The organism is Dokdonia sp. Hel_I_63, assembly GCF_007827285.1.
Taxonomy (GTDB): domain Bacteria; phylum Bacteroidota; class Bacteroidia; order Flavobacteriales; family Flavobacteriaceae; genus Dokdonia.
Window position 1 is genome coordinate 2837501 of record NZ_VISD01000001.1, and the last position, 55000, is coordinate 2892500.

At 37.5% G+C, this 55000-nt stretch carries 46 protein-coding genes, 4 tRNA genes and 2 rRNA genes (2 of these 52 cut by a window edge); 28 read left to right on the forward strand and 24 right to left on the reverse strand.

Translation table 11 applies throughout. From position 1 onward, the window contains the following. The 5 genes from JM84_RS12405 to JM84_RS12425 form a co-directional block, all read right to left on the reverse strand. Positions 1 to 1220: ribosomal RNA gene (locus JM84_RS12405) — 23S ribosomal RNA — on the reverse strand; it reaches 1607 nt to the left of the window's first position. A gap of 279 nt (positions 1221 to 1499) precedes the next feature. Beyond that, a tRNA-Ala gene (locus JM84_RS12410) sits at positions 1500 to 1576 on the reverse strand. Between the two features lie 174 nt (positions 1577 to 1750). Further along, positions 1751 to 1824, reverse strand: a tRNA-Ile gene (locus JM84_RS12415). 212 nt (positions 1825 to 2036) lie between these two features. Beyond that, positions 2037 to 3560 (reverse strand): 16S ribosomal RNA (locus JM84_RS12420). The 16S and 23S rRNA genes sit together here with 2 tRNA genes alongside, the layout of an rRNA operon. A 783-nt stretch (positions 3561 to 4343) precedes the next feature. Then, on the reverse strand, positions 4344 to 5024 hold the full coding sequence (locus JM84_RS12425) for a DUF4294 domain-containing protein (protein WP_013751650.1): 681 nt from the start codon (positions 5022 to 5024) through the stop codon (positions 4344 to 4346). A gap of 107 nt (positions 5025 to 5131) precedes the next feature. Here JM84_RS12425 and JM84_RS12430 point away from each other — a divergent pair, with 107 nt between their 5' ends. Further along, entirely contained in the window at positions 5132 to 6220 is a 1089-nt protein-coding gene (locus JM84_RS12430) for a M42 family metallopeptidase (protein WP_013751649.1), read from the forward strand. 83 nt (positions 6221 to 6303) lie between these two features. Here JM84_RS12430 and JM84_RS12435 read toward each other — a convergent pair whose 3' ends face one another. Beyond that, positions 6304 to 7143 carry a 1,4-dihydroxy-2-naphthoyl-CoA synthase gene (locus JM84_RS12435; protein ID WP_108876591.1) on the reverse strand — a complete coding sequence of 280 codons (840 nt, stop codon included), beginning with the start codon at positions 7141 to 7143 and terminating at the stop codon, positions 6304 to 6306. Positions 7144 to 7187: 44 nt separating this feature from the next. Between JM84_RS12435 and JM84_RS12440 the strand changes: the two genes are divergently transcribed. Together JM84_RS12440 and JM84_RS12445 are read left to right on the forward strand one after the other, a co-directional pair. Next, positions 7188 to 8324 (forward strand): C1 family peptidase, encoded by a 1137-nt coding sequence (locus JM84_RS12440; RefSeq protein WP_144784594.1) that lies wholly within the window; start codon positions 7188 to 7190, stop codon positions 8322 to 8324. Positions 8325 to 8455: 131 nt separating this feature from the next. Continuing rightward, positions 8456 to 8872 (forward strand): hypothetical protein, encoded by a 417-nt coding sequence (locus JM84_RS12445; protein WP_144784596.1) that lies wholly within the window; start codon positions 8456 to 8458, stop codon positions 8870 to 8872. A gap of 85 nt (positions 8873 to 8957) precedes the next feature. Here JM84_RS12445 and JM84_RS12450 read toward each other — a convergent pair whose 3' ends face one another. The 5 genes from JM84_RS12450 to JM84_RS12470 all read right to left on the reverse strand — a co-directional run bounded on the left by JM84_RS12450 (position 8958) and on the right by JM84_RS12470 (position 13777). Continuing rightward, positions 8958 to 9791 (reverse strand): S1 RNA-binding domain-containing protein, encoded by an 834-nt coding sequence (locus JM84_RS12450; protein ID WP_144784598.1) that lies wholly within the window; start codon positions 9789 to 9791, stop codon positions 8958 to 8960. 192 nt (positions 9792 to 9983) lie between these two features. Beyond that, positions 9984 to 10325: a DUF2853 family protein gene (locus tag JM84_RS12455; RefSeq protein ID WP_013751644.1), complete on the reverse strand. Its 342-nt coding sequence runs from the start codon at positions 10323 to 10325 to the stop codon at positions 9984 to 9986. A 79-nt stretch (positions 10326 to 10404) separates the two neighbouring features. Further along, positions 10405 to 12123, reverse strand: a complete 1719-nt coding sequence (gene menD, locus JM84_RS12460; protein ID WP_186439129.1) for a 2-succinyl-5-enolpyruvyl-6-hydroxy-3-cyclohexene-1-carboxylic-acid synthase — start codon at positions 12121 to 12123, stop codon at positions 10405 to 10407. Positions 12124 to 12224: 101 nt separating this feature from the next. Next, positions 12225 to 13358 (reverse strand): chorismate-binding protein, encoded by a 1134-nt coding sequence (locus tag JM84_RS12465; RefSeq protein WP_144784602.1) that lies wholly within the window; start codon positions 13356 to 13358, stop codon positions 12225 to 12227. Beyond that, the gene (locus JM84_RS12470) at positions 13358 to 13777 is read right to left on the reverse strand and encodes a PaaI family thioesterase (protein ID WP_144784604.1); all 420 of its coding nucleotides are present in this window, start codon (positions 13775 to 13777) and stop codon (positions 13358 to 13360) included. Before JM84_RS12470 ends, JM84_RS12465 begins: the two co-directional genes overlap by 1 nt. A 78-nt stretch (positions 13778 to 13855) precedes the next feature. Here JM84_RS12470 and JM84_RS12475 point away from each other — a divergent pair, with 78 nt between their 5' ends. Both JM84_RS12475 and JM84_RS12480 read left to right on the forward strand, forming a co-directional pair. Beyond that, on the forward strand, positions 13856 to 14389 hold the full coding sequence (locus JM84_RS12475) for a hypothetical protein (RefSeq protein WP_144784606.1): 534 nt from the start codon (positions 13856 to 13858) through the stop codon (positions 14387 to 14389). 66 nt (positions 14390 to 14455) lie between these two features. After that, entirely contained in the window at positions 14456 to 15046 is a 591-nt protein-coding gene (locus JM84_RS12480; RefSeq protein WP_144784608.1) for a GNAT family N-acetyltransferase, read from the forward strand. Between the two features lie 35 nt (positions 15047 to 15081). Here JM84_RS12480 and mtaB read toward each other — a convergent pair whose 3' ends face one another. The 5 genes from mtaB to JM84_RS12505 all read right to left on the reverse strand — a co-directional run bounded on the left by mtaB (position 15082) and on the right by JM84_RS12505 (position 20303). Beyond that, positions 15082 to 16425: a tRNA (N(6)-L-threonylcarbamoyladenosine(37)-C(2))-methylthiotransferase MtaB gene (gene mtaB / locus JM84_RS12485; protein WP_144784610.1), complete on the reverse strand. Its 1344-nt coding sequence runs from the start codon at positions 16423 to 16425 to the stop codon at positions 15082 to 15084. Between the two features lie 86 nt (positions 16426 to 16511). Then, positions 16512 to 17576 (reverse strand): glycerophosphodiester phosphodiesterase, encoded by a 1065-nt coding sequence (locus JM84_RS12490; RefSeq protein ID WP_261375747.1) that lies wholly within the window; start codon positions 17574 to 17576, stop codon positions 16512 to 16514. 143 nt (positions 17577 to 17719) lie between these two features. Beyond that, a complete protein-coding gene (gene murA / locus JM84_RS12495; protein ID WP_144784613.1) occupies positions 17720 to 19033 on the reverse strand; it encodes a UDP-N-acetylglucosamine 1-carboxyvinyltransferase in 1314 nt (437 codons plus the stop codon). 18 nt (positions 19034 to 19051) lie between these two features. Next, a complete protein-coding gene (locus tag JM84_RS12500) occupies positions 19052 to 19714 on the reverse strand; it encodes a DUF4290 domain-containing protein (RefSeq protein ID WP_013751635.1) in 663 nt (220 codons plus the stop codon). Positions 19715 to 20012: 298 nt separating this feature from the next. Continuing rightward, the gene (locus JM84_RS12505; protein ID WP_144784615.1) at positions 20013 to 20303 is read right to left on the reverse strand and encodes a DUF493 family protein; all 291 of its coding nucleotides are present in this window, start codon (positions 20301 to 20303) and stop codon (positions 20013 to 20015) included. 80 nt (positions 20304 to 20383) lie between these two features. Between JM84_RS12505 and JM84_RS12510 the strand changes: the two genes are divergently transcribed. The 4 genes from JM84_RS12510 (at position 20384) to JM84_RS12525 (ending at position 24213) form a co-directional block, all read left to right on the forward strand. Continuing rightward, positions 20384 to 20923, forward strand: coding sequence for an AAA family ATPase (locus tag JM84_RS12510; protein WP_144784617.1), 540 nt, complete (start codon positions 20384 to 20386; stop codon positions 20921 to 20923). Further along, complete coding sequence (locus JM84_RS12515) at positions 20916 to 22805, forward strand: ATP-dependent DNA helicase RecQ (protein ID WP_144784619.1); 1890 nt, start codon at positions 20916 to 20918, stop codon at positions 22803 to 22805. Before JM84_RS12510 ends, JM84_RS12515 begins: the two co-directional genes overlap by 8 nt. Further along, positions 22802 to 23752 carry a methionyl-tRNA formyltransferase gene (gene fmt, locus JM84_RS12520; protein WP_144784621.1) on the forward strand — a complete coding sequence of 317 codons (951 nt, stop codon included), beginning with the start codon at positions 22802 to 22804 and terminating at the stop codon, positions 23750 to 23752. Before JM84_RS12515 ends, fmt begins: the two co-directional genes overlap by 4 nt. 188 nt (positions 23753 to 23940) lie before the next feature. Then, positions 23941 to 24213 carry an HU family DNA-binding protein gene (locus JM84_RS12525; RefSeq protein WP_013751630.1) on the forward strand — a complete coding sequence of 91 codons (273 nt, stop codon included), beginning with the start codon at positions 23941 to 23943 and terminating at the stop codon, positions 24211 to 24213. A gap of 185 nt (positions 24214 to 24398) precedes the next feature. Here the strand turns inward: JM84_RS12525 and menA are convergent, their stop codons facing one another. After that, the gene (gene menA / locus JM84_RS12530; RefSeq protein WP_144784623.1) at positions 24399 to 25301 is read right to left on the reverse strand and encodes a 1,4-dihydroxy-2-naphthoate octaprenyltransferase; all 903 of its coding nucleotides are present in this window, start codon (positions 25299 to 25301) and stop codon (positions 24399 to 24401) included. A 103-nt stretch (positions 25302 to 25404) separates the two neighbouring features. Between menA and JM84_RS12535 the strand changes: the two genes are divergently transcribed. Next, positions 25405 to 27075 carry an alpha-amylase family glycosyl hydrolase gene (locus JM84_RS12535; protein ID WP_144785209.1) on the forward strand — a complete coding sequence of 557 codons (1671 nt, stop codon included), beginning with the start codon at positions 25405 to 25407 and terminating at the stop codon, positions 27073 to 27075. Here JM84_RS12535 and JM84_RS12540 read toward each other — a convergent pair. From JM84_RS12540 to JM84_RS15410, 3 genes are read right to left on the reverse strand one after another with little or no spacing between them, the layout of a single operon-like run. Then, the gene (locus JM84_RS12540) at positions 27072 to 27614 is read right to left on the reverse strand and encodes an NADPH-dependent FMN reductase (protein WP_144784625.1); all 543 of its coding nucleotides are present in this window, start codon (positions 27612 to 27614) and stop codon (positions 27072 to 27074) included. The two genes, JM84_RS12535 and JM84_RS12540, sit on opposite strands and share 4 nt — an antisense overlap. 58 nt (positions 27615 to 27672) lie before the next feature. Further along, on the reverse strand, positions 27673 to 29196 hold the full coding sequence (locus JM84_RS12545) for an outer membrane protein transport protein (protein ID WP_013751626.1): 1524 nt from the start codon (positions 29194 to 29196) through the stop codon (positions 27673 to 27675). 31 nt (positions 29197 to 29227) lie between these two features. Then, positions 29228 to 30385: a hypothetical protein gene (locus JM84_RS15410; RefSeq protein ID WP_013751625.1), complete on the reverse strand. Its 1158-nt coding sequence runs from the start codon at positions 30383 to 30385 to the stop codon at positions 29228 to 29230. Between the two features lie 99 nt (positions 30386 to 30484). Here JM84_RS15410 and proS point away from each other — a divergent pair, with 99 nt between their 5' ends. The 10 genes from proS to JM84_RS12600 all read left to right on the forward strand — a co-directional run bounded on the left by proS (position 30485) and on the right by JM84_RS12600 (position 43502). Beyond that, the gene (gene proS / locus JM84_RS12555; protein WP_144784627.1) at positions 30485 to 31963 is read left to right on the forward strand and encodes a proline--tRNA ligase; all 1479 of its coding nucleotides are present in this window, start codon (positions 30485 to 30487) and stop codon (positions 31961 to 31963) included. 84 nt (positions 31964 to 32047) lie between these two features. Then, positions 32048 to 32119: transfer RNA gene (locus tag JM84_RS12560), tRNA-Glu, on the forward strand. A 48-nt stretch (positions 32120 to 32167) separates the two neighbouring features. Continuing rightward, positions 32168 to 32239, forward strand: a tRNA-Glu gene (locus JM84_RS12565). A 30-nt stretch (positions 32240 to 32269) separates the two neighbouring features. After that, positions 32270 to 32521, forward strand: a complete 252-nt coding sequence (rpsT, locus tag JM84_RS12570; protein ID WP_013751623.1) for a 30S ribosomal protein S20 — start codon at positions 32270 to 32272, stop codon at positions 32519 to 32521. A 227-nt stretch (positions 32522 to 32748) separates the two neighbouring features. Continuing rightward, complete coding sequence (gene rplS / locus JM84_RS12575) at positions 32749 to 33102, forward strand: 50S ribosomal protein L19 (RefSeq protein WP_013751622.1); 354 nt, start codon at positions 32749 to 32751, stop codon at positions 33100 to 33102. Between the two features lie 524 nt (positions 33103 to 33626). Beyond that, on the forward strand, positions 33627 to 35849 hold the full coding sequence (locus JM84_RS12580) for an NADP-dependent isocitrate dehydrogenase (RefSeq protein WP_013751621.1): 2223 nt from the start codon (positions 33627 to 33629) through the stop codon (positions 35847 to 35849). 123 nt (positions 35850 to 35972) lie between these two features. Continuing rightward, positions 35973 to 38351, forward strand: coding sequence for a TonB-dependent receptor (locus tag JM84_RS12585; protein WP_013751620.1), 2379 nt, complete (start codon positions 35973 to 35975; stop codon positions 38349 to 38351). Between the two features lie 4 nt (positions 38352 to 38355). Further along, positions 38356 to 39249, forward strand: a complete 894-nt coding sequence (locus tag JM84_RS12590) for a DUF4249 family protein (protein WP_013751619.1) — start codon at positions 38356 to 38358, stop codon at positions 39247 to 39249. Between the two features lie 84 nt (positions 39250 to 39333). Then, a complete protein-coding gene (locus JM84_RS12595; RefSeq protein ID WP_013751618.1) occupies positions 39334 to 41034 on the forward strand; it encodes a M23 family metallopeptidase in 1701 nt (566 codons plus the stop codon). Continuing rightward, positions 41031 to 43502: a carboxypeptidase-like regulatory domain-containing protein gene (locus tag JM84_RS12600; protein WP_144784630.1), complete on the forward strand. Its 2472-nt coding sequence runs from the start codon at positions 41031 to 41033 to the stop codon at positions 43500 to 43502. Before JM84_RS12595 ends, JM84_RS12600 begins: the two co-directional genes overlap by 4 nt. 1 nt (position 43503) lies before the next feature. Here JM84_RS12600 and JM84_RS12605 read toward each other — a convergent pair whose 3' ends face one another. Then, positions 43504 to 44661, reverse strand: a complete 1158-nt coding sequence (locus JM84_RS12605) for a cysteine desulfurase family protein (RefSeq protein WP_144784633.1) — start codon at positions 44659 to 44661, stop codon at positions 43504 to 43506. Positions 44662 to 44867: 206 nt separating this feature from the next. On the opposite strand from JM84_RS12605, the gene JM84_RS12610 reads away from it, so the two are divergent. Then, complete coding sequence (locus tag JM84_RS12610) at positions 44868 to 45788, forward strand: hypothetical protein (protein ID WP_013751615.1); 921 nt, start codon at positions 44868 to 44870, stop codon at positions 45786 to 45788. Here JM84_RS12610 and JM84_RS12615 read toward each other — a convergent pair. Beyond that, on the reverse strand, positions 45781 to 46329 hold the full coding sequence (locus JM84_RS12615; protein WP_013751614.1) for a Smr/MutS family protein: 549 nt from the start codon (positions 46327 to 46329) through the stop codon (positions 45781 to 45783). The genes JM84_RS12610 and JM84_RS12615 overlap by 8 nt on opposite strands. A gap of 142 nt (positions 46330 to 46471) precedes the next feature. Here JM84_RS12615 and JM84_RS12620 point away from each other — a divergent pair, with 142 nt between their 5' ends. The 3 genes from JM84_RS12620 to JM84_RS12630 are packed head-to-tail and all read left to right on the forward strand — an operon-like array spanning position 46472 to position 49242. Next, the gene (locus tag JM84_RS12620) at positions 46472 to 48595 is read left to right on the forward strand and encodes a T9SS type A sorting domain-containing protein (RefSeq protein WP_144784635.1); all 2124 of its coding nucleotides are present in this window, start codon (positions 46472 to 46474) and stop codon (positions 48593 to 48595) included. 8 nt (positions 48596 to 48603) lie between these two features. Next, positions 48604 to 48879, forward strand: coding sequence for a DUF2752 domain-containing protein (locus JM84_RS12625; RefSeq protein ID WP_013751612.1), 276 nt, complete (start codon positions 48604 to 48606; stop codon positions 48877 to 48879). 27 nt (positions 48880 to 48906) lie between these two features. Next, positions 48907 to 49242 (forward strand): CCC motif membrane protein, encoded by a 336-nt coding sequence (locus JM84_RS12630; RefSeq protein WP_013751611.1) that lies wholly within the window; start codon positions 48907 to 48909, stop codon positions 49240 to 49242. Between the two features lie 120 nt (positions 49243 to 49362). Here the strand turns inward: JM84_RS12630 and rocD are convergent, their stop codons facing one another. Further along, positions 49363 to 50646, reverse strand: coding sequence for an ornithine--oxo-acid transaminase (gene rocD, locus JM84_RS12635; protein ID WP_013751610.1), 1284 nt, complete (start codon positions 50644 to 50646; stop codon positions 49363 to 49365). Between the two features lie 155 nt (positions 50647 to 50801). Between rocD and rlmD the strand changes: the two genes are divergently transcribed. Genes rlmD through JM84_RS12650 form a run of 3 tightly spaced genes read left to right on the forward strand, consistent with a single transcriptional unit; the run spans position 50802 to position 53404 of the window. Beyond that, positions 50802 to 52214, forward strand: coding sequence for a 23S rRNA (uracil(1939)-C(5))-methyltransferase RlmD (rlmD, locus tag JM84_RS12640; RefSeq protein WP_144784637.1), 1413 nt, complete (start codon positions 50802 to 50804; stop codon positions 52212 to 52214). A 1-nt stretch (position 52215) separates the two neighbouring features. Next, complete coding sequence (locus tag JM84_RS12645; RefSeq protein WP_144784639.1) at positions 52216 to 52719, forward strand: DUF6452 family protein; 504 nt, start codon at positions 52216 to 52218, stop codon at positions 52717 to 52719. Next, positions 52682 to 53404, forward strand: coding sequence for a DUF6048 family protein (locus JM84_RS12650; protein ID WP_144784643.1), 723 nt, complete (start codon positions 52682 to 52684; stop codon positions 53402 to 53404). The genes JM84_RS12645 and JM84_RS12650 overlap by 38 nt, the downstream gene beginning before the upstream one ends. A gap of 25 nt (positions 53405 to 53429) precedes the next feature. Here the strand turns inward: JM84_RS12650 and JM84_RS12655 are convergent, their stop codons facing one another. Beyond that, positions 53430 to 54581, reverse strand: coding sequence for a class I SAM-dependent RNA methyltransferase (locus JM84_RS12655; RefSeq protein ID WP_144785213.1), 1152 nt, complete (start codon positions 54579 to 54581; stop codon positions 53430 to 53432). Positions 54582 to 54663: 82 nt separating this feature from the next. Here JM84_RS12655 and JM84_RS12660 point away from each other — a divergent pair, with 82 nt between their 5' ends. Then, positions 54664 to 55000, forward strand: partial view of a ZIP family metal transporter gene (locus tag JM84_RS12660; RefSeq protein WP_144784645.1) — the 5' portion only. It continues 332 nt past the right edge of the window; the window shows 337 of its 669 coding nt (coding positions 1–337); its start codon is at positions 54664 to 54666; its stop codon lies off the right edge, out of view.

Below are 55000 nucleotides of genomic sequence, written 5' to 3' on the forward strand. Positions count from 1 at the left end.
GCTCCCCTACCGATCACTGCTCCTGCAGGATCCCATAGCTTCGGTAGTATGTTTATGCCCGATTATTATCCATGCCGGACCGCTCGACTAGTGAGCTGTTACGCACTCTTTAAATGAATGGCTGCTTCCAAGCCAACATCCTAGCTGTCAAAGCAGTCCAACCGCGTTTTTTCAACTTAACATACATTTGGGGACCTTAGCTGATGGTCTGGGTTCTTTCCCTCTCGGACATGGACCTTAGCACCCATGCCCTCACTGCTGATTAACATTTTATAGCATTCGGAGTTTGTCAGGAATTGGTAGGCGGTGAAGCCCCCGCATCCAATCAGTAGCTCTACCTCTATAAAACTATAAATCAACGCTGCACCTAAATGCATTTCGGGGAGTACGAGCTATTTCCGAGTTTGATTGGCCTTTCACCCCTACCCTCAGGTCATCCCAAGACTTTTCAACGTCAACGGGTTCGGTCCTCCACTTTGGGTTAACAAAGCTTCAACCTGCCCAAGGGTAGATCACACGGTTTCGCGTCTACTCAAACTAACTAAAACGCCCTATTCAGACTCGCTTTCGCTACGGCTCCGACTCTAAAAGTCTTAACCTTGCTAGTTAAAGTAACTCGTAGGCTCATTATGCAAAAGGCACGCCGTCAGTCCGAAGACCTCCGACCGCTTGTAAGCGTATGGTTTCAGGTTCTATTTCACTCCCTTATTCAGGGTTCTTTTCACCTTTCCCTCACGGTACTGGTTCACTATCGGTCTCTCAGGAGTATTTAGCCTTATGGGATGGTCCCCACAGTTTCATACAGGGTTTCACGTGCCCCGCACTACTCAGGATACCACTATCTGTAACTGTCTTTACTTATACCGGGCTATCACCGTCTATGGCTACTCTTTCCAAAGTATTCTAATTCATAAAGCACAAAATGTCGTGGTCCTACAACCCCAGCAATGCCGTAACATTACTGGTTTGGGCTAATCCGCGTTCGCTCGCCACTACTAGCGGAATCACTATTGTTTTCTTCTCCTCCGGGTACTTAGATGTTTCAGTTCTCCGGGTTTGCCCCATTTCTGGTGATATATCTTCAATATACCGGGTTGCCCCATTCGGATATCTACGGATCAATTCTTGTGTGCAGATCCCCGTAGCTTTTCGCAGCTTATCACGTCCTTCATCGCCTCTGAGAGCCTAGGCATTCCCCATACGCCCTTAATTAGCTTATTGTACTTATTGCTCTTTTAAGGGCTTATGTATAAAATACATAAACCTTTATATTATAATGAGTTAATCATATTATATTCATATTCTTGCGTATATAACCGGCTAGGTTACATACGACTTCTCGTATTCTTTAATTATTTCCCAATATGTCAATGAACGTTTTCCCATAATCAGTATAAGATCTATGTAACTAAAAACGTATTGCACTCTCGTGAATCCTGTGTTTTTAAAAACTATATCCTTTATACCTAAGGATGATAACTACTATAAAGTAACTATCTTGGTGGAGAATATCGGAGTCGAACCGATGACCTCCTGCGTGCAAGGCAGGCGCTCTAGCCAGCTGAGCTAATCCCCCATTTTTATGAAATTCCGATGATGACATCAGTTTTCGAATGACGAAGTAATGATTCTCAACTTCTAAAATTTCCTTCAAAATGTAATACAATGAACATCACGATTTATTAAGCTTTCGCGAAAGCACAACTAACAATCAAACATATCTTTTAAAATATGCCTAGTTATTAACCAGTAGTCTCAGGCAGACTCGAACTGCCGACCTCTACATTATCAGTGTAGCGCTCTAACCAGCTGAGCTATGAGACTGTAATTAAACAATCTATAGTTGTTAAGTAATAGTCTTAAGTAAAAAACTCAATACTAAAGTCTAACTACTATTTACTTGTTTATTAAAATTAAATCGACAGCTATTGAAAACTAAAACCTATTTTGACCTTTCGGTCGTAAGTCGTTTGCTGTGTATTACTGGTATTGTTACATATAAATACATAACGCACAATAACAGGGACAAGCTCTAGAAAGGAGGTGTTCCAGCCGCACCTTCCGGTACGGCTACCTTGTTACGACTTAGCCCTAGTTACCAGTTTTACCCTAGGCCGCTCCTTACGGTGACGGACTTCAGGTACCCCCAGCTTCCATGGCTTGACGGGCGGTGTGTACAAGGCCCGGGAACGTATTCACCGGATCATGGCTGATATCCGATTACTAGCGATTCCAGCTTCATGGAGTCGAGTTGCAGACTCCAATCCGAACTGAGATAGGGTTTATAGATTCGCTCCTGGTCGCCCAGTGGCTGCTCTCTGTCCCTACCATTGTAGCACGTGTGTGGCCCAGGACGTAAGGGCCGTGATGATTTGACGTCATCCCCACCTTCCTCACGGTTTGCACCGGCAGTCTGGCTAGAGTTCCCGACATTACTCGCTGGCAACTAACCACAGGGGTTGCGCTCGTTATAGGACTTAACCTGACACCTCACGGCACGAGCTGACGACAACCATGCAGCACCTTGTAAATTGTCCGAAGAAAAAACTATCTCTAGTCCTGTCAATCTACATTTAAGCCCTGGTAAGGTTCCTCGCGTATCATCGAATTAAACCACATGCTCCACCGCTTGTGCGGGCCCCCGTCAATTCCTTTGAGTTTCATTCTTGCGAACGTACTCCCCAGGTGGGATACTTATCACTTTCGCTTAGTCACTCAGCCCGAAAGCCAAACAACTAGTATCCATCGTTTACGGCGTAGACTACCAGGGTATCTAATCCTGTTCGCTACCTACGCTTTCGTCCATCAGCGTCAATATATTGTTAGTGATCTGCCTTCGCAATCGGTATTCTATGTAATCTCTAAGCATTTCACCGCTACACTACATATTCTAACCACTTCACAATAATTCAAGACATACAGTATCAATGGCAATTCTATGGTTGAGCCACAGACTTTCACCACTGACTTATATGCCCGCCTACGGACCCTTTAAACCCAATGATTCCGGATAACGCTTGCACCCTCCGTATTACCGCGGCTGCTGGCACGGAGTTAGCCGGTGCTTATTCTTATGGTACCGTCATCAGTCTACACGTAGACCTTATTCTTCCCATATAAAAGTAGTTTACAACCCATAGGGCAGTCTTCCTACACGCGGCATGGCTGGATCAGAGTTGCCTCCATTGTCCAATATTCCTCACTGCTGCCTCCCGTAGGAGTCTGGTCCGTGTCTCAGTACCAGTGTGGGGGATCTCCCTCTCAGGACCCCTATCTATCGTAGTCTTGGTAAGCCGTTACCTTACCAACAAACTAATAGAACGCATAGTCATCTTATACCGCCGAAACTTTAATGTCCAAATGATGCCATTCAAACATACTATGGGGTATTAATCTTCGTTTCCAAAGGCTATCCCCCAGTATAAGGTAGATTCTATACGCGTTACGCACCCGTGCGCCGGTCGTCAGCAAGTAGCAAGCTACCTCTGTTACCCCTCGACTTGCATGTGTTAAGCCTGCCGCTAGCGTTCATCCTGAGCCAGGATCAAACTCTTCATCGTGTATTGTAAATAAATTTAACTCCTCACGACTCGAAATATCTGGTCAATAATAAACTTCTAGTTTTCAAATTCTTTGTAATAATACCCGAAGGTATTAATACGCGCTGTCAATTCAATAAATCAATGAACTTTCTCTACCACTATTAATAGCAGAAAACTCTTGCAAATGCTAAGGATTCGAACCTCAAATTAGAATAACTAATCTTCCAAAACATCTCAATAAAAACTTTTGAACTTCGCTAGATATATTACTGTTTCTCTAAGCGGGTGCAAATATACAACTGTTTTTTAAACTCACAACTTAATCTTAAAAATAATCGAAAATTTAATTTTCAACCTCTAACACTAAGTAACAATCGCAATGAACATAACTCCCAAATAACCTCCAGTTGTTAGCGGCTGCAAAACTACAACCTTTTTCCTAATCACAAACTATCTTTTGAAAAATAATTTGAAGAAATAAAAACAAACTTTTTGAAGACATTTAAAAGAACAACCGCTTGCTGTTAAGCGGGTGGCAAAGATACACCGAAGTTCTAATCTGACAAGAATATTCTTAAGAAAATTTTAAGGAAATATGCAACTCGCTGTAAATACAAGAAGTAGCTTTTAAAATAACTTAAATGACACCTCAACAACCATAAAAGAACTCTATTTTACAGTCCATAAACTTAAAGAAACTAGCAATTCCTACCTCAGCAAACATCAAATAGCTGCAAAAACCACCCTAGATATTTTCGCGAAAGCGATACAGGGTAATTATACCATATAATAGGTATGCTATTACTCTACTCCTTTCTCCTTCCACTTATCTGATAATTCTAAAAACTCAAAGTCTAAAGCGCTAGGCTGTGTTTCTAGAATTCTTGATTGAAAAGAGCGTTGCAGTATATCTTCTATAAGGAAATCTTCTTCCTCGTTTACTGGATCAAACTCTCTCTTAAGTGATATGTCAAAAGCACTGGCGGTAGTATTGTACCAGAATGCTCTCCAACCGCTACGCAACCTCTTTATCAATTCGAATGCTGTCTCGCCTGTTTGACGGTGTATGAGCTTAATAAGTATTTGTCCTTCGGTGCGTGTGAGTTTCTTAAGCTCTGCCGAAAATTCTCCTTCTAAATATTTATGAATGATTTTTGTGTACTTCTTTCTTGCGCGTTTACCCTCTATAGAATCTAATCTACTATTTAATTCCACAAGCCTATCTGCAGCAAGTTTTGCGTAAGGAAAAACCTTTCTGGTTTTTCGGCGTAATATTAAATAGCGTCTGCGGTCTTCTTTGTTATCAAATTTTAATCTTTTAAAAACGATAACCTCATTAAGATCTATAGCGCTCCTTGGGATGGTGTCTCCCTGAATGATGTAATATTCAATTGCTACCTCTGTCGAATCTACAGGAGTTTCTTGGGCTTGAGCAAACCCTGCTATGAATACTATTATATATAGAAGATTATGTATGCGCATCTTTTTCTTTCGCTTTAAGCTAAAATCGTTCCAAAATTAGGTATTAGACCTCTATAACGTTATAAACTCTTGGTTAATATTCTTACTTTTAAAGAAAATATTATTCTATGGCTTCAAAAAGCATTTTAAATAAAAAGTCTCTAGACTTTCTCGAACGTTACCTCAACAACGCTGCTCCTACTGGTTATGAGTGGGACGGTCAAAAGTTGTGGATGGATTATCTCACTCCTTATGTAGATGAATTTATCACAGATACCTATGGAACTGCAGTTGCAGTAATTAATCCAGACGCAAAATATAAAGTAGTAATAGAAGGACATGCAGACGAAATATCTTGGTATGTAAATTATATAGCAGATAACGGACTTATATATGTAATACGTAATGGCGGTAGTGATCACCAGATTGCTCCCTCTAAGATTGTAAATGTGCACACTAAGGATGGCATTGTAAAAGGAGTTTTTGGGTGGCCAGCAATTCACACTCGCGATAAGTCTAAAGAAGAAGCTCCAAAACCTGATAACATTTTTATAGATGTAGGCGCAGCAGATAAAGAAGAAGTTGAAAAAATGGGCATATTTGTGGGCTGTGTAATCACTTACCCAGATACGTTCCATGTTTTAAACGGAAATAAATTTGTGTGCCGTGCGATAGATAATCGTGCAGGTGGCTTTATGATTGCAGAAGTTGCTAGACTACTTCATGAGAATAAAAAGACCTTACCTTTTGGTCTTTATATTACAAATTCTGTACAAGAGGAAATAGGGTTACGTGGGGCACAAATGATTGCAGAGCGCATCAAGCCTAATGTGGCAATCGTTACAGATGTAACTCATGACACCACAACGCCTATGATAGAGATGAAAAAGCAAGGACATGTAGAACTAGGTAAAGGACCCGTGATCGCTTATGCTCCTGCGGTACAGCAAAAGCTACGTGATCGTATTACAGAAACAGCCGAAAAGAATAAACTTCCTTTCCAGAGAGCTGCACTTTCTCGTGCTACGGGTACAGATACAGATGCATTTGCTTATAGCGGTAGCGGCGTAGCCTCTGCCCTTATATCACTACCATTAAGATATATGCACACTACTGTAGAAATGGTGCACCGTGAAGATGTAGAAAATGTGATTAAACTTATATATGAAACGCTACTTACTATAGAAGATGGTGAGACATTCTCTTATTTTGAATAATCCGCTTTCGCGAAAAATTGAAATAAAATAACCCGTTCAATCATATTGAACGGGTTATTACTTTTAAAACTCTGAAGAATCCTCTATGGAATCCACTTCTTCTCAAAATTAGGTGCTCTTTTTTCTAGAAAGGCATTTCTACCCTCTACAGCTTCGTCTGTCATATATGCAAGACGTGTCGCTTCTCCGGCAAAAACTTGTTGCCCCACCATGCCATCATCTGTAAGGTTCATGGCAAACTTGAGCATCTTTATAGAGATAGGTGATTTGGCAAGAATTTCTTGCGCCCACTCGTATGCAGTATCTTCTAGCTCTGCATGTGGTATTACGGCATTTACCATTCCCATCTCATAAGCTTCCTGCGCAGAATAGTTTCTACCTAAGAAGAAAATCTCTCTTGCTTTCTTCTGCCCTACCATTTTTGCGAGGTAAGCACTTCCATAACCACCGTCAAAAGAAGTTACATCTGCATCTGTCTGTTTAAAAATTGCGTGCTCCTTACTTGCAAGTGTTAGGTCACAAACTACGTGCAGGCTGTGCCCTCCTCCCACTGCCCACCCTGGAACAACAGCAATTACTGCCTTAGGCATAAAACGTATAAGACGTTGCACTTCTAGTATGTTAAGTCTATGATATCCATCCTCTCCTACATATCCTTCTTTACCGCGAGCTTTTTGATCACCACCAGAGCAAAAACTATATACACCATCCTTAGATGATGGCCCTTCAGCAGATAGAAGTACTACACCTATAGATGTATCCTCATTTGCATCATAAAAGGCATCATATAATTCCTTTGTAGTATTAGGTCTAAATGCGTTTCGCACATCTGGCCTATTAAATGCTATTCTCGCTACTCCATTACTCTTCTTATAAGTAATGTCTTTGTATTCTTTGGCTGTTTGCCAGTTTGGCTTATCCATAAAATGCTATTTTAGCGTAAAAATAATTCTTTATTCCTAGACCGATGAAAAAAGTAGTACTAAGTGTGATGGTTGTTTTTGCTTTCGCGAAAGCGTACTACGCACAAGAAGTTACCACCGCTCCCTATATTTTTACAGATACTATTGATTTACAAGCTACAGCTGTTATAAGTCAAGGCGTCACTGGAACCTGCTGGAGCTTTAGCACATCTTCTTTTTTAGAAAGTGAAATACTTAGACTTACAGGCAAGAATGTAGATCTGTCTGAAATGTATTTGGTAAGGAATATATATCCAGAAAAAGCAGATAACTATATAATGAGACAAGGAGGCGCACAGTTTTCTGAGGGTGGGCTTGCTCATGATGTATTACATAGTGTAACAAAGTATGGATTAGTTCCCGACGCTGCTTATACTGGACTTGCTGACACAAAAGAAACTCATAATCATGCCGAAATGGTAGCAGTGTTACATGCTATGCTAGACACCTACGTCGATAATCCTGGGCGCACCTTGAGCAAAAAATGGAAAGAGGCCGTGAACAAAGTGCTAGATGTGTATCTAGGAGAAAACTTAGCTACATTTAATTATAATGGTAAAACTTATTCTCCTAAAGAGTTTGCGAGAGAAATGAAAGTAAATCCTGAAAACTATGTGACGCTTACTTCTTTTACGTACCATCCATTTTACACTTCATTTATACTTAATATTCCTGATAACTTTTCAAATGGATCAATGTACAATCTCCCGCTAGATGAATTTATAAGTAATATAGATCACGCACTAGACAATGGGTTTACAGTTACACTTGACTGTGATGTGAGCGAACTCACATTTTCTTCAAAACATGGTGTAGCCGTGATTCCTTCTCATGATGAGAATAAGAGGATTGCCGTCTTAGGTCCAGAACTAGAAAAAACAATCTCTCAAGAGTATAGACAAGAGGAGTTTGAAAACTACAACACTACAGATGACCACCTAATGCATATCACAGGGAAAGCAACCGATCAAAATGGAACTGTTTACTATAAAGTAAAAAATTCATGGGGAACAGATCCCGCAAAGACTACTTATGATGGTTATGTGTATATGAGCGTTGCTTATATGAGATTAAAAGCTATTTCTGTACTACTTCATAAGGAAGGGCTTTTAAAACAAACTTCAAGAAAAATTACTTTTTAAAATCGACAAAGTGACATGTATCATCGATTAATTACATACATAAGCTAAACCGCAGTAATATAGTAACTTACAATCCCAAAAATTGTAATTCAAATTATCTTTGAGCCATCAACAACAAGCTATTAAAGTCGATGAGTATAAGGGAATTAAAGTCTTTAGAAGAAATTGAAACTATATATCATCTAGATATCGGGTCTGTAACTATGTTTAAAAATTATCTTGTTACAGAGTTTAAAGAAGGTGTACTACTTGACACAAAAAATTATCAATACCTGGCATCACTTATAAAAGATCATTTTGAACATTTAGACACATTTGGATATATATCTAATAGACTTAACGCATACGCTGTTGTTCCCACAGCGCTTATGAATACTGAGCCTTTTAATATCCCTAAAGCGAAGGTTGCTATTGTAAGTTATAACGAAACTAGTAAAAGGTCTTCCATTTTTGAAAGCAAATTTTATCCGTTTAAGCCAGAAATATTTGACAATTTGCCTAATGCAGTTGCATGGGTAACTAGGGATGAGCTTATCACTAATTGCTAACCAACTAATTAAAAACATCCATATATAAAAAACAGCAGGCAGCTCTATGAGCTGCCTGCTGTTTTTGTTACTTATTTAAGGAAACTTAATCTATAAGATGTATTCCATCCTCCTTTATTAGGATTTTACGATCTCTGTATAAAGTTCCTATTGCCTTTTTAAAACTCTTTTTACTTAAACCTAATTGGTTCTGTATATCTACCGGATCAGATTTATCATGTAAAGGCATGAATCCGTCATTTGCTTGAAGTTCGTCAAAGATATACTGCGCATTAGGCTCTATACTTTTATATCCTTCTTCTTGAAGTACTAAGTCTATTTTTCCATCTGGGCGTATTTTCTTTACCCATGCTTCAAGTTTATCACCAGTTCTTATATCCTCAAAAATATCTTCCTTATATATAAGACCTTTATGTTTTCCATCTACAATTGCGTTGGCACCGCGCTCTGTAATGTGTGAAATAATCACCTCTACTTTATCAAATTTCTTTACCTCAATATTATCGTTAGATAAATACTTCATGGTTTTACTTGTTGCTGCAAGACGATTTGTTTTTGCGTCTAGATACATATACACGATGTACCAGCTACCTACTTTCATAGGTCTAGCTTGTTGAGCAAAAGGCACGAAAAGTTCTTTCTCAAGACCCCAATCTAAAAATGCTCCTACTTCATTTACCGCAGTACATCTTAAATAACCAAAATTATTGAGCTCTATGAACGGCTTAAGAGTTGTCGCTACCGGTCTTTCTTCATGATCTAGATAAACATACACGTTAAGTTCATCCCATATTTTATATTCTTCTGGAACATATTTATTGGGTAACAAAACATCATCTCCTGCTTCATTAGAAAGAAAAAGCCCAGGCTCTGTCTCTCTATCTATTCTCATTATATGGTACTTTCCTATATCTAACATAATCTTAATTAAAGTGCAAAAATACGATTACTTAAATTACAAACAACCATCTACTATAGACTTAATCTATAGGGTAGAAAACAACAAAACTTTAAGCACAATGTCAAATACAAATTAAGTAATTTAATAGTTACCTCATAAAAAAACGCCTTGAGGGTAAGTCAAGGCGTTTTTAGATATTGTAAGAGTAATCTATTTGTAAACAGACTCTTTCTTAAAGTGCTTTGCTAGCATATAGTATACTACTGCACGGTATTTATTACGATTAGACTTTCCGTATGTTTCAAGAACACTATCGATAGCCTTATCTAAGTCTGCGCTATCTGCAAGACCTAGCTTTTTTATTAAGAAGTTATTCTTAACAGTAGCGATTTCAGAATCAGAACCTCCAGAAACTGTAGATGAGTCTTTATTATAGATAGACGGTCCACAACCTATTGTTACTTTTGTAAGGAAATCCATATCTGGAGTTACTCCACATTTGTTCTTTAAATCATCTGCATATTTGGCGATGAGTTCTTCTCTTTTGCTCATAATTGTATTGTTACTAGTTTATTTAATTCTTTATTACATCTTAAAGATAAACAAAAAGTTAAACTATCCTTAAAAAAGATCACTTGATAAAGTTAAAGTAATCAAGTAGTACTTTATCGTTGATTTTGCGCGGTGTGAAGATTTCAAGCAACGCAGGTTTATCATTTGATGCATATAACTCCGCTTTCGCGAAAGCACAACTCTCCTCACTATCTGCTTTCAAGTATTTGAAATTATACATCTCACATAACTTCTCTGCCGAAAGGTCGTGCGTAGTTTCAAAAAACTCATCAAAGTTATCTGTGTTCTTATCCTTATTAGGAAGAATACGGAAAATACCTCCTCCACTATTGTTTATAACGATGATTTTAAAATCTTGCGGAATATTCTTATTCCAGAGCGCATTACTATCGTAAAAGAAACTTAGCTCTCCTGTGATAAATGTAGTTGGCTTTGCACTTACCATAGCAGCACCTATTGCAGTACTCGTGCTTCCGTCTATACCACTAGTTCCTCTATTACAATAAACCTCAAGCGTTTTATTTATATCAAATAGCTGGGCATATCTCACAGTACTACTATTACCTAGTTGTAGCATTGAGTGATCTGGAATCTCACTGAGAATATGGTCAAATGCTTTAAAGTCGCACCATTCCATTTGGTTGATATACTCTGTATGTAGTACATCACGTTTTTCTCGTATAGTAAGCCATTCCTGTTGGTAAACACTCTTAGTGTATGAAGTGTGCTCTCGCAAGTTTTCTAAAAAGTGGGAAGCCAAAGTTTCAAAATGTTTATTAAGACAGAAATAAGTGTCATAAGCTTTCTTTACATCTACGTGCCAGTGCTGCTGTGGCTGATAATTTCTAAGAAAAGCTTTTACCTTTTTTGAAACTACCATTCCTCCAAAGGTTAATAGAATATCTGGTTGCAATGCTTTGAAACCGTCATCATCTAGACTGCCGATTATGTTATCTATGCGCGTAAAGAAATTAGGGTGAGAAACATTTGATGTAGTCTCTGTAAAAACAATAACACTAGGATCATAACCTAGCATATCAAGTAATGATTGTTCCATTACATTAGGCCCTTGTACACCAATTATTACAAGCTTACGTGTTGCATTATTCCAGCTATCCATATAGGGTCGTAACTCGTCTAAAGATAGCTGACCAATAATCTTATGAGGTGCTACTTCTATAGGTTTTGCTATCGCCACATCTGTCATTTCATACAAAGGCTCGTAAAAAGGGACATTAATATGTACTGGGCCAGATTGTTCAATGGCTATATTAAGCGCTTTATTAATCTCTTGATCATTATGTCGCTGACTCTCCTTTATTTTCTGAGCAACCTTAGTATCTGTAACCTCATTTACAGGCACTAATTCGGAATATAAGTTTGCCGAATATAAAATGTGATTTTCAAAAACGTTCTTTTGTCTTATCGTTTGTCCATCACCTATATCTATACGTTCTATAGGTCTATCTGCGCTTATAGCAATGAGCGGGATATCACTATAAAAAGCTTCAGAGATTGCTGGATAGTAATTGAGTAAAGCACTTCCTGAAGTACATACAATAGCCACAGGCTTTCTAGATTGTTGTGCAATTCCTAAAGCTACAAAAGCAGCACAGCGCTCATCTACAATGCTGTATGCTTTTATGTTTGGATTTTTTGTAAACTCAATAGTGAGCGGTGCGTTACGGGACCCTGGAGATATGATAACCGTATCAATTCCTTTACTTAAGCAAAGGTGAACGATAGATTGTGCTACAGGAATTTTAGAGTGAATCATTAGTAACAAAAATACGATTTCTACCATTTAGAATTGAGCATCTATAATCAGGAATTATAGAAAATTTGAGATACTATGTCTCTCAAATAGCACACTTCATATTACGTAGTACGCAGTACTTTTGCTACAGTTTGCAATTTATTTACGGTTTCCTCCCACTCTGCTACAGCATCACTTGATGCTGTTACTCCGCCACCTACATATAACTGCGCTCCACTAGCATCTACTTCCATACATCGTAGGTTTACAAATAAGTGTGTATGCTTTTTTATGGCGCTATAGGCAAGATTCTCAACATTCCTACGTGTGCTTGCTCTCTTTTTTTCTGTTTTATAATTAAGTTCTCCTAAGAAACCTGTGTAATAAGAACGAGCATATCCCTCATTATTGAGGATAAATTCCTTTGCTTCTTCTTTTGGTAGTCCGCAAACGGCTGGTGTAGGATGCAAAGCATTTATAACAGCAGCTATGCTAGTTTCATTTTCATTGATGATTGCAGAAATATCTGTCTTGAGGTGTAGCAAAGTTCCTGCTTGCTGGGTCGTAACATCAGAAACTTGAAGATCTTTTACAAGCGTCGATAGATTTTCGACAATAGAATCTGTCACAAATTGTTGTTCCTCTTGTTCTTTTTCTCCCCAGACCACATCAGAACTAGCGCTTGTTTTCTGAGTTCCAGCTAGCGACATTGTATGCAAACGTCTATTATTTATAGATAATAATGTTTCTGGCGTAGCTCCTAGCCATAGACCTACATTAGGGTGATACCAGCAATACACAAACGCGGTCTTATAAGTCCCAAGTAATCGCTTGAATATCTCAACAGGAGACTCATAATTATGTGGTATGTTTTGCTTTCGCGAAAGCACAACTTTCTTCATAGCCGTATCTGCTATGGCTTCAATTCCTCTATTTACTAGTTTAATATGAGCCTCACGATCCTCGTTTGTATGGTTAACTAAGATTGTTTCTGCTTCTAATAACATCTCATTTTCAAAGGAATAGAGTTCCATCACAAAAGACTCTTCGGCAGGAATTAAGACAGTCTCTGATGTTGATGCATCAAAAGGAGCAAACACAAAGCCACTTTCTGAGAAGTCATGTACTTCATGAAGAGTTTCATCATCTTGTAAAAGCGCATGAATCTTTTCTTCATTAGGTTTTCTGTACACTACAAATGGTAATGTACTTTCAAAATGCTCTTCGATATGTTCAAAAAAGTCTGTGCTATTCATTACTTCCTAGGCAAAGCGATTGTAGTCAGTTTACATTTTGAAATAAGGGCATCGTTTTCATCTACTACATCGATGTTCCAAAGCTGGGTGGTTCTACCTTTATGTATAAATGTAGCCTTTGCATAGACCATCCCCTCACGCTTACTCTTTACATGATTTGCCGAAATCTCTATACCTCTAATAGTATGCTCCTGGTTGAGAAACATAAAACTAGCAGCGCTCCCTACGCTCTCAGCAAGTGCAACCATTGCACCTCCATGCAACACTCCATCTGGCTGATGTACTTTTGGAGTTACAGGCATTTGTGCTACAAGAAAATCCTCTCCAAAATCTATATAAGTAATATCTAAGGTTTCCATTAAAGTGTTTTTACAACTCTCTGCTAGACGTACTAGGACTTCTTCTTTATTATTTTTCATATAAATCTTTAAAGCGAACAAATTATAGATACTTTCGCATATCAAATTTCGTTAATATTGAACACAAAACCCTCTATTATGATTAAAAAGACACTAGCTATCACATTACTTATACTAACATTTATCTCTTGTGATAAAATTGACGAGCTCACTAAGTTTGACATAGACTACACTACAAATTTTACCATACAAGCCACTACACTTCTAGGTACGCCGTTTGATATTGTCACTCCCGAGACCACAACAAACTCAGAGTCAGAATTTGAGAACAATAACACAAATTCTAATCTTGTAGAAAGCGTTAAGTTAACCACGTTGAGACTTGATCTTCAAACACCTGCTTCTGGTGATTTTGATTTCTTAAATGAGATTTTTATTTACATCACTGCAGATGGTCTTCAAGAGCAACTCATCGCTTCAAAAGTGGGCATTCCAGAAAATGGAGCTCGCTCACTAACGCTAGATATAGAAAATGTAGAGCTTGAAGAGTATATCAAGAAAGATTCTTACAGATTGCGCACAGAAACAACAACAGATCAAACCATCGAGTCTGATCATGAAATAGAGATCTATACTAAATTTAAAGTAGATGCAGAGATTTTAGGAGTATAATAACTCATAACATATCGCTTCTTAAAAAATGTGTCGTATTTTTAAATACAACACATTTTTTTTGATATGAAAGTAAAGACATTAGAAAACGAAAGAGCAAAATTACTTGCCTTAGAGAATTATCATTACAGTGATCTTCTTCCTCTATCACAAGAAGTAGACCTTAACGCTTATGGCGGTTCTGATATATCCACTGGACCTAAACTTACGGCCTATATCAAAGATGCAATCCAAAGGCGTGAGCTGGGTACAGCATTACCTTTTATTATTTTTGACAAAAAACTTTGCAAATTTGCTGGCTCCACACGTTATGGAAATATAGATGACGTCAATAAAATTATCCATATAGGATGGACGTGGCTTGGAGAAGATTTTCGCGGAAGCGGTCTTAACTTACATGTCAAGTTTCTCATGCTACGTTATGCTTTTGAAAAACTTCGTTATGAACGCGTGGAGTTTCGTATCGACGAGCGCAATATTCGCTCAAGAAAAGCAGTAGAAAAACTAGGCGCTACCTTAGAAGGTATCATGCGCAAGGATATTATTACAAAAAACGGTAGACGTCGTAATTCTTGTTGCTATTCAATTCTCAAAGAAGAATGGGAAGAAATCAAGAACACGCGATTTATTGATATACTGGATAGTAAAGAAGAGTAGGTTTTTTTAAAGTACGCTTTCGCGAAAGTGATCACCTACACCTCAACGTTTGTAAATTCAAATCTTACCATTCCATCATCGTCTATGGAAGTTAGCTCCACTTCGTGTAATGTATTTACAAGTTCTGGATTCCAAGGTGATTTTACTTTTACGTAATTTTCTGTAAACCCGTGAATGTAACCTTCCTTATTCTCACTTTCAAAAAGCACAGTACGCATACTGTTTAACTGAGACTCATAGAATGCTCTACGCATTTTGGCTGAAAGTCCTCGTAGCATTTTACTACGTTTACTTCTTACCTTTTTAGGCACTTCTCCTTCCATCGTAGCTGCAGGAGTATTATCACGTTCTGAGTATGTAAAGACATGAAGGTAAGAGATGTCTAATCCGGTAAGGAAGTTATAAGTTTCTAGAAAATCCTCATCTGTTTCTCCTGGAAAGCCTACGATCACATCTACACCTATACAAGCGTGAGGCATTACCTCCTTTATTTTAGCAACACGGTCTACATATAACTCGCGTTGATAACGGCGACGCATCAACCCAAGAATCTTATTGCTTCCACTCTGTAATGGGATATGAAAATGAGGCACAAATGTGCGGGACTTAGACACCACATCAATTGTTTCATTTTTAAGTAGATTAGGCTCTATAGAAGATATTCTTAAGCGCTCTATTCCTTCTACTTTATCAAGCTCTTGTACGAGTTCTAAAAAAGTATGCTCGTGCTTCTTGTTTCCAAACTCTCCTTTACCGTAATCTCCTATATTAACTCCAGTAAGTACAATCTCTTTTATGTCTTGCGCAGCTATTTTTGAAGCGTTATCAAGTACATTTTGTAATGTATCACTTCTAGAAATACCTCTAGCAAGTGGTATCGTACAATAGGTACATTTATAATCACAGCCGTCTTGCACTTTTAAAAAAGCACGAGTTCGATCTCCTATAGAATAAGAACTTACGTAAAAATCTGCATCTTGAATCTCACAAGCGTGTACTTCTCCACCTTCCTTAGATCTATCTGGATTATCTAGTAAATCATTAATATAACTAGTGACATTAAACTTCTCTGTCGCTCCAAGAACGAGATCAACACCATCTACAGCAACAAGCTCTTCTGGCTTAAGTTGTGCATAACAACCTACGGCGACAGTAACTCCTTCTGGATTTACTTTTTGAGCTTGTTTTACTATAGACTTAAAACGCTTATCTGCATTTTCTGTCACACTACATGTATTGATCACATAGACATCTGCAGGCTCAGAAAACTCAACTTTATCAAATCCCTCTTGCCCAAAACTACGAGCAATGGTACTAGTCTCTGAAAAATTCAGTTTACAACCTAGTGTATAAAATGCGACTTTCTTTTTAGAGGACATGTGATGATGATTTGTAAAAATTGCTCAAATTTTGAGGACTGCAAAGGTAACAAAAGAAGTAAAGAAAATATTGCTACTTATAACAACTAATCTTTGGTTGCTAAGAATTTGTTTCTAGCAGCAACGGCATCTTTAGTATAGTCGCTAAAAACTCCGTCTACTCCCGCCTCAAAAAACAGTTGATACTCGGTTGCTCCACTCTTATTATTACTCCACAAAGTATCTTCTTTTCTAAAGGTGTACGGATGCACTTCTAGCTTATGCTTATGTGCCAGCGCTACAAAATCTGTAGGGGCTAGCACCTCAACCTCTCCTTTGCTCGCCTTGCTATAAGAAATCACAAAAGCTTTCCAAGGACCTATTCCATCTGCATAGGTCGAAACAAACTTCATCCCTTCGGCTGCTGTAAAGTAGTTGTATGTACGAGCATCTTTACTCAGTATAAAATCATAAGGTTGTCCTTCTGGATCATAACTTCCATCTTCCTTGGTAAAGCGTAAATCTCCATTACTAGAGATTCCAGCCGCACCTATAAGTTGTATAAGCCGCACATCTGAACGTGCTGAAATGTATTGCAACGTACTCACCTCAAAACATTGCACAAAAATGGCAGAAGTTTTATCTAGATAACCAGCCTTTGTAATCTGATTAAGGAAGACATCTTCCATGGATAGTGCTACACTCTTATGAAAACTAGGATGCTTTAATTCTGGATAAATACCCACAAGATTTCCTGATTTGGTTTTGTTCGCTTTCGCGAAAGCGATAATTTCCTCAAACGTAGAAATCTCAAAGAGATCATCATACTTGTGAGTTCTCTCCTCCCAAGACTGCCTAGCTCGTAGTGTTTTGAGTTCACTAAGCGTGAAGTCAGATACAAACCAATCTGTCACAGACACACCATCAAGCATTTTGGTGGTTTTACGATCTGCATATTCTGGAAGTTCTGATACATTAGTCGTTTCAGAAATATAAGGCTCATGCCTAGCTACAAGAATCCCATCACTTGTCATCACAAGATCTGGCTCTATGAAATCTGCGCCTAGTTCGATTGCTTTTTTATACCCTTCCATCGTATGTTCTGGATATAAAAATTGTGCTCCCCTATGTGCAATAACAATAGGCGTATTATGAATTTGAGGTTGCTCCATGTGATTACAAGATAAGATGAGTATTGAAAATAAAAGTGTTATTCTTTTTAAACTAATCATGTAGACAAAGGTAGAATCTATTCCACAAAAAAAGGCGCAAATGATATTTGCGCCTTTTTTAAATGTTATAACTAAAGATTAGATTAATCTATTCTAGTGATTTTTGCTCCTATTGCTCTAAGACGCTCATCTATGTTTTCATATCCGCGGTCTATTTGCTCGATATTATGAATAGTAGAAGTTCCCTTTGCACTTAACGCTGCAATAAGCAATGAGATACCAGCACGTATATCTGGTGATGTCATTGTGGTAGCCTTAAGTGTAGACTGGAAGTTATGTCCAATCACAGTTGCACGATGCGGATCACAAAGTATCACTTTTGCACCCATATCTATAAGCTTATCTGTAAAGAACAAACGGCTTTCAAACATTTTCTGGTGAACCATTAGTTCTCCTTTTGCTTGGGTTGCCACTACAAGAATAATACTTAAAAGATCTGGCGTAAAACCGGGCCATGGTGCATCTGAGATAGTCATAAATGAACCATCAATGTATGATTCCACCTGGTAACCGTCTGTATGTGCAGGAATGTAAATATCATCATCTTTACGTTCTAAGGTAATCCCTAGTTTTCTAAAGGTATTAGGTATAACACCTAGATCATCCCAGCTTACATTTTTAATTGTAATCTCACTCTTAGTCATTGCAGCAAGACCTATCCATGATCCTATTTCGATCATGTCTGGTAATACTCTATGCTCACAACCACCTAGTTTTTCTACTCCTTCTATGATAAGCATGTTTGAACCTATCCCTTGGATATTTGCTCCCATGCGCACCATCATTTTACAAAGCTGTTGTAAATATGGCTCACAAGCTGCGTTATATATAGTTGTAGTCCCTCTAGCTAATACGGCAGCCATCACGATATTTGCTGTACCTGTAACAGATGCTTCATCTAGTAGCATGTATGCTCCTGTAAGTCCGTTAGGTGCTTCTACCCCATAAAAACGTTCTTCACGGTTGTAACGAAAAGTCGCTCCTAGTTTTATAAAACCTTCAAAATGTGTATCAAGACGACGACGACCTATTTTATCACCTCCTGGTCTAGGAATATATCCTTTACCAAAACGAGCTAGTAATGGACCAACAATCATTATAGATCCTCTTAAGCCACTACCCTCTTTTTTAAATTTCTCACTTTCTAGGTACTCAAGGTCAAGATCATCTGCTTGAAATGTGAACTCACCCTTGGCAATTTTCTCCACCTTTACTCCCAGATTTTGCAAGATCATGATGAGCTTGTTTACATCTATAATGTCTGGCACATTACTTATGGTTACTTTTTCAGGAGTGAGTAATACGCCACATAAAATTTGTAATGCTTCATTTTTTGCTCCTTGTGGTTGAATGTCTCCTTTAAGCTGGTGACCTCCCTCGATCTGAAATGTTGCCATAGTTTATTAGGAATATTTTTAGTAACGCTTTTTGCGGTTATTGTTGTTATTATTATTTTTTGAGTAACTTCTCTTCTTGATTGGATTATCTGCAGCTTTTGCTTTTTTATTTGCTCTTATTAACCTGTCAGAATCTCGTAACTCTTCGTCGCGTTCTTTAAGATTAATCTCACCATTACTTAACTCAAATAGATGATCAAATATTACATCGTCATCTACAGTGTCCTTGTTCCAATTTAAGAAACACTTTTTCATGTGATTTGCAATAGTCATTGCAAGTCCCTCGCGCATATCTCCTTTATCCCAGCTTACGGCTACATCAATCATACGTTTGATGTTGTTACCGTAAAAACGATATTTAGGATGGTTTTGCGGATATTCTAAAGGCTCTGGACGCTCTGCAAGCTCCTCCCTAGATGGTTTACCATATGGCGACTCAACATCTAGTTGAAAATCAGACATTATAAATAGCTGATCCCACAACTTATGCTGAAAATCTGGTACATCACGCAAGTGAGGTTGCAAATTCCCCATTACTGCGATAATCGCTTTAGCTGTTTTGTTACGCTCTTCGGCGTCTTCCATTGCCGTCGCATCATTTACCATTTTCTGTATATGGCGCCCATACTCGGGAATGATGAGATGAACTCTCTCCGTGTTGTACTCTAATTGATCTATCAATTGTAAAAAATTAAGTGAAGTCGTCCTTTAAGTAAAGACATGTGCAAAATACTAAAATTTGTCTAAACGCATCTAGTCTTTAGTAAATTGATAACATAACAATAAAAAAAAGCCTCTTATTGTGTTCTTGAGATGATTTGGGCGTGACCACAAGGGTCGGGCGCTACGCTTTTACGCTTCGGCTCCTTGCGCTATCGCTTCATGAGCCTGCAGGGTAACTACTGCGATCCCTCACGCGGAGTTAGTAATGCTACAAAATAGTGGTGATTAATAACATTTTCGCGAAAGCGTATACCTCTTACAATGAAATAACGCCTTCTATCTTACCTACTTCCTTGTACTTTTCTATCACAACATCAGGATTATCTAGACGCACGTTAATTGAAACGCTTGTGTACTTGCCTGTGCGAGAGACATTTTTCTTTATTACAGCTCCTAGATGGTCAAAGAGCCCTTCAATTTGCGCTTCTTTCTCTGCATTTGCAGGCACAATAAACTTGTACAAATAAGGTGCAGGCCAGCTAGAAGTTTCTTCTAGTTGTGTCTTTAATTTTTTATAAAACTCTTCTGGATTTCTATCTAAACTCATGGGTGTCTATTATAATACAAAGGTACATAAATCACGTTCTTTGTAGTTTGCTTAATTTTGCTAAAAAGACTACCATTTTTATGCCAAAACGTATACTTCTCATAGGAGGGCCATCTACCGGGAAAACAACATTACTTAACCACCTAGAACAACTAGGGTATCCCTGCCTTGAGGAAATCTCAAGACAAGTAATAAGTCAGGCTCAAAAGGAAGGTGTGGACCAGTTGTTTCTAGAGAAACCTTTGTTGTTTTCTGAGCTTCTAAGAGATGCTCGCATAGAACAGCACAAAGATGTAGATACATACATCACAGATACTGTTTTTATAGACCGAGGGATTCCTGACACTGTGGCATACATGGACTTTATAGGACAAGAATATCCTGAGGCTTTTGTTCAGGCTTGCAAGACGTATACTTATGATATCGTATTCATCTTACCTACTTGGGAGAAAATACACAAGGTAGATCAAGAACGCTATGAGACTTTTGAACAAGCTCAAAAAATAGAAAAACACCTTGTACAGACGTACCAAAACTATGGTTATAACCCTATAGTGGTACCTATGTCACCAGTAGAGGATAGAGCAGCATTTATTTTAAAAACACTAGCTCTTGAGTAATCAAGCGCAAGACATATTACAACAATACTGGGGTCACTCCATCTTTAGACCACAACAAGCAGAAATTATAAAGAATGTGCTTGCTGAGAATGATAGTATTGCACTATTACCCACAGGTGGCGGGAAGTCTCTATGCTATCAACTACCTGCGTTATTACTAGACGGGATTACGATTGTGGTATCACCACTTATCGCTCTTATGAAGGACCAAGTAATGACTTTGCAAGAAAAAGGTATCAAAGCCCTCTCTATCACGAGCGGGATTTCTTTTAGCGAGCTAGACACGCTACTCGATAATTGTATTTATGGCAACTACAAGCTTTTATATCTCTCACCAGAGCGATTACAACAAGAGCTTGTAAGAGAACGTATTAAACTTATGAATGTCTCTCTTATTGCGGTAGATGAGGCTCATTGTATTTCTCAATGGGGACATGACTTTAGACCCGCATATAGAGAAATCTCAAAATTACGTGCTCTCAAGCCTACCGTGCCATTTATAGCGCTTACTGCTACAGCAACACCTAAGGTATTAAAGGATATCACAGAGCAGCTAGAATTACAAGATCCGCAGTTATTTAAAACTTCTTATCACCGCCCTAACCTCACATATAATGTAGTGCAAGCTACAGACAAGTTCTACCAGCTAGAATCTATCCTTGCAAATACAAGGGCTAGTGCTATTGTATATGTGCGTAATAGAAAGGCTACACTTAATACTGCACACTTTTTAAAAGGTAGAGGCATCTCTGCTACTTCTTACCACGGAGGTATGTCTCGTGATGAACGTCACAAACAATATCTCGCATGGCGAAATAACAAAGTACAAGTCATGGTAGGCACAAGTGCCTTTGGGATGGGAATTGATAAAGCAGACGTAGCTACAGTAGTGCATTTAGAAATCCCTGATAGTATAGAAAATTACTTTCAAGAGTCTGGAAGAGCTGGAAGAGCAGGACAAGAATCACAAGCTGTACTCCTTTATAATGAAAATGACGAGGTACGACTAGAAAATCAATTTATTAAAGTGATTCCTCAGGTAGCAGATGTAAAAAAAATATACAAGCACCTCAACAACTACTTTCAAATCTCTTACGGCGAAGGCCAAGAGACACTGCATCGATTTAACTTTAGCGAGTTTTGTGCAACCTATAAGCTGCACACTATCCTCACATTTAACGCGCTTCAAGTGCTGGATCGCAATAGCGTGATAAGCTTATCTCAAGAGTTTACAAAACGTGCAACTATCAATTTTAAGGTAAATGATTTTGCGCTTTCTTACTATTTGATTCGTAATAATCAGCTGGATGATGTGGTTAAGGCTGTTCTTAGAACGTATGGAGCCGTTTTTGAACAAGTCACAAATATCAACTATAGCATCGTAGCTACAAAAGCTAGCAAAACTATAGAACAGGTGCACCAAGTCCTGCTTACACTTGAGAAAGATGATATTATAGATTATGAGCATCAAAATTATGATACCGCAATTACCTTCCTTGTCCCTAGAGATGATGATAGAACAATAAACGTTATCGCACCGTATATTAAAGCACAAGCTACGTACAAGAAGAATCAAGTAGATGCTATAAAAACATATCTCGCTACAGATACCGTTTGTAGAGCAATCCAACTTATGCAGTACTTTGACGAAACATTAACCACACCATGTGGAAAATGTGATGTATGTACAAATGCAACACACCAAGTTTCAAGAACTGCTATACACAGGGCTATTATTGATATTTTAAGAGAAGGCCCAAAAACTTCTCGCGAAATATCACAACTAGACTACCCACAACAAACCATAATTAATACGATTCGACTACTTTTGGATCAGAAAAAGATAGCCATCTTGGCAAATAACACCTACACCTTATTATGAGAGATTTACGCATAGTTTTCATGGGTACACCAGAGTTTGCAGTAACTATATTAAACGGTTTACTAGAAGAAGAATATAATGTAGTGGGAGTAATCACCGCACCAGATCGTCCTGCAGGAAGAGGACAGAAAGTAAGAGAAAGTGATGTAAAGGCATTTGCAAAGGCAAGAAACCTCAACATCCTACAACCTACAAACCTCAAAAGTGAGGACTTTTTAAAAGAATTAAAAGAACTCAATGCAAACCTACAGATTGTAGTTGCCTTTAGAATGCTTCCAGAAGCTGTATGGAAAATGCCAGCTTATGGAACCTTTAATTTACACGCATCACTCTTACCACAATATCGTGGCGCCGCGCCTATAAACTGGGCAATTATTAATGGAGAAACAGAAACAGGTGTTACTACATTCTTTATAGATGAAAAAATTGATACCGGTGAGATTATCTTACAAGAGAAACTCGCTATAGATGATAAGGAAAATGCTGGCGTATTACATGACCGTCTTATGATTGCAGGTAAAGAACTTGTAGTAAAAACGGTAAAAGCTATAGCGATAGATGAAGTAAGCACTTTTGTACAAGACTCCAGCAGAGAACTCAAAACAGCATATAAGTTACATAGTGAGAATACGAGAATAGACTGGGATGCTCCTCTTCAAGACATTTACAATCACATAAGAGGATTGAGTCCTTATCCAGCAGCTTACACAATGCTAGAAAATGGAGGAAAAGAGCAACGTGTAAAAATTTATAGCGCTTTCGCGAAAGCAGAAAAAGAGATGTTTATTCCATCTGGAGCAGTCACCCAAGTAGATGATCATCTAGCTATCGCAACGCCAGAAGGTTACATATGCATCACCGAAATACAACTTTCTGGGAAGAAAAAAATGGCCGTTAAAGACCTTTTAAACGGATACAAATTTGATAAAAATGCAAAAATGCGCTAAACCCTTGCTCCTATTGGTGTTAAGGGAATTATAAAAAGAGGCTGCCTTTATCAACAATTGGCTCGACTTATTAACAAAACCTCTCATTTCCCTTGCTATAGCTTGCGTAGGCAATTAATTCGGATAAATTTGTTAGGGAATTAAGCATTTAGCTTAACCAACAATTTAATTAATTAACAATTTACATTATGAACAAATCAGAATTAATTGACGGAATGGCAGAGCATGCAGGTATCACCAAAGCTGCAGCAAAAAAAGCATTAGAATCTTTCTTAGGAGATGTTGAAAAGACTCTTAAAGACGGAGGACGTGTTTCTCTTGTAGGTTTTGGATCTTGGTCTGTTTCTAAGCGTAACGCACGTGAAGGAAGAAACCCACAAACTGGAAAAACTATTAAAATTGCAGCAAAGAACGTAGTAAAGTTCAAAGCTGGATCTGAGCTTGCAACTTCTGTAAACTAGTCAGTTTTAACTGTTATATAAAAAACGGGTAGCTCACGCTACCCGTTTTTTTTTGTTTCCAACCGGCTTATATTGACAAAAGCAATCTTATTGGGAATCCATTAGTAATGAATAACCCTTTGATTATCTCGTGATTGTACTAGAGGTTTTTGGAAAATTTTCGCAAAAGCGTAACTATATCCTTTTTATATATAACAACTTATAAAAAAGAGTATGGCAAGTAGAAATGTAGATAAAGCCACTTTTTTAAGTTCTGGATCAAGCAATGCGTGTGCAGACGTACTTTTTACGGCAATCATATGCTTAACTAATGGTATAAAAGCGATGAGAGAGAGATAATCAATAATATGCGTTGCTGTAAGGAAAAGATAAGAAACCCAGCTTAAAAGCCCTACAAGGAATAAAATAGCGTGATACTTTTCTGCACCTGTGGCTCCCAAAACAACAGCAAGTGTGTTTTTACCTACGCGAGCATCTGCTTCACGGTCTCTCATATTATTAAGGTGTAACACCATAGTAGATAATGTACCTACAGTGAGCGCGGGAAGTATTTGTACAAAATTGATATACTGTGTAAATAAAAAGAAAGACCCCAGAACACCCACGAGACCAAAGAATATAAAAACAAAAACATCTCCTAGTCCTCTATAACCATAAGCACTTTTTCCCACTGTATATTTTATGGCAGATACGATAGCGGCAATTCCTAAAAGTAAGAATAAGATGGAGAGCAAAAAATGATCTACACCAAAAGAGACATAAATTAAGAGCAGTACAGTAATCACGGTGATAATCGATGTGATAATAATTGCCTTCTTAAGATCTTGTGCAGTTAGAAGTCCGCTTTGCATGGCTCTTGCTGGCCCTACGCGCTCTGCATTATCTGTTCCCTTAACGCCATCACCATAATCATTTGCATAATTAGATAAGATCTGAAATCCTAAAGTAGCGAGTATGGCTAGTATAAAAATACTCCAGTTAAAGGCGCCTTCTTGCAATGCGAGTCCGCCTCCTACAAGAATCCCAGCTATAGAAAGTGGTAAGGTACGAGGACGGGCGGCACTAAGCCAAACTTGGAATGAGGGCATATATTTTTTTAAGTGCGTAAATGTACTATTTTCTTTGGGCTTCTACCCTTGTCAAATTTCAAAAGGATTTACTAGCTTCGTAATGATTAAAAATAACCTCATGATGAATATAAAATCTCTAGTTGCACTACTTCTTGTTATTCTTTCAGTTTCAAGTTGTAAGGAGCAAGAAACGGCGCTTACACAAGTTGATACCCAAGAAAAAAATCCTTTTTTCTGGGAAGCTGCAAATATGTATTTCTTGCTCACAGATCGCTTTAATAACGGTGATACAAGTAATGATGTCAACTTTGAGAGAACTCAAGACGCTGCCGTGTTAAGAGATTTTATGGGTGGTGATATCAAAGGAATCACACAGAAGATAGAAGACGGTTATTTTACAGATCTTGGGATCAACGCTATCTGGTTTACTCCAGTAGTAGAGCAAGTACATGGAGCAGTAGATGAAGGAACTGGTGTTACTTATGGTTATCACGGTTACTGGACTAAGGACTGGACTTCACTAGACCCTAACTTTGGCACGAGAGAGGACTTACAATCATTAGTAAGTGCAGCGCATCAAAAGGATATACGCATTGTTATGGATGTGGTACTTAATCACACAGGTCCAGTTACAGAAAAAGATCCATTCTGGGGTGAAGACTGGGCAAGAGAAAACCCTAATTGCGCCTTCAGCACTTATGAAAATACTACCGCTTGTAGTCTTGTAGAAAACCTTCCAGACATCCTTACCGAGAGTGATCAAGAAGTTGCACTTCCAGCTACACTAGTTGCAAAGTGGAAGTCTGAAGGACGTTATGATGAGGAAATGGCAGAGCTAGATTCTTATTTCACCACAAATGACCTAAAGAAAACACCACGTAATTACATTATAAAATGGCTTACAGACTACATTAGAGACTTTGGAGTAGATGCTTTTAGAGTAGATACTACAAAACATGTAGATGAGGCCTCATGGGTGGCATTAAGAGCACAAGCTGATAAAGCCTTTGCAGATTATAAAGCAAACAATGAGGATAAAGTGATGGATAATAATGACTTTTTCATGTTTGGAGAAGTTTATAATTACTCTATAGATGGAGGTCGTGCTTATGATTTTGGAGATAAAAAGGTAGATTACTTTGCAAATGGCTTTGATAATCTGATTAATTTCCAATTTAAATATGATGCTCAAGGAAGTTATGAGCAGCTATTTAGTAAGTATGCAGTAATTAAGGATTCCATTTTCAGCGATAAGAGTTTTGTAAACTATGCTACCTCACATGATGATGGACAACCATTTGACAAAGACCGAAACAAAGCTATAGAAACAGGTACTAAGCTTCTACTAACCACCGGGATATCTCAGATCTATTATGGTGATGAAACTGCCAGAGACTTAACGATAGATGGTACAGATGGTGATGCTACCCTACGTAGCTTTATGAACTGGGATAGTATAAATACCGCTCCCACAGATGAAATTCTTGCTCACTGGCAAAAGCTGGGGACTTTTAGAAGAGATCATCCTTCGGTAGGTGCTGGTACTCATAAGATGCTAAGTGCAGCTCCTTATATATTTAAAAGATCATTTAATAAAAATGGTATGACAGATACTGTGGTCGTAGGATTAGACCTCAATATTGGGAAGAAAGATATTGTGGTGGGTAACGCTTTCGCGAAAGCGCAAACTGTCAAGGACACCTACTCAGGACAAGAAGCTAGTATAATCGACGGCAAGATAACTCTTGATACTCCTTACGATATTGTTTTACTAGAAGTTGTACAAGACTAATCATCCAACTGCTGAAGAAATGAAGCCAGCACTTGAGAAATCCCTAACTCCATAGCAGGATTTGTTATGGAGAGCTCGTTTACATCAAAATTTTCTTGAAATGATGGAAAGCTAAAACTCTCTGCGATAATCCCTCCAAAACGAGGCGTTGTACTCTTCATGTACTCAAGCGCAGAAGAAGCTCCTCTCGCTCCAGGAGAAGTACTCACTAATAGAATCTTCTTATTTGCTAAGAAATTCCTATCTGCTCGAGAAAGCCAATCAAGAATATTTTTAAAATAGGCAGATATCATCCCGTTGTGCTCATTTACTCCTATAATAATACCAGAAGCCTCGGCTATCTTATTTTTAATAATCTGAATATCTATTGGAATTCCTCGCTCTTGCTCAAGATCTAAATTATACATAGGAATATCATAATCTAAAAGATGTAAACGCGATGCGGGTTGAGATTGAATTGCATTAATAATATAATCTAGCAACATGCTATTTATAGATGTGTTGCTATTACTTCCGGATAGTGCAATAATTGTTTCCATAGTTTCATAAAAAAAGCCACCCGAAGGTAGCTTTTTTATTAATTATATATTTTCTCAATTATAGGCTCACTGTAAGTGTAGCAATAATTGATGTATTGTCACGGTCTACTGTAGCCTCATTCGTTAATCCTGTGCTGTATAGAGAATTAGTGCGCTCTTGTGAGAATGTATCGTAAGCTACGTCTAATTTTATTTTTCCAAAATTATAACCAATACCTGCAGAGTAACCAGACAAATCACCTACCGTAGTCTCATCTTTAAACGGACTATCTTCATAGCGATAACCACCTCTAAAACTCCATGCTTGAGATCTAATCTCTCCACCTAGTTTATAAGAATTTACTGGTTGCAATAAATTATCTATCGCTGCATTTTGAGCGTTAAAAAAAGAATCGCTTTCTGGTCTAAAACTAAGATTTGTATAATCTTTATAAGAATAATCAAAACTTAATAAACCTTGCTGTCCAAAAAGATATGCCACACTTCCTGTATATTTTCCCGGTGTTTTGATTTCATAATTTTCATAGATATTAGTTACTCTAGGATTAATCACCGTGTTAAATACTCCTGCATCATCAATAGCTGTAGTAGAAACACTTTGATTAGTCTCTTCACTTATAGTTGTCCACGAAGGTGAATCATAGGTAAAGCCAACTCTCAAGTTTTCTCCAGCCTTATAAATACTTCCTAGTTGGAAAGAAAATCCACTACCAGTAGTTCTTAAATTATTTTCAAAACGAATGTCTGTAATATTTGTAAAACCTTCATCTGCTCCTACATTGTTAGATTCAAATAAAACAGTAGACCGGTTATAATCTATAAAATGAGAATTTAAGTTAAGTCCTAAATAAAGATTTTCATCATACTGCGCTCCAATATTGAATGACGCTTTACCACTATAACCCGATGAAGCAAAAATGTACTCCTGGTTATAATTTTCGGCAACTGTATTTACAAAATACTCAGTATTACCAAAATCATTTGAAGCTGGATCCAAAATAAAAGACTGAAATCCTAATAGTGCTTGTTGAGCACCGAAGCCTTCAGTTTCACCAAGAAATTGGTATAAATCCGCTACAGATTCGCCATCAACTGTTTCGAGTAAATCAAGTGGCACTCCTTGTGCAAAGTCACTGAAATAGCTAGAAATAGAATTTGTATTGTTTCCGACAGCTGTATACTGATTATCAAGATTTGATGTTCGATTGTAATTGAAACTAAGAGAAACTTTATTCCACTTAGAATTACCTGAACCACCTATAATAAAAACACCACCAGCCTGATTTATAGACAAATCAGAATCTGAAACGTTTGTAGTGTTACCCAGATACCTTGTATCATTATCATAGTTATCATTAACAATGGTAAGAGAAGCTGTTCCTCTTGTAAAAACTGCGCTAGCTGCAGGGTTATCACCTATTGCACTTAAGTCTCCTCCTAAAGCACCAAAGGCACCTCCCATAGCTCTATAACGAGCTGTTCCGGTTACATTTGATGAAGTATATAAAAGTGCATCAGAAATACTCTGTCCAAAAGATGTTCCTGTGGCCACTAAAGCCGCTATTATAATTAGTTTTTTCATATAAAAAATTTAATACTGTAAACTATATCGCTTATCCTCTACGTCCTCCGCTTCTACCAGAAGATCTTGAAGATGATCCACTACTACTTCTTGATGATGATGATCTAGAAACAGAGCTACTTCTAGATGAAGATCTGCTAGGTGTTGCTGACGGTCTTGATGGCCTAGATGCAGGTCTTGAATAGGTTCCACTTGGTCTAACTGGACGCGAAGGTCTTGATTGAGTTCCAGATGGTCTCGCAGCACTAGGTCTTCCTCTAGTAACACCATCGCGGCTAGCTGAAGTTGGTCTCCCTCTAGTGACACCATCACTGCTGGTAGATGTAGGCCTACCTCTCGTAATACCATCACGACTAGTAGATGTAGGTCTCGCTCCGATTACACGTGTACTTGTCCCTCTATTTCTAGAATATGTATTTCTACTAGTTGATTGTGTTGTTCTTCCAGAAGACGAACGTAAACGCGACCTTGAAGATGAAATAGCATTTACAGCACTACTTCTTCTTCCCGTATTTGAAACAGCTGATCTTCTACCTGCGCTATAAGCTACACGACCACCGTAATTTCTATTATAATTACCATAATAGTGATTATTAAAATTGTTACCGTAGTGAAAGTAGGGACGATTATATGCAAATCCATAACCTGCATAACCAAAAAATGGATTATTAAATCCTCTATGTATGCCATATCCCCATGGTGACCAGAATCCGCCTCCCCAAGCATTTCCATAGAATCCTCCACCCCAACCGTAACCGTAGCCTCCAAAACCTCCCCAGTTATTGAAGCCCCAATAAGGAGCGTTATTGTAAATGTTTATTTCAACATCTTGAGTTTCATCACCCCAAGCTGCATAACCAGTATTCGTTTCAAAACTAGCTCCGTCTACATAAATATCAGTCCCCGCCTCCGAAGAATAGGATTCAATATCAGTAAATACAGCACCATCTTCTTCTAACTCACTGAGCTCTTGAACTCCTTTTTCAAAATAATTTTTGTAAACCTGAGTGTTTGCACCACTAGAAATTTCTTGACCAGAAGCACTAGCTGCATCAGCTTGAGGACTACTGTAAATTCCATCCTCATCATAAAAATTCTGAGAAGAGCTACAACCTATCAAAAATACTGACGTAACAGCCACAAATGACAAATTCTTTGTTGTGCGTATAAGTGAAGTATAAAATTCCATATCGATAGTGTTTTAATTGTTGCTTGATTCAAAAATACCTAATTTCGCTAGGTATTTTTACATTCAAATTAACACAACATTTGTGCCAAAATAAGTTTTATGGGCAAGAACCTCACAAAAAGAAGTGAAGATTATTCTAAATGGTATAATGAATTAGTAGTTCAAGCAGACCTAGCAGAAAACTCAGCAGTGCGCGGCTGTATGGTTATAAAACCATACGGATATGCTATCTGGGAAAAAATGCAAGCAGAGCTTGATCGCATGTTCAAAGAAACAGGACATGAAAATGCATATTTCCCACTATTTGTACCCAAAAGTCTTTTTGAAGCTGAAGAGAAGAATGCAGAGGGCTTTGCAAAGGAATGTGCAGTAGTTACCCACTACAGATTAAAAACAGATCCTGATAATCCTAGCAAGCTTATTGTAGACCCTAATGCAAAATTAGAGGAAGAACTTATCGTTCGTCCTACTAGTGAAGCTATTATATGGAATACATATAAAGGGTGGATTCAATCATATAGAGATCTTCCACTATTAATCAACCAATGGGCAAATGTAGTACGCTGGGAAATGCGAACTCGCTTATTCTTGAGGACTGCCGAATTCTTATGGCAAGAAGGCCACACAGCACATGCTACTAAGCAAGAAGCACTAGTTGAGGCAGAATTGATGAATAACATCTATGCAGAATTTGCTGAGAATTTCTTAGCCATTCCTGTAGTAAAAGGTGTAAAGACAGAGAGTGAACGTTTTGCTGGTGCAGATGAAACCTTTTGTATCGAAGCCCTTATGCAAGATGGAAAAGCGCTACAAGCTGGCACATCTCACTTTTTAGGTCAAAATTTCGCGAAAGCGTTTGATGTAAAATTTACCACAAACCAAGGAAAGCAAGAGCATGTATGGGCTACCTCTTGGGGTGTATCTACACGACTTATGGGAGCTCTTATAATGACGCATAGTGATGACCAAGGACTTGTTTTACCTCCTAACCTCGCTCCTTTCCAGGTGGTGATTGTTCCAATATACAAAGGACAAGAACAACTGGATGCAATATCTCAAGTGGCAAATGAAATTGTACAAGACCTTAAACTGCACGGAGTTTCTGTAAAGTTTGATAATCGCGATACTCATAAACCAGGATGGAAATTTAATGAGTATGAGCTCAAGGGTGTTCCTTTAAGAATAGGAATAGGACCTAAAGACCTTGAGAAACGAACGGTAGAACTTGCAAGAAGAGATACACTGACTAAAGAATTTGTAGCCAAAGAGAATATTGTAGAGACTGTAGTTGACCTATTAAAGGAAATACAAGAAAACCTATACACTAAGGCAAAAAATTACAGAGACACGCATATAACGCCTGTAAATGACTTTGAAGAATTTAAAGAAGTACTAGAGACCAAAGGAGGTTTCTTGAGTGCACATTGGGACGGAACAGAGGAAACAGAAGAGAAAATCAAACAAATAACAAAAGCAACGATAAGATGTATCCCTATGGATGCTGTTGAAGAGGAAGGAAAATGCGTTTTTTCTGGTGCTCCTTCAAATCGTAGAGTACTGTTTGCCAAGGCCTATTAAAAAAAATTTGAAAAAAGTTTCAAATTGGCTTGCAACATCTAGAAATATGTTTATTTTTGCATCCGCAATTTAAACGTTGTTCTAGGCCCGTTCGTCTATCGGCTAGGACGCATGGTTTTCATCCATGTAAGAGGGGTTCGATTCCCCTACGGGCTACACATTTTGAATTAATGAATTCTGAAGGTAACACTTCAGAATTTTTCTGGCCCGTTCGTCTATCGGCTAGGACGCATGGTTTTCATCCATGTAAGAGGGGTTCGATTCCCCTACGGGCTACAATTTTTATAATTACTAGAAAAAACAATAATGGCAAATCACAAGTCAGCTTTAAAGAGAATTAGAAGCAACGAAGCTAAGCGTCTTAGAAATCGTTACCAACACAGAACGACTCGTAACGCGATCAAAAGACTACGCGATATGACTGAGCAGAAAGATGCACAGGCTTTATATCCTGCTGTAGCTTCTATGATTGACAAGTTAGCTAAGCGTAATATCATTCATGATAACAAAGCAGCTAACCTGAAATCTAAGCTTGCAAAGCACGTAGCAGCGCTATAATAGCACTACGATTATGATATACAGAGAACTTCTATATTTCTATAGGGGTTCTTTTGTTATTTAAGAAGTAGATAAGTACAACTTACGCTTTCGCGAAAGCAAAACCTCTCTACTACTTTTACATATTAAGATTAATACCGCAAGAAATTCTTGCAACTGATTAGGCTAACCTCTGACGATGTTCGTGAATGTTGCCCTAACGTAAAACCACTTTAATATCCATAGAAATGGAAGATTTAGTAAAATTCGTACAAGACGAATTCATCCCAAAAAATGATTTCCCAACTTTTTCAGCAGGAGATACAATTACTGTATTTTATGAAATAAAGGAAGGTGAAAAAAGTAGAACACAGTTCTTTAGAGGAGTTGTGATTCAATTAAGAGGAACTGGAAGAACTCAAACATTTACAATCCGTAAAATGTCTGGTACTGTTGGTGTCGAACGTGTATTCCCACTTAACCTTCCTGCTATCCAAAAGATTGAAATAAACAAGAAAGGTATTGTACGTCGTGCACGTATCTTTTACTTTAGAGGTCTTACTGGTAAGAAAGCTCGTATTAAAGAAAGACGTGGCGCTTAAGCTACCACAATATATTATCAAAAAGCTCCATCATAACGATGGAGCTTTTTTTTGGATATATGTTAGAATACAAACATCTTAAAAGAGATAAATATTATACACACATCTACATTCGCATTGGAAGAATACAGATTCACTAATCAAGTAAACTACTGTTGTCATCTTTCGAACTAATTAGAATCTTTCCGTAATAGTTGACAAGAAGTACAAAGTCACTCCCCTTCTCCTCAAACTTAATCTCCCTCCTTAAATACTACACATCAAGCATAGTTATTAGCACTACAGCTTTGTAACACACCTAAATGTCAAGGCCACCTTTATACTTTATATAGCTTCTAAAAAAGCATTATTTATCCCTCTTAATTAATTAAATGAATTCAATGTGTACTTAAATACAATATTCTTAATAATTCTAAGTGCATTCGCACACCTAAGCATTGCAAGTAACCTTAGTGATTTGGTATATTTGCTAGGCTCGACTTACGAGTGATTTTCAAAAGATTTAATAAACAAATACCTTCTAAATGGCGACAGAAAAGACCACTATAAAGTATACACTTACGGATGAAGCTCCTATGCTTGCGACGCATTCATTCCTCCCTATTATAAAACGATTCACCCAGTCTTCTAATATTGACATGGAGCTAGTGGATATTTCTCTAGCTGGTCGTATCGTTGCAAATTTTCCAGACAACCTTACCGAAGATCAAAAACAAGAAGATGCATTGCTTGCGCTAGGAGAACTAGCAAAGCAACCAGAAGCAAATATTATCAAACTTCCAAACATCTCTGCCTCTATACCTCAGCTTACGGCTGCTATAAAGGAATTACAAAGTGATGGATACGATATTCCAGATTTTCCAGAAGAACCAAAAACTGACGAGGAAAAATCTATACGTGCTAGATATGCAAAAGTATTAGGTAGTGCTGTAAACCCAGTATTACGTGAAGGTAACTCAGACCGTAGAGCTCCTAAGCCAGTGAAGCAATATGCGAGAAACAACCCACACAGTATGGGCGCGTGGAGTGCAGATTCTAAAACACATGTTTCTACAATGTCTCATGGAGATTTTAGAAACAATGAAAAATCTGTTACTATTCAAGAAGCTGGAAATGTGCGTATTGAACATGTAGCTGCAGATGGAACTGTTACTGTTCTTAAAGCTAACACACCAGTACTAGCAGAAGAAATTATAGACGCTTCTCTTATGGAGAAGAAAGCTTTAATTTCTTTCCTTGAAGAGCAAGTAGTAGATGCAAAAGAGAAAAACATCCTTTTCTCCCTTCACATGAAGGCGACTATGATGAAGGTTTCTGACCCTAAAATATTTGGACACGCAGTACGTGTGTTTTTTGCACCAGTGTTTGAGAAGTACGGAGCTACTTTTGATAAACTAGGAGTAGATGTAAATAATGGATTTGGAGACTTAGTTTCTAAAATTGACGAATTACCATCGTCAGAAAAAGAAGAAATCCTTGCTGCTATAAAAGATTGTTATGATGCAAGACCAGATCTTGCAATGGTAAATTCTGATAAAGGAATTACAAACCTACACGTTCCTAGTGATGTTATTATTGATGCATCTATGCCAGCAATGATACGTGCATCTGGACAAATGTGGAATGCAGAAGGAAAACAACAAGACACAAAAGCGGTAATTCCAGATAGTAGTTATGCTGGGGTTTTCCAAGAAACTATAGATTTCTGTAAAAAACATGGAGCTTTTGACCCTACAACAATGGGTACTGTTCCTAACGTAGGTCTTATGGCTCAAAAAGCCGAAGAATATGGATCTCACGACAAAACTTTTGAAATACCAGCAGCTGGAGTAGTACGTACAGTAGATGACGCTGGAAATACACTAACAGAACACAAGGTAGAAGAAGGAGATATCTGGAGAATGTGCCAGGTAAAAGATGCTCCTATACGTGACTGGGTTAAACTTGCTGTAAGTCGTGCAAGAGCTACTGGTGTGCCAGCTATATTCTGGTTAGATCAAGAGAGAGCTCATGATGCGCAACTTATCAAGAAAGTAAATCTTTACCTTAAAGATCACGATACTGATGGTCTTGATATACAAATCATGTCTCCTGTACTTGCTACACGTTTCTCTTTAGAACGTATCAAAAATGGACAAGACACTATCTCTGTAACAGGAAATGTACTTCGCGATTATAACACAGATTTATTCCCTATTCTAGAAGTAGGAACTAGTGCAAAGATGCTATCTATCGTTCCTCTTATGAATGGTGGAGGTTTATTTGAAACTGGAGCTGGAGGATCTGCCCCTAAGCATATCCAGCAGTTTCTAGAAGAGGGTCACCTGCGTTGGGATTCTCTTGGAGAATTCTTAGCACTAGCAGTATCTCTAGAGCATGTAGCAACTAGCCGTGGTAACGATCGCGCTCAAGTTCTTGCAGACACGCTAGATGAAGCGACAATTAAATTCTTAGAAAATAGAAAGTCTCCTTCTCGTAAAGTAAACGAGCTAGATAACCGTGGTAGTCACTTTTATCTTGCACTTTACTGGGCACAAGGCCTTGCTGCACAGACTGTAAATACTGACTTAGCTTCAGAGTTTGCACCTATAGCAAAAACTATGGAAGAAAACGAGCATACAATTATTAACGAACTAAATGCCGCACAAGGTGAGCCTCAAAATATAGATGGTTATTACAGCGTAAGCAGTGAGAAAACATTTGCAGCCATGAGACCTAGTGCTACATTTAATGCAATTATTGATTAGATTATAACGCTTTCGCGAAAGCGCACAACATTACTTAAAAGCCTCTTCTAGACAGAAGAGGCTTTCATTTTTTTTAACAAGTTTAATTAAAGAATTGTGGTTAGCTTTACTCAAAACTATAACATGAAAAAGTTCTTTACTTTACTCTTTCTCATAGGGGTTACTCAGCTTTCATTGAGTCAAGAAAAATATACACTAAGTGGCACAATCACCGATAGCTCAAGTAATGAAACGCTCATAGGTGTAAGTATATTATTTCCAGAATTAAGCGATGGCGTAGTGACAAATTCTTATGGATTCTATTCCATAACGCTACCCGAAGGAACCTATCAATTACAAGTAAGCTATCTAGGATTTAAAGATGTAATTGAGACTGTTAATCTTACAAGCGATATACGTCGCAATTTTAAACTAGCACCTTCTGAAGAGCTACTCAATGAGGTTGTCATAGAAGAAAAAGTAGAGCGAGTACGTATACGGAAACCTCAAATGAGTGTAAATGCATTGAGTGCTGCTACTATTAAACAAATTCCCGTAGTACTGGGAGAGGCAGATGTCATTAAAGCGATTTTATTACTACCTGGAGTTACAAGTGCTGGTGAAGGTGCTTCTGGATTTAATGTTCGTGGTGGTGCGGCAGATCAAAATTTAATATTACTTGATGAGGCTACCATATTCAACTCCTCTCATCTCTTCGGATTTTTCTCAGTATTTAATCCTGATGCGATTAAAGATTTAAAGCTATATAAAGGCGGAATCCCCGCACGTTATGGTGGTCGCGTTTCTTCTGTATTAGATATTTATCAAAAAGAAGGAAATAGCAAAAATGTAAAAGTAAGCGGAGGAATAGGCGCTGTAGCGAGTAGATTACTTGTAGAAGGACCTATTGTCAAGGACAAAGCTGCGTTTCTACTAGGAGGAAGAGCATCATATGCTCATTTATTTTTACCCTTATTTGACATAGACAACAAGGCATACTTTTACGACCTCAACACTAAGATTAACTATAATATAAATGACAACAATAGCTTGTACCTCTCTGGATACTTCGGCAGGGACCTCTTTAGTATAGATGATAGTTTTAAAAATGTTTATGGAAATGCCGTAGGAAACTTACGATGGAATCATATTTTTTCTGATAAATTATTTTCTAACGCTTCCCTGATTTATAGCGACTATTATTATGGTTTAGACCTTGACTTTGTAGGCTTTGAGTGGAATTCTGGCATCAATAACATTAACCTCAAGTATGATCTTACTCATTACTTAAATGATAAAATGAAGATTTACTCTGGGATTAATAATCTATACTACACCTTTAATCCTGGTCGCATAAAACCTAATGGCCCAGATTCTGGTATTATAGAAGAACAACTCACAAAGAAGTATGCAAATGAGTTTGCTGCATATGTAGATATCGAACACAAATTATCAAAAGATCTCACCGTTGAGTACGGGCTACGTTATAGTAATTTTACTCGCCTTGGTCAAGATGAGATTAATATATACAGAGATAATCAACCTGTAACTTTTGATCCGTTTTTATTAATTTATAAAAGTGAAGATCCTATTGAAACAGATACTTCACTATCGAGAAGCGATAAGCTAGCTACCTTTAATTCACTAGAACCACGTATTGCTGCATCTTATGCCTTTAATGACGACACCTCTATAAAAGCAAGTTACACACGACTCGTTCAATATCTTCATTTATTATCAAATACAAGCTCCCCTACTCCTCTAGACATTTGGACTCCTAGTGGACAATTTGTACAACCTCAAAAACTAGATCAATATGCTTTGGGATACTTTAAAAACTTTGAAGTAAAAGACACAGAGTACACCCTAGAAACTGAGGCATTTTATAAAAACATAGATGGTAGAGTAGATTATATTGATGGTGCACAACTTATCGCAAATGATGCCATCGAGCAAGTGGTATTACAAGGCGAAGCAAGAGCTTATGGACTAGAGTTTTTATTAAGAAAAAATGATGGTGACCTCAAAGGATTTATTGCTTACACGCTCTCAAAATCTGAGCAACGTACTCCTGGCAGAAACGAGAATGAGTTGGGTATCAATAGAGGGCAGTGGTATAACACTCCTTATGACAAAACTCATGACATCTCCATGAATCTAAGCTATGAGCTCAGTAAGAAGTGGAAATTTGGCAGTAACTTTCTTTTTCAAACAGGACAGCCTACAAATTTTCCTGTAGGACAATTTGAGTTTCAAGGAATAGTAATCCCAACATATGGTCCTCGCAATGAACAACGATTGCCATCTTACCATAGACTAGACTTAAGCGCAACACTAACTCCTAGTGCAAATGAAGGTCGCTCATGGAAATCCGAGTGGATTTTTAGTCTTTATAATGCCTATAATCGTCGAAATGCTGCTTCAATTAACTTTAGGCAAAATGCAGAAACTGGAAACAATGAAGCTATTAGAACTTCTATTTTTGGGGCAATACCGGCAGTAACTTATAATTTCAAATTTTAAGAATATGAAATATTTATTTTCCATACTTGTACTGCTTTTCATCGCTACTTCTTGTGAAGATGTAGTAGATGTAGATCTTAACAATGAAGCACCAAGACTTATAGTAGATGCACTTATTAGAATTGATACAGCACAAAATCTAACAGATGCAACCATTAAGGTTTCTTTATCATCTTCATTTTTTGGAGCTATTGAGCCTGCCTCAATAGAAAATCTAGAATTAAGAAAAGAAGACGATGGTAGTAGTGTTCCCTATGAAGCTATTCCTGGGTCACCTGGAATGTATCGCCCTTTCAGCACGACAACTTCTCCTGTATCAGACAATAAAATTGTAACTAACTGGCTCGTAGATGATAGTGAGTTTCTATTATATGTAACTTATCAAGATCAGCTATACCTAGCTAGAACTTCATTTGCGCCTTCGTCTCCTATTGATTCTGTCACTCAGGGTGATGGAGGACTCTTTGATGAAGATGATAAAGAAGTGATTGTGGCATTTACAGATATCGAAGCTCAAGAAAACTATTATCTTTTTGACTTCGGGTTCAATGAATTCTTACCTACAGAGGATCGATTTTATGAGGGACAACAATTTGAGTTCTCTTATTTTTATGATGCAGAAGATACAGGTATTGCAACGGGAGACGAAGTAAACATTAGTATTCTAGGAGCTACAGAAGACTTTTTCAACTACATGAACGGACTTGTAGAACAGAGTCAGCAGGGAGATAATGGACCTTTTCAAACTCCTACCGCCACCGTAAGAGGAAACTTTCTCAATGTGAGTGACATAGATAATATAGACCAGTTTGATAACGTAAATAGACCAGATGCTTTTATCTTAGGCTACTTCTCGTTATCACAAGAATTTACAACTAGCTTCGTTATTGAAGAGTAATTTTCTTTTTACGCTTTCGCGAAAGCGTACTAATAACATACATCTACATTTTATTTTATTACTTGATTACCTACATTAGCCTTTATGATTAAAAGTATCTTATCCTTTATATTATTTATAGTTACAACCACGCTTCTATTCTCACAGCAAGATATACCTCAAGACTATTTTGTTAATCCGCTGGACGGGCAGCTTGTTCTTGCTGGAAGTTTTGGAGAGTTGAGAAGTAATCACTTTCATAGTGGTTTAGATTTAAAAACACAAAGAAGAGAAGGACTTCCAGTTTATGCATCTGCGGCTGGTACGGTTACACGCATTAAGATATCGCACTACGGTTATGGGAAGGCCATTTATGTTACTCATCCTAATGGATACACTACCGTTTACGGGCACCTGCAGAAATTCTGTGATGAGATAGAAGAATTTGTAAAAAATGCACAGTATAAGAAAGAAAGCTTTGAGATAGAGCTTTTTCCTAAAAAAGGCGAACTAGAAATAGGTCAAGGTGAGATTCTAGCATATAGTGGTAACACTGGAAGCAGCGGCGGACCGCATTTACATTTTGAAATAAGAGATGCAAATGAACGCCCTATGAATCCGTTTTTATTTGGACTTACAGCAAAAGACACACGTAAACCTACTATTAATGAGCTCCGCGCGTATCCTGTAGGAGAAAATGCATCCATTAATCAAAATGCGAATCCAGTGTCTGTGAGACTCACACAGAAGCCTGATGGAAGCTACCTTGCCGAAAATCTCAATGCACATGGAGAAATAGGTTTTGCAATAGGTACCATAGACCAACAAGATCTAGCAAATAATAAAAATGGCATATATGCTATTACCACAGCTGTTAATGGTCAAGAAAACTTTGAAGTAACTATGGATAAATTTTCATTTGCAGAGACTCGCTATCTCAACCGAATGATTGATTACAGTCTATATAAAGACAAGCGTAAACGTGTTCAAAAATTATTTATAGAAAAAAACAATCCTTTGAGCATCTACACTAAGCAAGTGGATAATGGTGTGCTGAATATAATAGATAGCCTCTCTTATCAATATCAAATAAATGTGCGTGACTATGCAGGTAATAACGTAATCATTAATGTACCTATCACTGGTAAAAAAGGAACGATAACACCTGCTGACAAAAGTGAAATAGAAGATTATGTCTATAGTAATCAAGGATATACGTATAATGACGGCAAATTTGAAGTGTATATACCAAAAGGAGCGTTATACGAAGACACTTTTCTCAACTTAAAAACAGAAGGGGATAAACTTACACTGCACGAAGATTTAATCCCAGTGCATAAGAATATTGCTATCTCTTATGACTTGTCTAGTTACAATGAAGAAGACCGAGATAAGCTATATTTAGGTAGAATAGGATACAAAGGAGACGTTTATTATAGCAATACAAGAATTAAAGATAATAAGCTACAGATAAGCACTCGTATATTAGGCGACTATACAATAGGAAAAGATACGGATTCACCAATCGTAAAAGCTGTAAATATTACAAAGGGAAAATGGATGTCAAAATACAGATATCTCAAGTTTGAAATAACAGATCTTACTAGCGGCATTAAAGGCTATAGGGCTACTGTAAATGGCAAGTACATTCTACTCGAGTATGACCCAAAAACTAAACTTCTTACTCATGACTTTAATGACAAGGTGATAACAGACACAGAAAACAACTTAAAACTGATTGTAACTGACAATGTGGGAAATAACACTACATTTGAAACTACTTTCTTTAGAAAATCTGCCTTTTGAAAAACAACTACCTACTCCTACTCATTACGTTACTAGTCACAACTGCTAGCAGTCTAGCGCAAACCGCAACTTTACGCGGTATTGTGGTTGATGATAGAAACACTCCAGTTCCTGGGGTTTCTGTGTCTTATGGAACGAATGGAACAACTACAAATGATAATGGTTTTTACTTACTTGAAATACCTTCTGGTGAGAAAGTAACTATAAACTTTACCTATGTAGGTTTTAAAAAAATAGCACAACCTTTTAACCTCTCTCCTAATGCTGAAGTGGAGTTTAACCCAGTGTTAAGCGCAGACGTAGAACAACTAGGAACAGTAATTATAACCGCAACAACACAACAACGCGTTGAGGGTGTTGTGACGATATCGCCTGAAGTTATTAGAAAAACTCCAGGCGCAAACGCTGGAGTAGAAAACTTATTAAAATCCTTACCTGGCGTAAGTAACAATAACGAGTTGAGCACACAATATTCTGTACGTGGGGGAAACTTTGACGAGAACCTTGTATATGTAAATGAGATTGAAGTATACAGACCTTTCTTAATAAGGTCTGGGCAACAAGAAGGATTGAGTTTTGTAAACAGTGATCTTGTTCAAAACGTGGCTTTTAGTGCTGGAGGGTTTCAAGCCAAATATGGAGACAAATTGTCCTCGGTTTTAGATATAAGCTATAGGAGACCTACAGGTTTTGCCGCTAGTGTAGACGCAAGCTTACTAGGTGGAAGTATCTCTGGTGAGGGAATAACAAAAGACGGACGTTTTACAGCACTCACAGGGGTGCGTTACAGAGACAACAGCATGCTTGTAGATGCAAAGCAGATAGAAACAAATTTTAGACCTCGCTTTTTTGATGCGCAGACCTTTTTAACCTATAAGTTTTCAAATAAATTCCAATTGGACTTTCTTGGAAATATTGCTGTAAACAAATATGATTATGAGCCACTTACAAGACAGACTAATTTTGGAACTTTAGCAGATCCTTTAGCACTTGTTGTTTTTTATGAAGGCCAAGAAAAAGATAAGTATGAGACATACTTTGGAGCCTTAAAAGGAACTTACGAGCTTAATGAGCATACTACATTAAAGCTATTAGGCTCTGCATATCACACACAAGAGCAAGAGTATTTTGACATTTTTGCAAATTATCGCTTAGGACGTCCTAACACAAATATAGGGGATGAAAATCTAGGAGATGTAGAATTCACTCAAGGTATAGGGTCTCAACTTACCCATGCCCGTAATGATCTTGATGCGCTTTTTATTAACCTAGAGCACAAAGGAACCTACTTAAAAAACGATGATCAGCTAGATTGGGGAATTAAATATACTAGAGAAGATATACGTGACCGCCTCGAGGAATATGAAGTAATAGATTCGGCTGGCTTTTCAATTAGACCTCCCATAGGAGATTTTATAAACCAGCAACCTTACGAAGCTTTTGACGCTCTTCTTGAACCCTTTACAAATATAAGAGCACGCAACAATGTACAAATAGACCGCATCTCTGCTTATGGTCAATATAGCAAGCGCACGAACTGGGGCAATAATGAAGTTTGGATTAATGCAGGAGTACGGGCACATCAATGGACAGTAAGTGGTGAAGCCATAGAAAGTAATACACAAACCATTATCAGCCCTAGAGCTCAAATTAGCTTAAAACCAGGCGGAAGTGAGGATATGATTTTTAGACTCTCAGGAGGGCTTTATGCACAACCACCGCTCTATCGTGAATTAAGAGATTCACTAGGTCAAGTACGCCCAGAAGTAAAAGCTCAAAAATCTTATCATATTGTAGCTGGACACGATTGGAGCTTTAATATGTGGGAACGTCCTTTTAAATTAGTTACAGAAGCTTACTATAAAGGTCTTACAGACGTAAATCCATATACGTTAGAAAATGTACGTATACGATATAGAGCTACTAATAATGCTACTGCTCGATCGTACGGACTGGATACAAGACTGAATGGAGAGTTTGTGCCAGGAACTGAAAGTTGGATAAGTCTGGGTATATTACGCACAGAAGAAAATATAGATAATCAAGGCTATATACCTCGACCAACAGACCAACGATTAAAGGTTGCTTTCTTATTTCAAGATTATGCTCCTAGTATTCCAAATCTAAAATTATATATCAATATGGTATATCAAACAGGATTACCAGGAGGATCTCCAAGTTATGCAGACCCATATCAATTTGCAGAGCTACCGAGATTACGAGATTACTTTAGATCAGACATAGGTATAAACTATGTCATCACAGATGCAACAAAACCGTACCCAAAAGGACACTGGTTATACGTATTTAAAGATCTAACAGCAGGATTTGAAATCTATAATATATTTGATAGACAAAACTCGATTACAAATACCTTCGTAAGAGATGCTAGTACGAGGCAACAATTTGCAATCCCTAATTTTCTATCACCTAGAGTATTTAATGTAAGAATGTCTGCAAACTTCTAAATTAGGCAGCAACGCCTTCTAGAAATTCTTTTAAGATTTCTATTACATAATCAACCTCTTCTTTGTTGTTATATTTTGAGAATGAAAAACGCACACTAGGCTTTCCTAAATCTTCTCCCGATAGTATTTCTTGTAACACATGCGATCCCTTGTCACTACCACTTTGACAAGCACTCCCTTTTGAACAAGAAATACCTTTCATATCTAGTTGAAATAATAGTAACAGTGCCTTTTCTGAGGCTATCGGTAAACAAACGTTAAGTAAGGTGTACGTACTTTTTTCAGGATTAGAACAATTACCGTTAAGCTTAGCTTCAGGTATTTCTTGTTGTAGCCTTTCGGCGAAATAGTCTTTTATACCCTTCACATAAGCGCTTTCCTCTTCAAGATTTTTATAAGCATACTCCATTGCTGTTTCTAATCCTGCAATATTATGAACTCCTTCTGTTCCAGCTCTTAATCCTCTTTCTTGCGAACCCCCATAAATTAAAGGTCGTAGGCCGCTATTTTTTCTCACAAAGGCAAACCCTACTCCTTTAGGACCGTGAAATTTATGAGCAGCTGCGGCAATGTAATCTACAGGTATCTTCTGTAGGTCTATATTATAATGACCTATACTTTGTACCATGTCACTATGCACTAATGCTCCATATGATTTACACATAGTCGCCACAGCTTCTATATCAATCATATTACCTACTTCATTATTAACATGCATTAAGCTCACAAGCGTTTTCTCTTCACTCGATCTTAGCATTTCTTCTAGATGCTTCTCATCTGGTGTCCCGCAGTTCTTGAGGTTTACGTATTCTAATTTGATATTGTTAGTACGTGCTGCCTCTTCGGCTGCATGTAGGACTGCATGGTGCTCTATGCGTGAAGTGATTATGCGCTGTACGCCTAAATCACGGGCTGCGCTATTGATTACTAGGTTATCTGCCTCTGTACCCCCAGAAGTAAAAAATATTTCTCCGGCAGATACATTTAAAATTTTGGCCACTGTCTTACGCGCATTTTCTACAATACTTTTAGCACTGCGACCTACAGCATGTGTAGAGGATGGATTTCCAAATACATCACGCATTACTTGCATAATGCGGTCAAGTACTTCTTCTCTAATTTGCGTGGTTGCTGCGTTATCAAAATAAACCTTAGACATAAGCGTTATTCATTAGGGATTTGCGTACAAAAATAATCAAAATAACTCGAGACGAGTCCAAGTGCGTATTTTTTGGTTGTATGTAACTACAGAACTTTTACAGCAAAAAAATAGTTATTATAGTTGACTTGTTCTCTAGTAAATAACATTTTCGCGAAAGCGTATTTCAATCACTTTGCCCTATTTTTGCACTAAACATTATAACTATGAAGAAGCTCACGCTTTTACTTGCTCTTATTTTTTTTATCGTATCATGTGACGATGGCGATGTTATTGTTACCCAATTAGATTTTGACGATGTTGAGTTACAATTATGTGAGAATGTTGGTAATGTTTCTAATTATGTATTTTACAAAACAAAGTCTAGTACTAATGAAGCACTTGCTTTACAATTTGAGACAGATGAACCTATATTTACCGAAGTAAACACTTCTTATTCTGTTTTACTTTCTGGCACAGACCAATACTCATATCGTGTCTTTAATGGTGATCCCAGCAACTATTTCTGCAATGCGATACCTCCTACGAGCCCTGTGGTTCAAGAAGAATTTATTAGTACAGACGGACTTGTAGAGATTTTTACTAGAGGTACAGAAAGTGATGCAGATTTTATTCCTACAGAAATAGAAGATCCTACACTTTTACTAGACACAGATCTCGACGGTATACTTGATTATTTAGACTTTGACGATGATGGAGATAATGTACCTACAAGACTAGAAGGTGTAGTCCTTAACGAGGATGAAACAGCAATAGATCTTGAATTATCTCGAGATACAGATGGAGATATGATACCTGATTATCTTGATGACGATGATGATGGCGATGGGATTCTTACAAGGAATGAAGATCTGGACAGAGACTTAAATCCTAATAACGATAAATCTGACCTTGATTTTCCTACAGTACCAGATTATTTAAATCCAGAAGTTGCCGTAGAAACTATTGTAAATGTTTACAGAGAACACGAATACTTTATAACAGATTTGACACTTGACATCACGATTACTAATACGGTACTCGTAAATCCAGTTAATCAGGAGGAATTGAGAGATCAGACACTACAACTGCTAGGCACTTATTCTTCAAGTGATGTATCTGTAACTGTTACACCAGAGTTTAATTAGTCGCTACATTTTGGTATATATAAACTTCGGTTGCTCCTGCACCATACTTCTGAAAATCTGCATCATAAAACCTTAGATTATCATACCTACGGAGTAGCGTATATAGCTCTTCACGAAGTACTCCTTCGCCTACCCCATGTATAAAAACCATTTTAGAAATGCGCTTTTTAATAGCAAATTCTAGTTGTCTAGAAGCGGTGTCGAGTTGAATAGTGAGAATCTCATAATTACTCATCCCACGCTGTCTATCTACTAACTTATGGATATGCAAGTCCACCTCAAACATAGGAGCATTACGTTCCTTAGGGTTTACCTTTATTACTTTCTTTCTTTTTGCCTCTTCTTTTTCTGAAATTACGGCATCTGGCACTACAGAAAGTGCCGCTCTCATACTCTTGGAAACAGCGGGAATTAGTTCGCTTTCGCGAAAATAGGATATGAATCCATCTACATCTTCTACAGAAACCTCACCATTTTCTATAAGCACTACAACACCCTCAAAATCATCATCTAACGCTTGTACTTGATCTCCTAATTTCATAGATTTGTAATAATTTAGGTTATTAGTCAGTAAAAATATACAATGTATCGAAAAGTGAGCAGAAAAATCTACTACTTGCTATACCCTATTTACAATTGATTAAGTTTGACCCCAAGTTATAACTCAGTGTAAAGTTTAAATTATGAAAAATCTACTTCTTGTAGCAGCACTTAGCCTAGGATTCTCTGCTCATGCACAACTTTTTGTGAAGCCCACAGATGCAAACACTGCTTCCTACGTATTTGTAAATGATACTTTCATTTATGTTGAAAATGATGTTGAATTAGAATCTAATAGAAGTCTAACAGCTACAACGGATAACGGAATACCTAATATTGTTTTAAGAAACAATGCTCAAATTTTACAAGGAGAAGGAACCATAAGCAAGAATAACAAAGGAACGGGAGAGATATCTATATATCAAGAAGGAACTGTAAACAATTTTGATTACAATGTATGGGGTTCACCCGTGGGCTTATCAAGAGTTGAAGGTGGCGGAGGCTTTGCAGAACCTGCAAGAGGCGAAGGTAATGGTCCTTTTGCATTTAAAAGCACAAACACAGCTGCGCAAGTTCTATTCAAACCTACAAGCGTTACACTAAGTAACCCTGCATTTGCAATAGGAGGTTACGACGGTAATCAGAATTCGGGATCTTTAAATATTGCTAGTTATTGGATCTGGGCATATAAATCTGGAGAAAACTACGGAGATTGGATACATATTTCTAATACTCAAATATTAGAGCCAGGATACGGTTTTACTATGAAAGGCATTGCCGATACTGACAATACAACGATATCAACTGAAGTGAATCAACCAGAGAATAATCCAGGTAGCTCACAAAGATATGATTTTAGGGGACGTCCTAATAGTGGGGATATTCAAATTGCTGTTGGTCCCGATAAGCAGACGCAAGTAGGAAATCCTTATCCATCTGCTTTAGATTTAAACCATTTTTTAATTAAAAACTCAAGAGGTGAAAGTGAACCAAATTCATATGCATACTCATATACATCACCATATTCTGGAGAAGTAATCAATAAGACTATAGATAGAAAAAGAGTGACTACTGGTGTTGCTTATTTTTGGGATAGTGATCCACTAGTTGGTTCTCACTACCTAGTAGACTATAAAGGAGGTTATGGAACCTATTCTCCAATGGGAGTAATAGATGGAGATGGCATCTATGTGAATGCGACGTTTCTAACTTATGATATTACTGGTGAATCAACTGGTCCGGCAGATACAGATGGAACATCATTATCTTATGATAGAAGATTTTCTCCTGTGGGACAAGGTTTCATGGTAACTGGAGCAACTAATCAAGATATGAATGGCACAGTGCCTGAAGACATCACCTTTAGCAATGAGCAAAGGGTCTTTGTACGTGAAGGAGATAACTCAGATTTTAGATCTGCTCAAAGTTCAAATAATGATATTATATCAGCACATGGTGTTGCCAATTATTATGAAAACATTGGCGACCTAAGAAAACCTTCACATATTAAATTTTATGCAGGAATTAATGACACGTATTCAAGAGAAATGAGTATTGCATTTCTAGATGAAGCAACTGATGGTTATGACACCGCGATGGATGCGCAAACTATTAGTGAAATTGCGTCAGATGTAGGGTTCAAAATTGATGGAAAGAGCAACTACGTAATCAATGCTGTACCAAAAGATGAATATCAATGGATTCCTTTATCTATAAAGGCTTCTGGACCTACAGAGTTTAAGTTTGCAGTGCACTACACAGAAGCCTTTGAGTATAACGATGTTTTCTTAGTTGATATGGAAACAGAAGCATATCATTCTATACTTGGTGAAGAGGTTCTTATGATGCTTGAGGATGGCATTTATGATGATCGCTTCTTTATTCGTTTTACAACATCAGAGGCGCAGGAAGAGGAAGAAGAAACAACTGAAGAGGAAACCACAGATAATACTGATGTAGCAGATCAAACTGTTGACATAGCGGTAAACGAACAAGATCCATTTATTGAAGAGAGCGTTCTTGAATCTTTTACTATTATACAGAACAACATTAACAACCAACTTGAAATTTATAACCCAAATAACATTGTTGTTGAGGATGTAACGTTATTTGATCTATCTGGAAAAAAGATTTTTAATGAGATAAACTTAGGTGGCCAGAGTGAATATACTTTTACTACAAGAAACTTGGCAACAGGAATATATGTAGTTAAATTTACAACTCGCGACGGACTTACAAAAGGACGTAAAATTAGCATCGTAAATTAAAATATTATATGGATGAATACATGTTGCCCTGCCTGAACAAGAAATATTTAGGTTTTGAATGCATGGGCTGCGGTATTCAAAGATCCATTTCTCTCCTTTTCAAAGGAGAATTTATAGAAGCATTTTACATGTACCCAGCAATCTATCCTTTGATAGCATTGCTGGGTTTTTTAATGCTCAACCAGTTTACAAATTTAAAATTTGCAAATAAAGGTGTAATATTTTTAGCTATATTGACGGTCGCTACTATCATTATTAGCTACACAATAAAAATGACTAACTAATCAATTAACTAAACATCAAACATTAAAATGGAAAATCGTAAACTGCCTAATGTAACCATATCTCTAGTATTAGGGATTGTATCATTCATAGCTTGCTGCTTCTCTTGGGGAATAGGAGGAGTTCTACTCTCTGGAATAGGCTTATTTTTAGCAAACAAAGACAAGAAAACATACTTACTATCACCTGATAGCTATGATAATTATGGACAGCTTAAAACTGCAAGAATTATCGCTATTATTGGTTTAGTTTTAGGTGTGCTGACACTATTAATGATAGTTGTAATGCTCGTTATGTTCGGAGGAATGGAAGGTTTACAAGAATGGCAACAACAACAAATGGAACAAGCTGGAATGGGACAATAGTTTTATTATTCTTGAATAAACATTAAACGCGTCTCACGACGTGTTTTTTTTATGCTAAATCAAAAAAGCCGTTAAGATTAATAATCTTAACGGCTTTTTACGTTAAAGCAATGTAGCTTTTTACTTTTCAAACTGCTTAAGCGTCTTGATTATTATATCAGTACAATCTAATAATTGTTCTTCTGTCATTACTAGCGGCGGTGCAAAACGAATAATGTTACCATGCGTTGGTTTTGCAAGAAGTCCATTATCACGTAGCGCAATACATATATCCCAAGCTGTTGAGCTATCTTCTGTATCATTAATTACTACAGCATTCAGTAGACCTCGACCACGTACTAGTGTTGCAATATTACTAGTATCTACAAAAGCTTGCATCTTCTCACGGAAAATTGTTCCTAGTTTACGAGCGTTCTGTATAAGATGTTCATCCCTTACAACCTCTAATGCTGCTGTGGCTACTGCTCCAGCTATTGGATTTCCACCAAAGGTAGATCCATGCTGTCCTGGCTTTATCACCTCCATAATGTGATCATTTGCTAGCACGGCAGATACAGGATAAGCACCACCAGATAGTGCTTTACCTAAGATTAAAATGTCAGGTTGTGCGTACGTGTCTTTTTGCTTTTCACAATGAGACTCACAAGAGCAATTACCACAAACTGCCAGTAAACCACCAGTTCTTGCAATTCCTGTTTGAATTTCGTCTGCTATAAAAAGTACCTCATGCTTATTACACAAAGCTTGCGCCTTACGCATATAATCATCTGCAGGAGTATAAACTCCCGCTTCACCTTGGATAGGTTCTACCAGAAAACCTGCTATATTTTTATGTGATTTAAGCGCATTTTCTAGCGCATCCACGTCATCATATGCTATTTTAATAAATCCTGGGGTATATGGTCCGAAGTTTTTACGAGCGCCTTCATCATTAGAAAATGAAATTATTGTCGTTGTTCTTCCGTGAAAGTTATTTTCACATACAATAATCTGAGCTTCATGCTCTTCTACACCTTTTTTCTCGTAAGCCCATTTTCGCGCAAGCTTTATAGCTGTCTCTACAGCTTCTGCTCCTGTATTCATAGGTAATAGCTTATCAAAGTCAAAATACTCTGTAGCGTATTTTTCGTACGGTCCTAAGGTATCGTTGTAAAACGCACGCGAAGTAAGCGTAAGTGTTTTTGCTTGTTCTGTCATTGCATTTACAATGCGCGGGTGACAGTGTCCCTGGTTTACAGCAGAATAAGCAGATAGAAAGTCGTAGTATTTTTTTCCTTCTACGTCCCACACATAAACGCCTTCTCCCTTACTTAAAACCACAGGAAGTGGGTGATAATTGTGGGCTCCATGCTTGTCTTCTAGTGCAATTGCCTCTTGTGAAGAAAGTTGATCAACAGTGGCCATAATAATAATATTTTAAAGATAGTAATCTGCGATTCCTGCTTTTCCAGAGATGGAAATGGGGAGAGAAATCATCCCATATAAGACCTCTAAATTACAAATTATAAAGGACGTGCAAAACCTTCTGAACAATTCAGAATTGTTCTATTTTTGCGCCTATGGGAAGACGTAAACAAAACAGACAGGTTTTTGAAAATATTAGTGTAACAGATGCAGGTGCAAAAGGTAAAGCTATCGGTCACGCGCCAGATGGAAAAGTAATTTTCATCAATAACGCAGTACCTGGTGATGTTGTAAACGTACAGACTACAAAGAAGCGTAAAGCTTATTATGAGGGAACGGCAACTGAAGTTTTAACGCTTTCGCGAAAGCGTACTCAACCTCAATGCGAGCATTTTGATGCATGTGGTGGTTGCAAGTGGCAACACATGGATTATAAATTCCAACTAGAATACAAACAGCAAGAAGTAGAAAATAACCTGAAACGCTTGGGTAAAATAGAACTTCCCGAGCTTACACCTATCGCTGGGAGCTCAGAGCAATACTTTTATCGCAATAAAATGGAGTTTGGCTTTTCTGACTCAAAATGGCTTACACTTGAACAAATAAAAAGTGATGAAGTCATTGAAGATAGAAACGCGCTAGGCTTCCATATCGCTGGGATGTGGGATAAAATACTTGATATTGATAAATGTCATTTACAACGTGATCCTAGTAATGCCATACGTAATGGTATAAAAGAATTTGCAACTGCAAATAATATGGCATTTTATAATGCCCGTAATCAAGATGGACTCCTTCGCACATTAATGATACGCACATCATCTAATGGTGAGTTAATGGTTTTAGTTCAATTCTTTAAGGAAGAAACTGAGAATAGAGAATTACTCCTCAACTATATAAAAGACACTTGGCCAGAAATAACTTCGCTATTATATGTAATAAATAGTAAAGGGAACGATACCATTTATGACCAAGAGGTTATATGCTTCTCTGGAAGAGATCATATTTTTGAAGAAATGGAAGGTCTTAAGTTTAAAATTAATGCCAAATCATTCTACCAAACAAATTCAAAACAAGCTTACGAACTATACAAAATCACACGAGACTTTGCTGGACTTAGTGGTAATGAATTAGTGTATGACTTATATACTGGAACTGGTACTATTGCTCAGTTTGTAGCCAAGAAAGCCAGAAAAGTGATTGGTGTAGAAGCTGTACCAGATGCAATTGAAGCTGCTAAAGAAAATGCAAAGCTTAATGGCATTGAGAATACAGAGTTTTTTGTGGGTGACATGAAGAAAGTATTCAATACAGAATTTATAAATGCCCATGGCGTTCCAGATATTATTATCACAGATCCTCCTAGAGATGGTATGCACGCAGACGTTGTACAGCAAATTATAAATATCTCACCAGAAAAAGTGGTGTACGTGAGTTGTAATAGCGCAACACAAGCACGTGATCTTGCGTTATTAGATGAAACATATAAAGTAACTAAGGTTCAACCTGTAGATATGTTTCCTCAGACTCATCATGTTGAGAATGTAGTGTTGCTTGAAAAGAGATAATATGAGAAAGCTACTTTTAATATTAATAATAAGTGCCAGTTTTGGACAGAGTTCTTGCGAACGAGATGATATCTGTGCAGAGACTACTCCCACTACTCCGTTACTTATTATTGAGTTTTATGATGTAAATAACCCAACATTATTAAAAGCTCCTAATAATCTAACGGTCTCAACAATTGTTAACGAAGAGGTAAATGAAGTATTAGCGCTCGTAAACCTAGAAAGTATAGAAATTCCTTTACGTACAAATAACGAACTCACAACGTACTCATTTACTATCAATACTGCCGAAGATGATGAGGAAGAAGCCAATACGGATGTTTTAACTTTCACTTATACCGTTACAGATGAGTTTGTAAATAAAGCATGTGGCTTTAGAGTGGTTTATGACGATTTACAAAATACAAATGATCCTCAACAAGATGGAGCATGGATACAAAATATAGATATTGAAAACCCAACGGTTAATGATCAAACTGAAGCACATATTTCTATTTTTCACTAGTATAATTCTCACCGTTTTCACCAGCTCTGTAAGAGCTCAAAAAACCTCTATAGAAAATACTGCTAGTGATTCTATTACTGCTCCTGCAGACTACTATGGTTTGCGCCTTGGTGTGGATATTTCTAAACCTATTAGGTCCTTTCTAGACGATAATTATAAAGGACTAGAACTCGTTGCAGACTTTAGACTTAAGAAGAATTATTATGTTGCTGCAGAAATAGGTAACGAAACCTGGAACTCTGACCTCCCTAATCTTGAGAATACCACTAGCGGAAGCTACATTAAAGCAGGTTTCAATTACAATACCTATGAAAACTGGTTTGGGATGAACAATCTCATTTACGCAGGGGTTAGAGCTGGTTTTTCAAGTTTTAGTCAAGAGCTAGAAAGCTATACAATTTATACCACAAATCCAGTATTTGGTGATGATACTAGGTCAATAAGTCAAGAATTCAAAGGTCTCAATGCAACTTGGCTCGAACTCAAAATTGGCTTAGAGGTAGAATTATTTAGCAACATTTACCTAGGGGTCAACGTACAATTAAAAAGAACTGTTACAACTACAGATCCAGACGGCTACTCTAACTTATATATTCCAGGGTTCGGAGAACTCACAGAAGGCACTCCTATAGGCGTAGGTTATGGATATACACTATCATATCTAATCCCTATTTTCAAAAAGTAATTATTTACGCTTTCGCGAAAACGGACTACTCCTCTTCCCTATCTAGATATTTAGCTTTTTTACTTCCCTCGTACATTTCATATTTGACAAGTCTGCTCTCTAAACTACCGTTGAAACATTTAATTTTTCTACTCGGTCTAAGTCCTACATGTTTTAATGATTCCATATTTGATGTAATCATCCAAGCGTGAGATCCAGGATATCCAGATTTAAGAGTGTCTCCTATTTCTTTATAAAATTCTTCCATCTCAATAGGTAAACGTTCCCCATATGGTGGGTTAAATACCATCTGTAAGAAGTCATTCCCTTCCTTTTCTGTCTTAAAAAAATTCTCTTCTCTTATAGTAACGAAATCAGATAGCTGAGCATTCTTAACATTCTCTCTTGCTTTCTCTACAGCAGATGGAGCTTTATCATATCCAGTGATGGTGTACCTAAAATCTTTAACTCTTTTTAAAGCAGAGGCTTCAATGAGCTCAAAGAGATCAACATCCCAGTCTCCCCACTTTTCAAAAGCAAATTCTTTTCTATTAAGATTTGCAGGAACATTACAAGCTATCATTGCAGCCTCTATACACATGGTACCAGAACCACACATAGGATCAAGAAAATCTGACTGTCCGTACCATCCGCTCATCATTATTAGCCCAGCAGCAAGTGCCTCATTAATAGGAGCAATATTTGTAGCAGTACGATAACCTCTATGGTGAAGAGAAGCTCCACTACTATCTAAAGATAGCGTACACCAATTATCTTGTATATGCACATTGAGACGAAGGTCTGGATGCTTTGTATCCACATTAGGCCTTACATTCTCTTCACGACGGAATTTATCTACAATAGCATCCTTGGTCTTAAATGAGATATACTGAGAATGGGTAAATGTAGGACCGCTTACGGTTGCATTTATTGCAAACGTAGTATTCACATCCATATATTTACGCCAATTAACTCGCTGCATGCGACGGTACAAGTCGTCTTCATTCATCACCCTAAATTCAGCAATAGGTTTTAAAATCTTGATAGCCGTACGACAGCAAAGATTTGCTTTATACATAAAGCCTTTATCACCTTCAAAAGAAACATTACGTACGCCTATTTGCACGTTACCAGCACCTAAAATACGTAGTTCTTCTGCTAATATATTTTCAAAGCCAAAAAACGTTTTGGCTACCATCTTAAAGTTTTGACTTGTCTCGCTCATATACCGCAAAAATACGTTAATTTTATCGCCTTAACACCGCAAAATACCTAACCATTTGTTAGCAATTATCTTACCCATTATCGCAGTTATTATTGGATTCACTATTGCGCTTATTTTTAAGCCTGTAGTAAATAATAGCATCAAGCTTTTGCTTTCATTTAGCGGCGCTTTTCTATTATCGGTTATCATATTTGAATTTCTACCTGAAGTTTATAATGAAAGCACAAATAATATAGGTATTTATATTATGGCTGGATTACTTGTTCAAATACTGTTAGAATTTGGTTCTAAAGGAGCTGAACATGGCCACATGCATCATCAGGATCAAGGGAGCTTCCCCTTCTTACTATTCGTAAGTTTGTGTTTACATTCTATAATTGAAGGTTTTCCCA

Bases quoted from the DNA above. Each gene is read 5' to 3' on its own strand.
- JM84_RS12425 (WP_013751650.1), bottom strand. From the start codon at position 5,024: ATGCGCATACATAATCTTCTATATATAATAGTATTCATAGCAGGGTTT.
- JM84_RS12430 (WP_013751649.1), top strand. From the start codon at position 5,132: ATGGCTTCAAAAAGCATTTTAAATAAAAAGTCTCTAGACTTTCTCGAA.
- JM84_RS12435 (WP_108876591.1), bottom strand. From the start codon at position 7,143: ATGGATAAGCCAAACTGGCAAACAGCCAAAGAATACAAAGACATTACT.
- JM84_RS12440 (WP_144784594.1), top strand. From the start codon at position 7,188: ATGAAAAAAGTAGTACTAAGTGTGATGGTTGTTTTTGCTTTCGCGAAA.
- JM84_RS12445 (WP_144784596.1), top strand. From the start codon at position 8,456: ATGAGTATAAGGGAATTAAAGTCTTTAGAAGAAATTGAAACTATATAT.
- JM84_RS12450 (WP_144784598.1), bottom strand. From the start codon at position 9,791: ATGTTAGATATAGGAAAGTACCATATAATGAGAATAGATAGAGAGACA.
- JM84_RS12455 (WP_013751644.1), bottom strand. From the start codon at position 10,325: ATGAGCAAAAGAGAAGAACTCATCGCCAAATATGCAGATGATTTAAAG.
- menD (WP_186439129.1), bottom strand. From the start codon at position 12,123: ATGATTCACTCTAAAATTCCTGTAGCACAATCTATCGTTCACCTTTGC.
- JM84_RS12465 (WP_144784602.1), bottom strand. From the start codon at position 13,358: ATGAATAGCACAGACTTTTTTGAACATATCGAAGAGCATTTTGAAAGT.
- JM84_RS12470 (WP_144784604.1), bottom strand. From the start codon at position 13,777: ATGAAAAATAATAAAGAAGAAGTCCTAGTACGTCTAGCAGAGAGTTGT.
- JM84_RS12475 (WP_144784606.1), top strand. From the start codon at position 13,856: ATGATTAAAAAGACACTAGCTATCACATTACTTATACTAACATTTATC.
- JM84_RS12480 (WP_144784608.1), top strand. From the start codon at position 14,456: ATGAAAGTAAAGACATTAGAAAACGAAAGAGCAAAATTACTTGCCTTA.
- mtaB (WP_144784610.1), bottom strand. From the start codon at position 16,425: ATGTCCTCTAAAAAGAAAGTCGCATTTTATACACTAGGTTGTAAACTG.
- JM84_RS12490 (WP_261375747.1), bottom strand. From the start codon at position 17,576: ATGGAGCAACCTCAAATTCATAATACGCCTATTGTTATTGCACATAGG.
- murA (WP_144784613.1), bottom strand. From the start codon at position 19,033: ATGGCAACATTTCAGATCGAGGGAGGTCACCAGCTTAAAGGAGACATT.
- JM84_RS12505 (WP_144784615.1), bottom strand. From the start codon at position 20,303: ATGAGTTTAGATAGAAATCCAGAAGAGTTTTATAAAAAATTAAAGACA.
- JM84_RS12510 (WP_144784617.1), top strand. From the start codon at position 20,384: ATGCCAAAACGTATACTTCTCATAGGAGGGCCATCTACCGGGAAAACA.
- fmt (WP_144784621.1), top strand. From the start codon at position 22,802: ATGAGAGATTTACGCATAGTTTTCATGGGTACACCAGAGTTTGCAGTA.
- JM84_RS12525 (WP_013751630.1), top strand. From the start codon at position 23,941: ATGAACAAATCAGAATTAATTGACGGAATGGCAGAGCATGCAGGTATC.
- menA (WP_144784623.1), bottom strand. From the start codon at position 25,301: ATGCCCTCATTCCAAGTTTGGCTTAGTGCCGCCCGTCCTCGTACCTTA.
- JM84_RS12535 (WP_144785209.1), top strand. From the start codon at position 25,405: ATGAATATAAAATCTCTAGTTGCACTACTTCTTGTTATTCTTTCAGTT.
- JM84_RS12540 (WP_144784625.1), bottom strand. From the start codon at position 27,614: ATGGAAACAATTATTGCACTATCCGGAAGTAATAGCAACACATCTATA.
- JM84_RS12545 (WP_013751626.1), bottom strand. From the start codon at position 29,196: ATGAAAAAACTAATTATAATAGCGGCTTTAGTGGCCACAGGAACATCT.
- JM84_RS15410 (WP_013751625.1), bottom strand. From the start codon at position 30,385: ATGGAATTTTATACTTCACTTATACGCACAACAAAGAATTTGTCATTT.
- proS (WP_144784627.1), top strand. From the start codon at position 30,485: ATGGGCAAGAACCTCACAAAAAGAAGTGAAGATTATTCTAAATGGTAT.
- rpsT (WP_013751623.1), top strand. From the start codon at position 32,270: ATGGCAAATCACAAGTCAGCTTTAAAGAGAATTAGAAGCAACGAAGCT.
- rplS (WP_013751622.1), top strand. From the start codon at position 32,749: ATGGAAGATTTAGTAAAATTCGTACAAGACGAATTCATCCCAAAAAAT.
- JM84_RS12580 (WP_013751621.1), top strand. From the start codon at position 33,627: ATGGCGACAGAAAAGACCACTATAAAGTATACACTTACGGATGAAGCT.
- JM84_RS12585 (WP_013751620.1), top strand. From the start codon at position 35,973: ATGAAAAAGTTCTTTACTTTACTCTTTCTCATAGGGGTTACTCAGCTT.
- JM84_RS12590 (WP_013751619.1), top strand. From the start codon at position 38,356: ATGAAATATTTATTTTCCATACTTGTACTGCTTTTCATCGCTACTTCT.
- JM84_RS12595 (WP_013751618.1), top strand. From the start codon at position 39,334: ATGATTAAAAGTATCTTATCCTTTATATTATTTATAGTTACAACCACG.
- JM84_RS12605 (WP_144784633.1), bottom strand. From the start codon at position 44,661: ATGTCTAAGGTTTATTTTGATAACGCAGCAACCACGCAAATTAGAGAA.
- JM84_RS12610 (WP_013751615.1), top strand. From the start codon at position 44,868: ATGAAGAAGCTCACGCTTTTACTTGCTCTTATTTTTTTTATCGTATCA.
- JM84_RS12615 (WP_013751614.1), bottom strand. From the start codon at position 46,329: ATGAAATTAGGAGATCAAGTACAAGCGTTAGATGATGATTTTGAGGGT.
- JM84_RS12620 (WP_144784635.1), top strand. From the start codon at position 46,472: ATGAAAAATCTACTTCTTGTAGCAGCACTTAGCCTAGGATTCTCTGCT.
- JM84_RS12625 (WP_013751612.1), top strand. From the start codon at position 48,604: ATGGATGAATACATGTTGCCCTGCCTGAACAAGAAATATTTAGGTTTT.
- JM84_RS12630 (WP_013751611.1), top strand. From the start codon at position 48,907: ATGGAAAATCGTAAACTGCCTAATGTAACCATATCTCTAGTATTAGGG.
- rocD (WP_013751610.1), bottom strand. From the start codon at position 50,646: ATGGCCACTGTTGATCAACTTTCTTCACAAGAGGCAATTGCACTAGAA.
- rlmD (WP_144784637.1), top strand. From the start codon at position 50,802: ATGGGAAGACGTAAACAAAACAGACAGGTTTTTGAAAATATTAGTGTA.
- JM84_RS12645 (WP_144784639.1), top strand. From the start codon at position 52,216: ATGAGAAAGCTACTTTTAATATTAATAATAAGTGCCAGTTTTGGACAG.
- JM84_RS12650 (WP_144784643.1), top strand. From the start codon at position 52,682: ATGATCAAACTGAAGCACATATTTCTATTTTTCACTAGTATAATTCTC.
- JM84_RS12655 (WP_144785213.1), bottom strand. From the start codon at position 54,581: ATGGTAGCCAAAACGTTTTTTGGCTTTGAAAATATATTAGCAGAAGAA.